Genomic DNA, 57,671 nt, shown 5'->3' with positions numbered 1-57,671 from the left:
TTGCGGCAGCTACGGTTAACTGATAATTGCGATTGACAGCTTGGGTTACCTCATAGGATGGAGCTATACCATCTTCTGCTTGAGGCCAAGTGCTAGCGATAGACCACCCCGGGTTAAATAGAGTCGCGTTTACTATGAATAATGCTGCATTAGTGGCCAGCACCGTAACGATCACTGGGGAAGCAGGAGACGAGGTTGCGGTCGGAAGCACGGCTAACCCGACTTTAGAGTTGACGGCCGCCAAAACCATTTCCTTGCCCCATTCACGCCACGACTGCTCAGGCTTGGGCGGCAAGTGGCCGGGAGGGTTTGCTTCAGGATTGTCCACCAACGCAGGTGAATTAGAGGCTTGCGATGTACTGCTTGCGACGGAACTTCTGCGTGAAGGCGATGGGGATGAGATATCAATTGATGTTTGTGCAGGCGTTAAAGGAGGGGGCTCCGTTATGGCTCCTTGCTCATCAACAAAGTTGATCGGGTTGTTTCCGGTCATCCGGTACAGATTCAATCCATCCACGGTTCCGGATTTATCCGGCTGCGTCCATCGACCCAGCCACGGTGCGTAATAACGCTGTCCGTAGTAATACAGCCCACTGACATCCATCTCCTTGCCCGAATAACGCACTGTCTTGTAATCGACCTCCACCGACGAACGTGCTGTCATCCATGCGGTGGCGCCGAACGGGTAGTAGCCTTCGTGGCTGATCAGTTGTGCCTGCTGATCCATTTCCATCAGGCACGAGCCCAAGTGGTCATCCAGGGTATAGCGCAGCTGGGTTTTGCCGATGTTCGCCGGGTCTTTCTCCCAGTGCAGGCAGCGGATGCTGCCGAAGCCGGCCGCGAGGGTGATGACGTGCAGTTCTTCGCCGTTGTCCTTGGTGCGGATTTCCAGCCCGGGTAAATAGCGAACCTCGTGAAAATGGCTGGTCGTCGCGGTGTGTGTGTCGTGGCGTTTGTATACCCGCACGCCTTGGCTGTAGCGGTAGGACTCTTCGTCGTCGGGACCGTTGTCGCGATGCAGCAGCGTCATCGAAGTTAATTGATCACGGGCGTCCCATTGCAATGGCTGGCCGGACTGCAGTGCCATCAGGTTGCCATGGCGGTCGAACAGCTTGTCGAAATCCGGGGTGGGATCACCCTCAGTCCAACGCACGCCACGGTTGCTGTCAGGGTCGATAAACATCTCGCGGGTATGGCTGGCACCGTCGCGCACATGGCGTAGCCCGATCAGGTTGCCTCCGGGGTCGTAAGTGTAAGTCTGGGTGTAGTTGCGTCGATCATCCGGGGCGGTCGGTACCGGCCGGCCCGGAAGGTCTGACGGCGGGGCGTCGTCGTAACCGGTCGCGGTGATCAGTTGGTAAAGAGAGTCGTAGCTGAATTCACGATGGCCATCGACGCGCTGATTCCCGAAGTGGCTGGTGATGAACGCATGGTCGAGGATGCGGGTGATATTGCCCATCGGATCGTATTTGTATTCGAAATCTTGAAGAGGCGACTGCTGGTTGTGCTGTGCCGATTGCCGATACAGACGGGCATTGGCCGGGTCATAGACCCAAGTGCTGATGATGTCGTTGCCCGCCTTCTGCTCGACGATCTGCCCGGCCGCGTTGTACTGCGCATCCAGCAAAACCGGCTGCCAGTCCGTGTCCCCCTTGAGCTGCAACTGTACGTGTCGCAGCTGCCCGGCGAGATCGTAGCGCGACTGCTGGCAGTGTTCACCGGCGTCGATCTGTTCCAGCACGGCGCCCTGTGGATTATAGGTGCGACTGCTGGCAAAGGCCTTGGCATCGTGAAAGGTGCGGGTTTCGTGCAGCGTCTGACCGAGCAAGCCGTAGCTGTTCAGGTGCAAAGAGCCCGATGGGTCCACTTGTTCGAGTAATTGGCCGCGCAGGTTGTGGCTGGCGTCGGCCGAAACCGTGGCGTAGGTATAAATTTCGACGTTCGGTTGGGTATTCTCCTCGAGAGCAATCACTCGCAACTGATTGTCGTAGGTGGTGCGCCAATGGCTGCCGCGCGCGTCCCAGCGTGCCAGCGCTTCCCCGGCCAGCCCCGGCAGGCTCAGGCGCCAGCCGGCATCGACGCTGTCGCTTTTCAGCGGCTCGCCGGACAGGCTATAGAGGGTCGTGAGGTTGGGCCTGGACAAGCGCGGATCCCGCTGTGCCACCAGGCGTCCGGCCACATCGTACTGCTGGCGAGTCATCAGGGCGGTAGCCGTTTCACCGGCGACGGTGCGCAGATACGCGATCTGGCGGATCGGCAGGCCACGACCGTCACTCACCGAGAGTGACGGCGTGCGCCGATGGACATTGGCAGTCATCAGTGCAACGTCCGAGGCTGTGTCGGCGGTGGCGGCTCATCGGTGTCGTTAAAGTCCTCGCTGATGTGATACCAGGGATGATAGGTCTCGCGCGAAAAATACCCTTTGGCGTTGATCAGTTTGATCGGCCGGCCCGACACGTCATAGAACAGTTGATCGAAGTAGCCCAGTTCATGCAGGGAATGGTCATTGACGTAGTGCTGGGTGTTGGCGAAAAACGGCCGGAACTGTCGTACCGGCAAACCTTTGTTGTTGTATTCGACCCGTTCGCTGATACGCCAGCGCGGGTCGGCGAACACCTCGAGAAACTGGCCATTCTCGATAATCAGTTTGCCGTCAGCGTCCACCGCGTAGGCCATGCCGGGCTCGACTAACTGCTGGGTTTGCAGTGCCCGGCCGAAGCCGTCCACACAGGCTTTGATGATCTGGATCTGTGCCGGTACAGGATCATCGGGATAACGGTCGGCGCTGAGGATGACGCTGTGCACCGGCACGCGATGAACGGTCGCGATAAGCTCGCTCAACGCTTGTTCTGACGCGGTCAGGTCGGTGCGTTGCTGCAACCGCTGACGGGCGCTTGTGCAGATGTGCCCGCTGGGCAGGACATCACCGTTCGCGACCCATTCGGCGAGCTGTTCGGGGCTGACGGCAAGTGGCAGTTGCCCCATCCAGCTGAACAAGTCCTTACGCAAGGTACTGGCCGCTTTTTGTAGGGCTTGCACCGGGTTTTCAATCGCCGGATCCGGACGATGATCCACCGGACGCACGAAATCGCTCAGCGGCTTGAAGCCAACGGCACTGCCATTTTCGGTGCCGTAAAAACTGATCGCCAGGGGCTGCCCGGACGGTTCGTAAATGGCTTCCTGAATATTGTCATTGGCATCGATGATGCGCACCGGCTGCAACGCGTGATAGTCGTATTCGACCCGGGGGGTGCAGCCGTCCGGCAGTTCGACGCGGATGATCGCCAGACAGTAGGGATCGTATTCGGCCTTGGTCACTCCGTGGCTGGGTGTCTCGTGGTATTCGTGGACCTTGTAGAAACCATCGAGACTGGCGTACTTCGCGAAACCGTAGTGGGCGGACCACAAGTCGCCTGTCGGGGACGGCGCTTCGAACAGCAATGGCATGGGCGTGTAACCGATGCTGGCCAATTCGGCCCGGATGTCGAAGGGCGGTGGCAGAATGCTGTAAGCGTCCAGCGCCGTCTTGTCCAGTTGGGCCACCTCCAGCGGGCCTGCCAGGGCTTCGAATTCGGCCTGGCCATCGGGCAGAAGCGATTGATCGGCAGTCTTGAGATAACGCTGCACCGACTGTTGGGTCAGCACCCGCAGGGCATCCCACTGCGCAGAATCCTGATGCCGGGTCAGCTCCTCAAACGAGATCCACTCAGGATCAAGCCCATCAGGCAGTGACCCTTTGGGCAAGATCAGCGCATTGGCGCGCTGCTGCCAGGGCAAGCCCAATCGCCGATGCTGCGGATCGGCATCCAGATCGATGAACCGGGCGCGGGTTTCGCTCAGGTAAAAGGACTGCTGAGCCTCGTCATGGGCATCCCGCCACCACTGTTGTTCGTCGGGGTCGGTAAAGGGCGGCGTGTCCGATTCGGTTTGGCGGCGCGCATAGCTGACGGTCACTGAGTGCGTGGGCAGCCCGTATTGGCTCCAGCACAGATTGATTTCATGTAGGCACAAAGGGTCGTCGATAAATTGTTCGTACTGGTAGCTAATCTTCTCTACCAGTAGAGGCAGGATGATCGCATCGGGATAGTCACCTTTAGGTCGCACCTGGCGGACCAGGTAGCGATACTCTTCGACCGAGTAAGGCTGTGCCGTGGTCGGGTCGTCTTCGCCATTGTAGGTTTCGACTCGCATGAGCGTCCCGGACATCCCCCGGGCGATTTCGTACTTGATGGTTTCGTCGGGCGTGACCGGTACATCGCACTCGTCGTTGGCGTGATAGAGGCTGAGCAAAGTCCCACCCAGCGCAAAGGCCTCGGTATCCCTGTCGAAATAACCCTCCCGTGACCTGTCCATGAACTGACCAATAATGAACCAGCTACGGACCCGCATTTGCGCCGTGAAGCCGATATCATCATCGCCCGAGGCGCTTTCGCTGTCGGTCTGCTCCAGATGGCCAAAGCCCCGGTATTCACGAGCGAGTGGGTCGTAATAACCCTCGCGGTATTTGAACCCTTGGCTCAGGCAATTGCCGGTGATTTCGTCCAGCTGCAGTTGCCGACTGACAACCTGCACAGTGAGCGGTAAATAGCACACCGGGACTTCCAACGGTTGTGCAAGGAGCCGTTCCTGTTTTTCGTCCAGCCATTGCTGCGCCGAACTGCGATAGACGACGCGGGAGCTGCAGCCCATATTGTTGTTGCTCGACGTGATCAGGTAGGGCTTGGCCGGCACAAAATCGTAGCGCCAGTGACGGGGCGTCATGTGCGGCACCGTCAGGATCAGGCTGGCACAGCCCAGGCCTTGCAAGTCGGCGAACGTGACCTCGCACAGTCGGTCGTATCGCACGTCCTCAGGCCATGGCACGCTGATCGGGTCCTTCTCCAGGCCTTTGCCGCCAAGGTTCAGGTAAATCTCGAACACATCGGATTTCAGGTAGATCAATGCCGGTGCGCCGGACCCGTCGAGGTCGGCGATTCGAACCCGTGCGGCATCGAACTCGTCGTATTTAAATACAGGACCACTGAGCACCCGTCCCTTACCGAACTTGCCGTGTCCGAGGTTAGGCCAACATTTGATTTCGTCGTGGCGTATGCGACACAGCTCGGTCATGTCACTGCCCAGCAGGTTGCTCAGAAATACCAGTTCGTTGGTGGTATTGCTGAACAGGGGAAGCGAGTCATCCTTGGGGGTACGGGGAACCTCTTCGGCCTGCTGGAAACCGTCCTCAAGATTGTTGCGGTAAAAACGCACGGAACGTGGCCCGATCACGGCCAACGAAAGAAGTCCCTCGCCAGCCAGGTCACCCAGTTGTGAGTCCGCACTGAAAAACTCTATAGGGAACAGGGTGAAGGTCTTGAATTCGGCCCACGTGCGATCTGCATTCAACGTCCGGAAACCACTCAAGCCCGGTTGGGCCATGATCCAGTCGAGACGGCCATCACCGGTCAGATCGGTCAATATTTGAAACACGGGTTTATTGCGGTTCGCGACCGGAATGTTATCCAGCGATTTCCACGGACTGTAGCCGATGTCATCAGGCCCCGATGTGCCGCGCATCGGTTCCCGGTAGTACCAGCATTGGTCATAGCGGCAGAGAAAACCCGGCAATCCTTCGCCGTAAAGATCGACGCACTGGTAGAAACCGCCATCCTCGATGCCCGGCATGTTGTCCGCTTCGAGCAACCGCGCAGGCGTTTTATTGATGTTGAAAGGTGAATGCTCAAACTGCACCGGCGGGGTGTTTTCCACAGTGCCGCTGGCATCCCAGGCCTGATAGTGGGCGGAGGTGATCTGGCTGTAGCTCCATTGCGTCGAGTGCTCGTTGTACTTGAGCAGCAGCCGCCGGACCAATACCGGACGGGTGGCTGACTCGGCGGGAAAGTAGTGAAACATCAACACCTGCTGACAGAGCCGGCGTGTGCCTACTTCAAAACCATGTCCGAAGACCGAAAAAGCATCCGGACGGGTCAGCCAGGGTTGCAGGGTGTCGCCGTCATAGACAGGCTTTTCGGTCAGCGAAACGGTGCGTTCACCGTAGTCGAACAGCAAATGAAAATGCCAGCCCAGATCGGCCGGGGTTTCGATCGTCCAGGTGTACAAATCCTGGCTGGCCGTGAAGTTGCCATACAGCACCCGATGTAAGTAACGCTGGGCGCTGTAATTATGGATGGGGTCGGGGTCCTTATCGTCGGCCTTGTAATCGAAACAAATATGCTCGCCGTGGGCGGTCATGCTTTCGCACAGCAACCAGATACCCACGCATAGCAGATCGTCCGGATCCGCTATACGCGAATCGGCTGTTTTACCGTACATATGCAATGAGCCATCGGGGCCATACACCAGCCAGAAAACAGGCTTTTGCTTGTCCGGCGCCTGGGTGACCGGCTGCCAGCGTTCCCTGATGGTGAAAACGCTTTCGACCTCTGGCGTATAGCGCACCACCGAGTGCGGACCGATGTCCTTTCCGTTGAAGCTGCTCTCGGAACGGGACTTGATCGTGCCGTCTTCATTGCGTTCGGGCGTGCATATCTGCGCATCGTGGCCGATGATTTCGTCATCATCGCCATAGCGCGGCACGCCTTTGTTGGTTCGGCGACGGATTTGACCGTTTCCCACATTCCAGCCAATGCCAAACGGGCCATTGCCGGACTGACTGCTGTAAGTCAGTGACAATTGCGGGGCCGCGCCGCGTCCGCTGGAAATGGGCAGTGGTAACGAAAATGACGCCTCGCCGGTCGGACCCACGGAGCTCCAGCTCTTGCCGATCGTGGCGATCGATGAGCTTTTCGCGATGGACGGCGTCGTGATGCTGAGGTCTTGATCGGCCATGGTTTTATCCAGTGCGCACGCGGTGGGCGTGGGTGGATTAACGCTATCAAGATAGAGGTGAAACGTAACCTGTCAGATCTGACAGGTAGGACGGCTTTTTCTAGAACGAATGGATTGGTCGAAGTGGCTGCTTAGATCGAAGGACTAAATCATTATCCAAAAAAAGGCCGGGTCGTCTGGGGAGACGCCCGGCCTTTTCGTTAGCGGGGGAGGCGCTTACTGCACTTCCACCGCCAGGCTTTCACTGATCTTTTTCTGCCAGATCGCAGGACCGGTGATGTGTACCGACTCGCCCTTGCTGTCGACCGCAACGGTCACAGGCATGTCTTTGACGTCGAACTCGTAGATCGCTTCCATGCCCAGTTCGGCGAAAGCTACCACGCGGGATTTCTTGATGGCTTGCGCCACCAGGTAAGCCGCGCCGCCGACAGCCATCAGGTAAACGGCTTTGTGGTCCTTGATCGCTTCGATCGCGGTCGGGCCGCGCTCGGATTTGCCGATCATGCCCAACAGGCCGGTTTGCTCGAGGATCTGACGGGTGAACTTGTCCATCCGCGTCGCGGTGGTAGGACCGGCAGGGCCGACCACTTCGTCACCGACCGGATCGACCGGGCCGACGTAGTAGATGAAGCGACCCTTGAGGTCCACCGGCAGGGTTTCACCCTTGTTCAGCATCTCGACCATGCGCTTGTGCGCAGCGTCGCGACCGGTGAGCATTTTGCCGTTGAGCAGGACGGTTTCGCCCGGCTTCCAGCTCTGCACTTCTTCCGGCGTCAGGGTATCGAGGTTGACGCGACGGGCCGATGGGCCGGCTTCCCAAACGATTTCCGGGTAGGCGTCCAGCGGTGGCGCTTCCAGCGAGGCCGGGCCGGAACCGTCGAGCACGAAGTGCGCGTGACGGGTGGCGGCGCAGTTCGGGATCATGCACACCGGCAACGAAGCGGCGTGGGTCGGGTAATCCATGATCTTCACGTCGAGCACGGTGGTCAGGCCACCCAGGCCCTGGGCGCCGATGCCCAGTTGGTTGACCTTCTCGAACAGCTCCAGACGCATCTCTTCGATACGGTTGGACGGACCGCGCTTCTTCAGCTCGTGAATGTCGATGGATTCCATCAACACTTCCTTGGCCATGACGGCGGCTTTCTCGGCGGTACCGCCGATGCCGATGCCGAGCATGCCCGGTGGGCACCAGCCGGCGCCCATGGTCGGAACGGTTTTGAGCACCCAGTCGACGATCGAGTCGGACGGGTTGAGCATGGCCATTTTCGACTTGTTCTCGGAGCCGCCGCCCTTGGCCGCCACGTCCACTTCCACGGTGTTACCTGGAACGATGGAGTAGTGAATAACGGCCGGGGTGTTGTCCTTGGTGTTTTTACGAGCGCCCGCCGGATCGGCGAGGATCGAGGCACGCAGGACGTTTTCCGGCAGGTTATAAGCCCGGCGCACGCCTTCGTTGATCATGTCGTCCAGGCCCATGGTGGCGCCATCCCAACGAACGTCCATGCCCACGCGCACGAACACGGTCACGATACCGGTGTCCTGGCAGATCGGGCGGTGGCCGGTGGCGCACATGCGCGAGTTGATCAGGATCTGCGCCATGGAATCGCGGGCTGCCGGCGATTCTTCACGCAGGTAGGCCTCGTGCATAGCCTGGATGAAATCCACGGGGTGGTAGTAGGAAATGAATTGCAGGGCGTCGGCAACGCTCTGAATCAGGTCGTCTTGCTTGATCACGGTCATGAGTCGCGCTCCTCTAAAAGACGGGAACATTCAATAAGGTGCTTGCAGTTTGGGTGCATCGGTCGGCTGCAAGCACCTTTCAAGGCACGCCGGGCATGCTGGCGCGACGCTAAAAAGGCGCGGCAGTATACCGCGCCTCGATGGCGGGCACATCCGTTGACAGTCAAACGTTGGTCGCATACCGCCCACAGATGAACATGGGTGCTTTTGTGGCGAGGGAGCTTGCTCCCGTTCGGCTGCGAAGCAGTCGTAATTTCATCGCAGTTCAACTGAAAGAAAATGCTGGGGGCCGCTTCGCAGCCCAGCGGGAGCAAGCTCCCTCGCCACAGGATTATCCCGGAGTCGGGTCATGGCTTTGACGCCAGTTTTCTGCCCCTAAAAATTGAATGGTCATTTATCAGACACGCCACTAAAGTGGCATCCGGCCTGTAGAGTAGGACACTCCGACAGCCCCCTTTCCCACGGTGAATCAACGATTGACCCATAACGCCATCCAGCGGCTTTTGCTCAAACGCTTTGCCCTCGCAGCTGGCACCTACGCCCTGGCTTTACTGCTGCTGTGGCTGGCGTTTTTCACCGGTCACTACCAGGAATCCGTCAGCGGCATGGCGATCGGCAGCGCTTTGGTAGTGCTCAGCCAGGCGGTGCTGTTCGCGGTGTTTTCCAGCGGCCGCAACCTGCGTTTTTCCGATCCGAGCCTGACCGAAGTGCAAATACTGCTGGGACTGGGTTGGCAAACCTGGCTGATCGCCCATCTGGGCGAGGCGCGCGGCGTGTTTTTGGTGTTTTACCTGCTGATTTTGTTATTCGGATTGTTTCATCTTTCGCGCACGGCTTTCGCGCGTTGCGCGTTGCTGGTGTTTTTCAGTTTCAGCGCGCTCACGTTGTGGGAGGGCTACCACTTTCAGCTGCCCGACCCGACGCTGGCGCTGTTGCAGGTGTGCGTGCTGTTTGTGGTGCTCGCCTGGCTGGTGCTTTACGCCCGTTACGTCCAGATGTCGCGCCAGCGTATGCGTCAGCGGCGGTTTGCCTTGCAGGCGCATCAAGACACCCTGCGCGGAATGATGCGTCAGCTCGAAGGCCTGGTGGCGACCGACGAACTCACCGGGCTGTTCAACCGCCGGCATTTCCTGCGCCTGGCCTCCCGCGAGTTGAACGCGATGGAAGCCGACGTGGTGCACGGCCTGGCGTTGATCGACCTCGATCACTTCAAACGCATCAACGATGTTCACGGCCACGCCGCCGGCGATCAGGTGCTGCAAGCGTTCGCCGGGGTGGCCACTGCCTGCCTGCGCGATGGCGATATTCTGGCCCGCTATGGCGGTGAAGAGTTCGTGGTGCTGTTGCCCGATTGTGACCCCGAACGTCTGACCGCTTGCTGCGAACGGTTGCGCGTTGCCTTTATGGATGTGGAGATGATCGGCCTCAATGTGGGCAACCTCAGCCTGTCGGCGGGCATGACGTTATTGACGCTTGGCGACGATCTGGATGACGCCTTGCACCGCGCCGATCAGGCGCTGTATCGCGCCAAGCGTGACGGCCGTAACCGTTGCGCGGCGGCCTGGGAGAATGTCGATGCCTGAGTTACGGGTCGGCGAACGTCAATGGACGGTGGCGGCGGGCAGCAACCTGCTCGATGCCTTGAATCAGAACGGCGTAGCGGTGCCTTACAGTTGCCGCGCCGGTAGCTGTCATGCGTGCCTGGTTAAATGCGTCGAGGGCTTGCCCAGTGACAGCCGCCCCGATGCCTTGAGCCATGAGCAGCGTCAGCAGGGTTGGCGGCTGGCTTGTCAGTGCCAGGTGGTCGACGATCTGCAAATCGAAACCTTTGACCCGCAGCGTGATGGGCTTGCCGCGCAGGTGGCCGCCAGCGATTGGCTGAGCCCCAGCGTCTTGCGTTTACGCCTGACCAGCGAACGAGCATTGCGCTATCAGGCGGGGCAGCATCTGGTGTTGTGGGCAGGACAGATTGCGCGGCCGTATTCCCTGGCCAGTCTGCCGGAAGAAGACCGTTTTCTGGAGTTTCACCTCGATTGCCGCCAACCGGGGGAATTCAGTGATGCGGCGCGCTGCTTGAAAATCGGCGATCCGATTCGCCTCGGCGAGTTGCGCGGCGGGGCACTTCATTACGATCCGGACTGGCACACACGACCGCTGTGGTTATTGGCGGCCGGCACCGGTCTGGGGCCGTTGTTCGGTATTTTGCGCGAAGCATTGCGTCAGGATCACCAGGGCGCCATCCGTGTCATTCACCTGGCCCATGATGCGGGTGAGCATTATCTGGCCAAACCCCTGCAAGCCATGGCAGACGGCCGTGAAAACCTTAACATCGAGCTATGGACCGCGGCCGAGTTGCCCGCGGCTTTGGCACAACTGCGCCTTGTTTCGCGGCAAACCCTGGCCTTAGTCTGCGGGGCCCCCGACAGCGTCGACGCCTTTGCCCGGCGCCTGTACCTGGCCGGTTTGCCGCGCAATCAACTGCTGGCGGACGTGTTTCTACCCCGTGGTTGAGCGCTGATTTTGTGGCGAACGAGCTTGCTCCGGGCGGCGTTCCGACGCTGGGCTGCGCAGCGGCCCCAAAAGTTTGTGAGCGCTGCGCACTCAAGCGGGAGCAAGCTCCCTCGCCACAATTGATCCTCTCAGATCAGGACACGCCATGCCCGACACCATCCGATTTGAACGCGAGCGCGGCCTGCTGACCTTGCGCATCAATCGCCCCGAGAAGAAAAACGCCCTGACTCGCGCCATGTACAGCCACCTGGCCGAGGCCCTGAAGCAAGCCGATACCGACCCCGAAATCAATGCGGTGCTGATCACCGGTGGCGCTGAGTGTTTCACCGCCGGCAACGACATCTTTGATTTCCTTCAGCAACCCCCGAGCAACCTCGACAGCCCGGTATTCCACTTCATGCTCAATTTGCTGGAGTGCCGTAAACCGGTGATCGCCGCCGTGGCCGGTGCGGCGGTGGGGATCGGCACGACGATGCTGCTGCATTGCGATCTGGTTTACGTCAGCACCGACGCCCGGTTGCGCATGCCGTTCGTCAATCTCGGGTTATGCCCCGAGTTCGGTTCCAGCCTGATCCTGCCGCGTTTGCTCGGGCATGCCAAAGCGGCGCAATTGTTGCTGCTCGGCGAGGAATTCAGCGGTGCGCAGGCGGCAGCGTGGGGGATAGCGACTGAAGCCTTGGGCAGTGGCGAAGCGGTGTTGGCCAAAGCGCGGGAGATGGCGTTGCGATTTGAATTGCTGCCAGCGGAGGCGGTGCGCATCAGCAAGCAATTGATGAAAGCGCCGGGTCGGGAACAGTTGCGCAAGGTAATAGAAGAAGAGGGGGCATTGTTCACCCAGCGGTTGCGATCGCCGGAAGCGATGATGGCGTTTTCGGCATTTATCAAACGGCATTGAGTTTTTTGTTGTCTGGGCGGGCCTCTTCGCGGGCAAGCCCGCTCCCACAGGGATTGCAGGTGTCCACAAATCGAATTTCAACACAAATCTTGTGGGCGCGGGCTTGCCCGCGAAGAGGCCGGGCAAGACAACAATTTTCCAGGATCAGAATGCAAAAAGCCCCGCCATTCACATGGCGGGGCTTTTTTTTCAGCGCTCGATCACTCAGACCATCGGGTCGCCAACGTGCAGGATTTTCATCCCGTTGGTGCCGCCAGTGGTGTGGTAGCTGTCGCCCTTGGTCAGGATGACCCAGTCGCCTTTCTCCACAACGCCGCGTTTGAGCAACTCGTCGATCGCGGCCTGGCTGACTTGCTCAGGCGGCAAGGACGCCGGGTCGAACGGCACGGTGTAGACGCCACGGAACATGGCCGCGCGGGCCTGGGTTTCGCGGTGCGGGGAGAACGCGTAGATCGGCACCGAGGAACGAATGCGCGACATGATCAACGGCGTGTAGCCACTTTCGGTCAACGCGATGATCGCCTTCACACCCGGGAAGTGGTTGGCGGTGTACATGGCTGCCAGTGCGATGCTCTGGTCGCAGCTTTCGAAGACCTTGCCGATGCGGTGGCTGGAGGTCTTGCTGGTCGGGTGCTTTTCAGCGCCGACGCAGATGCGCGCCATGGCCTGTACGGCTTCCAGCGGGTACAAACCGGCGGCACTTTCGGCCGAGAGCATCACGGCGTCGGTGTAGTCGAGCACGGCGTTGGCTACGTCGGACACTTCGGCGCGGGTCGGCATCGGGTTCTGGATCATCGACTCCATCATTTGGGTCGCGACGATCACAGCTTTGTTGTGGCGGCGTGCGTGCAGAATGATTTTCTTCTGAATGCCCACCAGCTCGGCGTCGCCAATTTCCACACCCAGGTCACCACGGGCCACCATCACCGCGTCGGACGCCTGGATCAGGCCGTCGAGGGTTTCGTCGTCGGCCACGGCTTCGGCGCGTTCGATCTTCGCCACCAGCCAGGCAGTGCCGCCGGCCTCGTCGCGCAGTTGACGGGCGTAGTTCATGTCGGCGGCATCACGCGGGAAGGACACCGCGAGGTAGTCGACTTCCATTTCGGCGGCGAGCTTGATGTCGGCCTTGTCTTTCTCGGTCAGGGCCGGTGCGGTCAGGCCACCACCGCGACGGTTGATGCCTTTGTGGTCCGACAGCGGGCCGCCGATGGTCACGGTGCAATGCAGTTCGGTGGCGGTGGCGGTATCAACGCGCATGACCACGCGGCCGTCGTCGAGCAGCAGCTCGTCGCCCACGCCGCAGTCTTTCACCAGGTCCGGGTAGTCGATGCCGACTACTTGCTGGTTGCCTTCGGTCAACGGATGGCTGGTAGAGAAGGTGAATTGATCACCGATCTTCAGCTCGATCTTCTTGTTGGCGAATTTGGCGATACGGATTTTCGGGCCTTGCAGGTCACCCAGCAGGGCGACGAAGCGGCCGTGCTTGGCGGCTAGGTCACGCACCAGCTTCGCGCGAGCCTTGTGCTCGTCGGGGGTGCCGTGGGAGAAGTTCAGGCGGGCGACGTCCAGGCCAGCCAGAATCAGCTGTTCGAGAACTTCCGGCGAGTTACTGGCCGGGCCAAGGGTAGCGACGATTTTGGTGCGACGGACGGACATGCATAGACTCCTGAGTTCAAGCGCAAGCAGAGGCTACTATGGTCTTTGGGTGTAGTCATTGTTCGTTTGCACTACTTTTTGTGAAGAACTTGGTTATTGCTGACCCCGACAACTTTGCAGCAAACCAGCCTGAAGATTTCCGCCCATGGGTCGATACAGAACTCAAGACAGGAGATCCCCCATGCGATTCGTGCTCATTGCCGTCCTTGCCCTCAGTGTTGTGGGCTGCACCCGTTGGTCGATGAACCATCATTTGAATAACGCCTACAGCGCCTATGAGCGCGGCAACTGCGAGCAAGTGATGCTCGAACTGTCCAAGGTCGAACGCGCCAGCCGCGCGCGGCCGTATGTGTGGCCGGAAGTGTCGATGATGCGCGGCCAGTGCCTGGAACGACAAAAGCTGTTTATCGATGCGGCGCAGACTTACGAGTTCATCATCGCGTCCTACCCGCAAAGCGAGTACGCCTACCGCGCCCGTGCCCGCCTGGAAACCTTGCAGAGCCTGGGGCATTACCCAACCCGCAGCGCGGCGGTCGTGCGCCCGACGCGGTTCTGATTGAAGCGGCTGGCTGACCGGCGGCGGTGAGCTATAGTCGAATAAATCGATTTAGAGCCTTGTTTCTAATTCGAGGTAACACCTGTGATCGGCAGCAGTAAGCGACAGCGGATGGATGGACTGTCGCACCAGGATCGGTGAGAGCGTGGCTTATGCCTATAAAACAATAGAGCAGGCCCGTTCCGAAGCATTAGTGCGGCCCTGCTTAAGGGCCTTGCGTAGTGAAATCAGCATGTACATTGACCGCCGGATCGAGCGGCATCAACTGCCGTATTTTCTCAAAGTGTTCAACAGCGTCACCGACAAACCCATTGGCTTTCTGGGCAATCTGTCCGAGGATGGGCTGATGCTGATCAGCCAGCTGCCGATGATGGTGGGCGCCGATTTTAATCTGCGCCTGAAAATCCCCATGGAGGGCCATTGTCAGCAGGTGATCGACCTCAGTGCCTGTTGCCTGTGGTGCCAGGAGGACGCAACCCCCCACCACTATGACGCCGGGTTCAGCCTGCAACGGGCACCGCCGGAGTATGCGCAATTGGTCGAGGCGCTGAAGCAGTACTTCAGTTTTCAGCCGTTACCTGCTTCGGCCTGAAGTTAACGGTGCTTTCACTACCGCCATCGCGGGCAAGCCCGCTCCCACAGGGATCTTCGGTGATCACAAATTTTGTGAACAACATGAACCACTGTGGGAGCGGGCTTGCCCGCGATGGCGTCAGTGCAGTCACTGGAAATCTAACGCTCAGGTCACTTTGATCGCCCGCTCGATATCCAGCGACCGCTCCGCCAGCATCAACCCCATCTCACTCATCTGATAAATCGCCATCGCCAGATGCCGCTGTGTGTCGTCCAGGCTTTCTGCCAGGTCGAGCAGCAGAATGCTGACCGACGAAAAGGTTTCATAGGTCTGGATGATGAGGGCTTCGGGGTTTGCATCAGGTACGACGGTGAACATTTTCATGGCACGGTCCTGGGATGAGCGCAGCGATTCGATATCGGGTTTGAGGTAATGGTCGAGCGCCTTGTTGGCGGCGGCGTGGAGCTTTCTTGAATCGAGGAAGGCGTAGGGGGAAACCGGGTCGGTTTCGGGGGGTGGATTGGGTGTTGGTTTGAACATATTTTCGTACTCGATTGGGGCTGCCACGACCTTGCGACTAAACGAGGGGTGGCGGCTGTAAGCAGGTTAGTCGACCGGTGAGTACGAGAACCGGCGCGCCCGAGAGCGCCCTGCGAACAGCCACCATCAAGTGCGGGGGATAGGGAAAACCCGACTGGATGACGCTTATACACATCGTACAAAAACCGAGCGACTAAACCCGATCGCTGATTGGCAGCGACGCAGATCAAGTTACGGGGCAGGGCCAAGGTGCACAAGCCGGCGGATTCTGGCGGATGTGTAGTCCGTTGCGCAAGGAGGTGTAGTCAATGGACCGAGGGCTGAAGGAGCAAACGTAACCGCGTCAAAACGGAGGGTTCCGTTTGTCGGAACTGTCAAATTTTACAGGTGTTCCACAAAAGCCCCGAAGTGTAGAAGTTGTCTGACCGTGAACGCCCTCCAGAGATCAAGATCATGACTGATGAACAACCACTTTTTCCTAACCCTCAGGTGGTCATAACGTCCCCCACTGAGGGGCAGGTCATGAATTACAACTATTTTTCAGTCAAGGGGCGGGATGGCTCTCTCTGGGTCGACGTCTATAAGGTTTTACCCGGTGAAAACCTCGTGAAATTAGGCGGGTCGGTTACACCTGACGGCCTATGGCAGGTGCCCATTTACCTTCCCAATGGAGCGTATGTCCTTTGTGCTGGACTCGAATCGAACATGTCCAAACGGCTCACAATCTCGGTCGATTCAGCTGTTAACGGTCCTTACATTGACTATCCGGATAGCACTGTTGGAAACAGCCAATGGATCACCATTGGGGGCACAGGCGCTACGCCGGGCTATAGAGTCCAGGTATATGGGCCGAGTGGACTCATTGGTAGCTCCGATTTTGTTCCTGCCAATGGCACGTGGAACTACAGAGTCGACATAGGCAAATTTCCTGCCAGTTTTACGCTTCAGGTGGGGCACATTGGTGCTCCTTTCACGTCTGATCAATGCACATTTATCAAGGTCACTACACCCAATATTCTTATCCCTGTTCAGGGCGAAGTTACCAATGTAAGAGGGCCAATTTCCGGAACAGGCGCTGTTGCAAATGCCATTGTCGAGGTACTTAAGGACCTTGAACATTCGTACAAGATCGGGGAGGGCACGGCAGGGCCGCAGGGGCAGTGGAGTGTCACAAGGTTCATCAGGGATATGCCCCCCGGTCCGTTTTCGATTGTCGCGCGACAAATTGTCAGTGGGGTGCCTTCCGACGTCAGCACAGCCCGGTCGTTCAAAGTCCGTCCCCCAGCACTGACCGCCCTCACCATTTCACACCCAACCGTAACCTCGCTCAAGTTCTCAGGCACCGGCCACACCGGCGCAACGGTCGAGATCACTATCGTCAGCGGGCCACCGAATGGAACAACGCCACCAACAGTTCAGGTAGTCGCTGGCAGGTGGGAAACGACCGTGACCAACTGGCCGTTTGGCTCGTACATTCTGAGTGTGATTCAGAAAATCTCGGACAATGCCAATGGCTGGATTGAGTCGCAGCCTTACACCTTTCCCGTCAACCGGGTCCTGCCGGATCCGAGTGACATAAAGTTCACAACGGAATACCGGCCGACTTTCTCCGGCAAAGGCTACAACGGCGCTACGGTGAAGATCGCTGATCCCGGTGGCAGCACCTTCCCCGCCCCCAACGCTTCCGTGTCCAACGGCCTATGGTCGAGCCGGGCATCCCAGGAGTGGGGCCCGACATTCGAGCGGGATGTTCATATCAGGCAATTTCTTGATGGTCAGATGTCGCCGAACTGGGTTCCCCTCATCGTCACCATCCCACCGTTGGCACCTGTCATTGGCAAGGTGGAAGAGGACGGCCTCTCCCCAAAAATCTCCGGCACCTGCTGGTCGGATGCTGTGGTGGAACTCACGTTCAGCGACGCCCCCACAAAGCATCCTGCCACCGTTACCGGCACAAGCTGGACCTTTCAGCGCGGGACTCTGTTTGCCCCGGATGTACCTCACACCGTCACCGTCACCCAGATTGCTGCGGAGCAAACGTCACCCCCTGCGTCCGTAACCTTCACGGTTTACACGCCGATGCTCAAACCGGTGATCACGAAACCCGCGCCCGACTCGGAGGTTGGTCGCGACATGACTGTCGAGGGGCAGGACGGCATGGCCGGTGCCACGATGCAACTGCGCGACGCTCAATCCGGCAGAGATTTGGGCTCTCCCAAAACGCTGATCGACAACGGTGAATGGTTAATCGAACTCACTGATCTGGACTTTCGCCCGTACACCATCGATGCACAACAGACATGCAATGAGCGTGAATCCGAGCGAAGCGACATGCTCGATTTCGAGGTTGTGCTGCTGCCACCGGTCTTTACGCAGCCAACGGAAAACGGCGATCTGCCACGAACCGCGACGCTTGAGGGGGAGGGCATGCCCGACGGATTTGTCGAAGTCTGGCTGGAGGGCAATTCTGAACCTTTGCTGAGCGGTGTTCCCGTGGACGAGTACGGCCGCTGGAAGGCTGAGGTGACCTTGCCGGTGGGGGCCAAAATCATCTGGGCCAGGCAAACCTTTGATGGACAGAAATCGAAAGACAGCTCGCCGTTGAGCTACAACGTGGTGCCGGCTGCGCCGTTTATCGAAACGCCGGCGCTGGACGAACCTATTGGTCGGCGGGTGGTGATATCCGGTTTCGGCGTGCCGAGGGATACCGTGACGGTGAAGCTGGTTGGCGCTGCGTCAACGGCGCTGGGACGCAGTCCGGTGCTGGAGGATCGCACGTGGTCGGTGACGCTGATGCTCGGTCAGCCTGGTGGCCGCTGCGACCTGGTGGCTGTGGCGTCGTGCGATGGCTTCGAATCGGCCGACTCCCCTGTACGATCGGTCATGCTGGGTGCTTTTCTGCCCTCCATCGATGTACCGGCGGCGGGACGTTGGGTCAGTGATCCGGTTCGCTTCGAAGGTCAGGGTAAACCGGGAGTCGGGCAGGTCACGAGCTGGTTCAACCCTGATCAAAAATGGTCGTCCGATGTTCCCGTCAGCAGCAGTGGCTGGCAGGGCAGTGCGGCGCAGCCGTTACCCGACGGTGGCAATTGGTGCCGGTTCAGGCAAACCCTCACTGACAGTGAAGAGGGCGCGACGGTTTCCGACTGGGTGGACAGCGAACGCTTCGAAGTCGGGTCTGTGTCACCCACGAAAGGTTGATAGCGTTTCTCCGATGAACGGTCACCGTCTACTGTCATTTATGACAGTAGACGGTGATCGGCTTCAGGCGCCAAATCTCTTCTGTCAATTGCACGGCCTGACAGGCTTGTCAGGGCCGTTATCGATCCAAGGACTCCGACCATGGCTGACTCTCGCCCCGCCTTGCAACTGCTGAACCAGGTCTTTAGTAAAGATCAACGAACCCAGTACGCCGATCTCTACACCTACCTCGAAGAGGGTGGATCGATTTTTCCTCTGGTGGAAAAAGGGGTGCAGGGGCTGGTGAGGGACTTTAACGTGAGCTCCGAGGACGCCCGCCGGTTTTTGCGGCGGGCCAACAGCATGGCCATTTATGTGCGCCGCCAATTCATCGAACATAGCTTGCGCAGTCGTGAAACAGATGAGGCAGGGGCGACCAGTGGTTTGTTGTCGATGATTTCGGGACCCAGTTTCGAAACGCTGTTCAGGCCTGAGTTCGACAGTTTTTGCCCGCCGCAGGCTCTGGAGTCTCTCGCTTCGCCAGTGGCGTATCTGATCGAGCTGTTGAGGTGGATCGAGCAGCGTATCGAGTCCGTTTCGAGCAGTAATCAAAAGCTGCCGCTGCATGACCGACGCAAGGACCTGAAACCGCTGTCGGTCGATTTCAATGCGGTGTATCGATCGATGTCTGCGGTCGACATCATCGTCCCGGTGTTGGAAACCCTCATCGCCAAGCACGACGCCAGACTGGATGTTGAAGACGCGATGATCGAGGCGCGGTATCCCAATGGGCTGCCTTATTACCAGCACTGGGTAACCCTGGATGCGGTCGCCCATCACCATGGGCTTTCGGTCGGCAATTTTGCGCACCTGGTGGACATCTCTTTCCCTTATTTTTTGCAACGCCAGGCTTGGGATGCGGACGCGGGGCGTACCTTGGCCCACGCCTCACGGCTGGGGCCTTATCAGCGGCGGTTGCTGACGGAGGAGCCCCCAGACTTCGAAAGTCGCGACGCTTTTTATTTACGAAACTTCGGTGCCAAGGACGTGGCGTGGCAGAACCTTAACCAGGTGCCATTCTTTGGTGAGCGAACCAAACTCGACACCCCGGGGCTGGAGGCATTGCTGTCGATACGAGGTTTCGCACCCGTGCGCTCTGCCAACGTGACGTACCCGCAAAACAAACCTGTTGAGCCGGAAAGCTGGTGCTCCGGTTCGGTTTATCTCAATGCCAATAGCCACCCAGCGGTCAGCATTACGGGTAGCGCATCCGGCCCTTCATTCCTGCATAAATTATCAGCGGATCCCACCAGCGACGTGGGTCTTGACCGATACGACCGAATGAACCGCAAGTTGCGTCTGGATCAGTGGCTGGGGCTGCCCAGCGATCAGGTGGATGCGCTGCTGGTGGCGGCCATCAGGGCTGAATCACGCAATAGCGAGTCAGACAATGCCTGGTGGATCACGGAAAAAGTCGTGCATGCGTTGGGTCTGTTTCAGTCGTTACGCGAGCGCTACGGGTGTACGGCGCCAGACTTTGCCGCGTTTATCGATGAGTTGTCGATTTACGGTCGCGGTGAAGCGTTCTCGCAGTTTGATCAAGTCTTCAATGGCCAGGGCGATTACCGCCAACCCATGTTGCTCGATGACGGTGAGTTTTCGGTGTTGCCCGTCCAGGGCGATTCCGAATTAACGATCACCCAGTTGTGCAGCGCGTTGGGGATCGACCTGCAGACCTACCGATACCTGGCCATGGCGATTGCCGGTGCGCATGGCGTCACCGACAACAAACTCACGCGCACCCCCGCAGTCGTTTCCAGTTTCTACCGCCTGGTGAAGCTGCCCCGTCTGTTGGGCATGACGCCGGTCGAAGGCGTCCTGATGCTGACGTTATTGGGTGGGGAGGACTGGCTCTACGGCTTGGCGGGTACTCCCCGGATCCATTCGACCCAAGTCGACACGCCCGATGTGCTGAACCTCATTTACGCCCTGCATTCCTGTGTGGGGTGGTGCGCAGACCGCAAGTTTGCAGTGCTCTGGATGTTGCAGCACATCTCGCAGCCCCAGGCGTTGACCACCGACTCCGATGATGAGCGCCAGTTGTTTGAAAAAGTGCGCAGCTTGTTGCCTGGCGCGCAGTTCACCCTCTCGGCGTTGTTGATGGCGGGTGTGCCACCGCTGGCTGGCGCCAGCTGGCTGGATCTGCTGACGATGCTGGTCGATGCTGACGGGCTGGTTCTGGCGCATGCGGGTACGCAAGCCGAGTACCTGGCCTTTGCCCGGCAGGCGCTCGACGGGGCGGTGAAGGATGGCCTCGGTGATAGCGATGAAGTCACACGCGCTGCCATTGTCGAGAAAATGCTCGCCGTGCTTTTGCAGGCCCAGGAGGCTCAGGCGTCGGTGGTCAAGGAATCGCTGGCGGTTTATGCGGGCGTCAACGCCGAGCAAGCATTTCAAGTGCTGGCCTGGGTCAATGCGACGGTGCACCAATTGTTGCGCCAGGTGTTCGAACGCACCCTGTCGGATCGAGAAAATTCTCTGCGGGGACGCTACGAGCAGCCTGACCCCCTGCTCGTACTGTTGGCCGATGTACGCCGTCGCAGTGCGGTGGTGGTGAAACTGGATCTCGGCGCCCAGCTATTGCAGGACTACCTGGCTTACGGTCACAAGGCCTGGCTGAATCAGGATGACAAACATGCGTTCACGGTGAGGACGCTTTACTACCTGACGGTGCTCACCCGGGCATTTGAGTTGAGCGAGAAGCCCGCGCAGAAACTGCTCGATTATCTGCGTGAGGTCAATGCGTTGCCTGACAACCTGAGCGTTGATGCTGAGCGCCTGGCCCAGCAAGCGGCTGCGATTCGCCTGGCGGAGTTTTTCGACTGGAGTGTTCAAGAAGTGCGCGAATGTGTCAGTCGCTTCGACTCGACACACCACATCCTGAAAAGCCTGACCCAACTGGATCTGTTGATGCGCATTCGGGTCATGGCGACGCATACCGGCATGGACGCCGTGACGATTTTTTTGATCGGCAACTTGCCCGAGTCAGTAGACAAACCGAAGTATAAGGAGGCTGCCGAGCATGCGCTGCTGAGCCTGTCTGGATCCCCTGTGCCTCAGGTGGCGTTCACCGAGGATCTGCAGCAGCTTGTTACCTTGGCCTGTGTACCGGACAAGACCGAGGTGGTGGCCAACAACCCCGACGAGAAAATCACCTTCACCGTGACCCTCAAGGATATCGACGCAACGCCATTGAGCGGCGTCAAGGTTTACTGGCTTGCCAGGCTGGGCAACATCGCCACCCTGGAAACGGATACCCAAGGCGTGGTCAGGGCAGAGTTTTTGCCCGGCAAGGTCATGGGCACGGACACCCCGCAGTTCTGGCTGGATCTGTTCACGCCGCAGTACGCCCCCACCATCAATGTTATCGCTGACGCGCAGTCACTGCAGTTTCCGCCTCCACTCATGTCGCCGGTGCCGTTGGGCACCGTGGCCCGGGGTCAGGAAGTCGAACTCTACGCCACGCTGATGGACCGGTATCTAAACCTCGGGAAAAACAGCCTTGTGCGATGGGGCTACGAGGTTGTGGGCAATACCAAACTGCCTGTGCTGGTTATCCGGCCGGAGCAGACCTACACCAACCAGGAGGGCGTGACGCGAGTGATTGCCTCCAGCCCTACCGGCGGCACGTTTGAGATCAGTGTTCTGAGCGAAGAAGGAGAATCCATGGCTCATTTCGAACCCGTTACGTTCGACGGCGAGGAGGCAGGCCAATGAACGCTATCGCTGACTGGACCTGCGTTCCCGGCTCACACCCTCAGGAGAAAGGACTATGGCACTGAACAATATGGCTGGCCTGCTCGAAAAGCGCCGTAATGCGCTGGTCGAGTTCTGCATCGGGAAGTTCGGGGCCGGCGAATCGCCAAAGTACAACTTCCTGAAAACCCCGGCAGACCTGTTCGAACTGCTGCGCATGGATCCCCTGGACAACTACCCGGTTCAGAGTTCCTGGGTAGCCGAAGCGACGAGCTGCGCCCAGCAGTTTATCCATGCCGCGTACCGCAAGCTGGAGCCAGGCTATACGACGATCGAGTTCGATAAAAGAGATTTGGCGACTTGGGAGCTTTACAGCAATTACCCGGATTGGGCCGCGCGGCAACTGATCGCGATCTACCCGGAAAATTTCATGACCCCCTTTGTGCGACAGCGCAAGACCAGTCTGTTCAAAACCCTTGAAAACAACCTCAATCAGACCCGCCTGAACAGCGATTCGGTACAGGCAGCCCTGCAGGACTACCTGAAAACGTTCGAGCAGACCTGCAACCTGGATGTGATCAGCAGCTACATGGACGGTGCCTCGCCGGCACGTGCCGATTATTACTTTGTCGGTCGCCAGCGGGTGCCGCCTTACCAGTATTTCTGGCGCAAGGCGGAGGTGGAACTCTCGCCAACCGATGTCGCCCTCAATCCCGCGGTGTGGAATGAATGGCAGGCGGTGGATATTCCGGCCGGAGCCAAAGTGTTGGACATTCGCCCGGTGTTCTGGAGCGGGCGATTGTGCCTGGTGTGGGCCGAGTGGCGGGACAAGGTTGAGGGATCGGATGGCCAGAGCATTCCGCACTGGCTGGACATCAATCTGGCGTTCATGAGTCAAAACGGCCAGTGGTCGGCACCGTTGAGCATGCACAGTTCCGCGCAGGCGACAGATCACTCCAAGGACAAAGACGTTCGACTGATTGCGACCGTGTGGGCTGATCATCACAACCCCAAGGGCAAGTTGGGGGTGTTGTTGACGAACCGCAAAGGGGACGGGAGTGAGCCCGGTCTGAATGTGACAGCGGTACGCGATGTGCTTTTCCGTCCCTTGCCCGAAGACGATGGCGGTTGGCTGGAGTACGCCGCGGACAAACGCTTTGTCGCCGCCGAAACGGTGCAGCATCCGTTGCTGAACCAGCCGACCCTCGTCGCCAATGTGTCCACACAGGGGACCCTGGAGCCTTACCTGGATGTGCAGGCCGTGGCGTTTCGCGTCGATAACGACGACGTGCTGATTGTCCAGGGACTTTTGAGACCCACGGGTAATACCAGTACCAGTAACGTTGAATTGGAATTGGCGTTGAAAAGCCCTGCCGACGGCGACCCGGGACCGATCAAAACCTCCCTGCCACTTGCCGGTGGCAGGGGCACCGAATGGCAAGTCTTCAAACGGACGAAAGGTACGTGGGGGACGCCGATCTTTACTTTTGGCACTACCACGGATGGATATGGACTCAAAGAATTTGCATTGACGATTGCCAACGTAACGGACTTCAACCCGGCGGCATTGCTCAAAAACACTTCCAATGCGGCGCAGTTTATTGCTTTCAACCAGCCAAGCTGGACGCTTAGATTCACCCGTCTGAATTCGCTGTTCGGTCCCGAACTGGTGCAACGCTCCAATATTTCCGTGGATGCCGTACTGGATTGGGACACCCAGTTTCTATCGGAACCGCCCCCCGGTTCTGCAATGATCAGCGAGCCGAACGGTGCATTCAACGGCGCCAATGGCTTGTTTTTCTGGGAGCTGTTTTTTCATTTGCCGCATCTGGTCTCGACGCGTCTGCGCACAGAGGACCGTTTTCTGGAGGCGCAAAAATGGCTGCATTACCTGTTTGATCCACAAGCACCGGCGGACATTACAAAACCGGTAGATCCCAAACCGCGTTACTGGCGCTGCCGGCCATTGGACGTCGTCAAAGGCAATGTAGGCTTTGAAACCCGCGCACCGACCGATCCGGACGCCATCGGCTATTCCGCGCCCTACCATTTCCAGATCCTGGTGTTTACTGAATACGTCAAGAACCTGGTCGCCTGGGGCGACTGGTATTACCGCCAGCTCACCCGTGACAGCCTGGTGGCGGCCAAGTTGTGTTACGTCCAGGCCGAGTTCTTCATGGGTAAGGCCCCCACCGTGCGGACAGTGAACCGTTGGGAAACCGACACAGTGGATGGCCTTTTGGGCAAGAGCCTGTCGCGGCCGGCGCTTGAGCAGTTTGAACAAGCCCTCGTGTTCAACCTGGCGGACTTTCCTGCCGGCGCCGACGAACCGCCCGAGCTCGGGTTGCTGGCGAACAATCCTTTCAAACTCCCGATCAATGACCAGTTGCTTGCGCTGTACGACTTGCCCGGCCAACGCCTGCATAACCTGCGCAATCACCTCACACTTGATGGCATGACGATGGAGATCCCGCTTTTCAGCCCTCCCACCGATCCCAATCAATTGTTGCGAGACCTGGCGGCCGGGGGCGTTGGCGCGCCGAGACCCATGGGCGGGCGGCTGGTGGTCGGTGCTTTCCGTTGGCGCGTGACGTTCGAGGCGGCGTTGCGTGCGGTGCAAACCCTGCAGGAATACGGCACCCAGGTGCTGCGCTTGCTTGAGCAGCGGGATCGGATCGAGCAGGAAGAAATGCAGCAAGACCATCTGGTGAAACTGGGCACCTATGCCCAGACCGTGCAGGAATATGCCATCGACCAGTTAAAGGCGAATGTGGTCGCGCTGGAGCAAAGCCGGGCCGTGGCGGCGGAACGGGCCGAGTCCTACGGGGCACTCTATGACGAAAATGTGTCGGCAGTTGAATACGAGGTCATGGAAAGTCTGCAGGAGTCAAAAAAACTGTCACTGGTGTCCTCAAGCATCAAGCCGGCAGCCGGGGCGCTGGCAGCTCTGCCCAATGTGTTCGGTTTGGCCAATGGTGGATTTCGCCCCGACGAACTCATCAATGCAGTGTGCTTCGGATTGGACATCGCCTCGGCGGTCAAGCAACTGGATGCGGACAAGCAAGCCATCACCGAAGCTTACCGCCGGCGCCGTAACGAATGGGCGCTGCAGCGCAATCAAGCGGCAGCGGAGATCCGGGCGATCGATGAACAGATCGCGGCCCAGAAGCATGCCGTCGAGGCGGCCAAAACCAGTCTGCAGCAGACCCTCACGGCCAACAGTCAGGCGCTGACGGTTTACAACTTCCTCAAGAAGCGTGCGACCAATGCCGAACTGTTCGGCTGGTTGCTGGGCCAGTTCAAGGCTCTGCACTATCAGGCGTACGATGCGGTCGTCAGTTTGTGCCTCAATGCCCAGGCCTCGTTGAACGCGGAAACCGGTGATTACGACGCGAATCTCCCCTTGCCCCAGGTCTGGCTGGATAACCGTCACGGCTTGACCGCAGGCGAACACCTGCGCGGACATTTGTTGCGCATGGAGCGTGAATACCTGCAACGCCATGAGCGTCGGCTGGAATTGGTCAAAACCGTATCCTTGCGGCAACTGTTTGACGACAAGGTCGAACCGCAAGTGGGGATCGACAATTGGACGTCTGCGCTGCAGCAGTTGCAGGACCAGGGGACACTGGAATTCAAACTTACCCAGCTGCTGTTCGATCGCGATCATCCGGGGCATTACTGCCGACAAATCAGCTCGATCGAGGTCGATCTGCCGGTGCTGACCAGCTATTACGAAAATGCACGAGCAAGCTTGTTGCAGATCAGCAGCATGATCGCGACCCAGGCATCGAGTCAGTCTGTGAGGTATTTGCACAACTCGGACAATGCCACAGGCCCCGCCGACGTGCAGGTCAACCTGCGCAGCGGTCAACAAATTGTCTTGTCGACAGGGATTGCCGATAACGGCATGACGGCCATGAAACCTGATGAAGGGTTGCTCAACCCCTTCGAAAACACCGGGGCAGTGTCGCGCTGGACGTTGAGTTTTCCACGGCCGACAAAAGAGTCGCAGCACGCCATGCTGCTCTCGTTGACGGATGTCATTCTGCGGATCCGTTTCACGGCCAAAGCTGGCAAGCCGACCTTCGCGCGAACCGTCGAAGACCTGGTGACCCAAGCCGAAAACGCGGAGAAAAACCCAACCGTCGAAGGAGCCGTCCGTCATGAATGAACCGATCATCCTGGCCAGTGAAAGTCTGGTGCGCAATGGCGATTTCAAGCAGGGGTTTTCCGATTGGACGAAAGGTCCGATAAATCCAGGCTGGTTGAGTAGAGTGAGTGAATTCCATGAAGGTGAACTGATTCTGTTTTTGAAGTCTGGAAACAAGTCTTCGGTCAGTCAGTCGTTGGAGGTCCCAAAGGATCCCATTGAGCAAGCGCGCTATGTCCTCAGTTTCTGGTGTGAGACGCGGCATACCGAAGCGGGCATGCTGAAGATCAGCATCGATGGGCAGCAAGAGACATTGGAAATCCTGTTGCCGCCGGGGGCATCACGGGATGTGGAGGAGGATCAGGCGCGGCTGAGGAGCGGTCAGCCGCTGGAGTTCAAGCCGATCAAGTACGAAGTCGAACTGGCGCTACCATTCAGTGCGGGGGACATGCTCACAGTCGACGTGTCCAGCCCGGCCAATGCCCCCAATGACCTCATCTCGGGCATCTGCATCACTCGTATCAATCTTCAATTGCATCTGGAGCCAGCGGTGATGCAAACGCTGATGCTTGACGAGGAACTGGTGCCGCCGTCCAAGCCTTTGTACCTGTGCCTGGGAGCCACCGCGAGTTCCGTGAGTGGAGCTCACCGGCTGAAATTCATGCTCGCGCCGGACAACGCCTGGCTAGGCACCCAAGCTGCGTTGACCAGCGACGACAACCCGCAGGGTGCGATTGTCGCGACGCCTGCCTGGGGCGAGGATCATCCGCTTGAGGATCTATGGCAGCTCGATTGCCCGTGGATCGGTGATGAGGAGCCCTACCTCTTCTTGATGAACCTGCTTAACCAATACACCGCCGAGCCTTATCCGGTGACAGCGTCGCTGGGGCATCATCGGCTGGTGTTCAGCGACGTGCACGAGGCGGCGTATTACCCGGTGCTTGAATACGGGCAGGGTGTGTGTCTGGGGGTTCAAGTGGCGTCGTATTACACCGGCCAGCCCCTCGCCGGGCGAACGGTGACCTGGACAATTGCAGGCCAAGGGGTGAAAGGCGCTGGTGTCACGAACGACCGAGGCTGGGCTTACTTCGATTTTGAGCCGGTGGCAGCGGGTAACGTTGTCATTCAGGCCTCTGTCGATAGCCCCTATTACACCGTTGGCGTGGTCACTCAGGCGTTGGACGTTCGGGTATTGGCGACGGATCCGTGGAAGGACGTATTGGCGGTCGTCGAGGGCGATGAGAAGCGCTGGGAGGAAAAAACCGGCTATCCCAACCGGGGCTCGGATTATCCCCTGACGTTGAAACTGCCTGCAAACAGTCCGTTGTTGGGCACGGAACTGTCGTTGCGCTGGAGCGGCGATTCCCATGAGCAACTGGGGGTTGTTGTCAGCCCGGCGCTTGGAGATTCGGTGCCGGTCATCGGTGTCGACATGGTCTGGACCCTGAGGAGCGAGGATCGTCTTGACGGTCAGTTTGATCTGGCGCTGGCCTGCTCGAAGCTGTTGTCGCCGTCACCGAAAAAACGCATGTCGCTGGCGCGCAATCTGGTCAAGGTCGGTGAGGTGCGCGAGGCCAACAAGTATCCGGTGCTGGATGAAAACGAAAGCGTGCTGTTGCGGGTGCAGGTGGTGCATGTGATGGTCAGTGGCGACGGTGATCCGGTGAACAATGCGTGGGTCGACTGGATAACCCCTGATGGCACGATTTCGACCCGATCCGGTGCCGGTGGCTGGGCCAGCGTGCTGTATGCGCCGAAAGTCGCCGGGGATCAGGTTGTCAAGGCCAGCATCAAGGCCCATGCGGAGGCCGTTGCTGTTGAACAGCCTTTCGATGTGAAGGCAATTGCGACCAGCCCCTGGAAGACTGAAGTCAAGTTCCTGCTGGATGACGTGGAAGTCGAGCGCAATACCCTCGGCGTGGTCTGCCGGCGTGGACAGACACATACCTTGAAGGTTGTGCCGGCTTCCGGCAGTGCGTGGGTTGGCAAAAACATCAGTGTGCATTGGCGAGGCGCCGCACCGGATATCGGACTGGTGCCCGGCGATCTTGGTGTGCTCAAGCCTCTCGTGGCAGCCGGTGTGCAATGGAAACTGGTCTCACAAGCGAATGGCAGCGTCAGCAGTCTGTTTGAGCTGGAGCTTCGCCTTGAAGGCGTTTCAACCGTTCGGGAGCTGTCCGGGCGCTTGATGTCCGTGGACCTGATGGAAGAAGTGAGCCTGATGCTGGATCAGATACAGGCGGCGCTGGACAGTCAGGCGTTCTATCCGTGTCTGGGGGCCCTTCACCGCTTTAACGTGTTGACCCATGCACTGAGCCCGTTGGTGGGGTTGGAGTCATCGCTGGCATGGTCGGGGACGCCGGCCGATCAGTTGGGCGCAACCGTTCAACCGCCCCTGAACCTCCCGCAAAACCTGAGCGATGGGGGCGCGACCTGGACGCTGGACTTCACCGCCAGTCAGACACCGGGCGATTTTGCGCTGGCCCTGGCACTGCCTCAGTTGAACTTCGTTGCCAGCGCCAAGCCGATGCTGCTGGCGCACAACAAAATCAGGATCGAGGCGTGGCGTGAATCGCCGGTGGACCCTGTGATGGGGCAGGAGCCTGCATGGTCGTGGGTTCAGGTGTTCTCTCACTTCACCGGGCAGGCTGTGGATAAGGCACTCGTGACGTGGACGACGCCGCAGGGGCCAAGAGAGTTGCCAGCCGACGCTGATGGCTGGTGCGGTTTGGATTTTGCTTCGACAAGCGCTGGAACACATCAGGTTCAGGCGTCGCTGTTCAGTCCGTACGACGGTTTTGAAGACAAGCGCTCCATGGACTTTACGACACTGGCGAGCGATCCGTGGACCGGGCTGTTGGTCAAGTTTGACGGCGGACCGGCTCACGCCTGGGGCGAAAAGACCTACTTTCCGCGTCGCAAGGGCAAACACATGCTTGAGCTGTTCGCTGTCGAGAACAGCCCGTTGTTTGATCGTGAATTGACGCTCGGCATGACGGGGACCGGGCCTGGCGAACTGGGTATCAGGTTTGTGCCGGAGGCCTTGGGGGTGTCACGCACGTTTTACGACGTGGTGAACTTGCAGTACGCGTTCAAGGTGGGCGATCTGAAGGACGCGAGTTTTGCGTTGAGGTTGTCGTCAGAGCGACTGGCGAGTCTTTCGCCGGCGAATGCGATGTCGTTGGGTGAAGGCGCGCAGGTGGTGAAAATCGCCGGAAACAGCCGCGTGGATCAGACGCTGGATTGGGGGCAGGAATTTTTTGGGCAAGTCACCGTAGTGTCGGTCACCAGTGGCAGGCCGATGGTGGGGTGGGCGGTGACCTGGCGCAATCCGGACCTAGGGTTTGTGACCTCGGTGACGGATTTCTATGGGGTGGCGAAAGTGCGTTTTGTTCCAACTACGCCAGGTACGGCTGAGCTGACGGCAACAGTGGGGGATGGAATCTACGCGCAGATGATTTCGTTGCCGTTCGAGGTAAATGATCCACGTGAAATCAGCCAATTTATCATTATCCGTCCAGGTACTTATCCGGGAGACATGTTCGAAGCTCAGGCCACCATTGTGTCGAGTATCAGTGGTCTGCCGCTCAATAATGTTGAGGTTATGTGGGAGTTCGATAGTGTTTGGCTCACGCCGGCTCTGACTGATGTAGAGGGGCGGGCGACGGTTGCTATCAGGTTTGAGACACCAGGTGAAAAGGTGTTAACGGCTGCGGTGCGTGGCGGCCTGGGAGGCTGGGATGCTGCGTTGGTGGTGTTTACGGTGGAAGATGTTGTGCCGGTAATTGAAAAATTAGACGCAAATTATGTAGTTCATTTAGATCGTTTTATTTACGCTGAGGTATTAGTGGTTGCATCGAATGATGGAAAAGGTTGGCCCGGACTCACGATTGATTGGACTTTCCAGGGGGCAACGGTGCCTTCTACTATCACTTACTTGACGGGGAAATCCCAAGGAACCATTAAATCGAGTGCAATTGGTGTCTTTCCTCTCACTGCTTCCCTGGCTGATTACCCACAGTCGAAATCTATTGGCGTTGAAGTGGTCGGCCTGGATGCACCGCTAATTAAGCGCGTTGGCAGGCTAGGGAATGGATTTTTCGAGGCATTCATTACAGATGGTCACATGACACCAATTGTCGGGAAAACAGTCTTCTGGCGTGTTGATGACTTGGTACTTGAACCTACGATTACAGGGACTGACGGCATTGCCAAAATTCATGTCTCGCAGACTTTTGGCACTCTTTTTCCCGGGATTTTGATAGGTGCGACTAACTACCTATATGAAGTAAGGTTTCGAATCTAAAAATGAATGATTCGACGGCCGACTGCGAAGAGAGAGATCGTTAAATTACGCCGGCCCTTTTCCAGCATAGATACCGCGTCACCAACTCGGCCCCCAATTCTTGGGGCCGGGCTTCCAGCAACGGAACGCCATGAGCACCCAACCGCTCATGGAGCTCCGCCCGGGCATTCAAATAATCCACCGTCCCGCAATACGACAACGCCTCCGGCAAGGTTTGCACCGGCGCATGCCGCAGATTATCGAGCAAGTCTTCGCGCAAACTCGCTACCAATACCCGATGTTGCTTGCTCAGGCGTTTCACGGCGGTCAGCAGTTCTTCATCGTCTTCATCGCGCAGGTTGGTGACCAGCACCACCAGCGCCCGGCGTTTCTGTCGGGCCAGCAACTGAGTGGCGGCCGCCTGGTAATCGGCGGGGCGTTGGGTACTGTCCAGGTCGTAGACGCTGTTGAGCAATACGTTCAGTTGGCCAGTGCCTTTGACCGGGGCCAGGTAGTGCGCACGGTCGCTGGCGAAAGTACTCAGGCCGACCGCATCGCCCTGGCGCAGGGCGATGTAGCTGAGCAACAGGCAGGCATTGAGTGCGTGATCGAAATGCGCGAGATCGCCGTCCTGGCTGCGCATGCGTCGACCGCAGTCGAGCATGAAGATGATCTGCTGGTCACGCTCGTCTTGATACTCACGGGCAATGGGTGTGCGTTGACGGGCGGTGGCTTTCCAGTCGATCTGGCGCAGGCTGTCGCCTTCACGAAATTCGCGCAGTTGATGAAACTCCAGACCCAACCCGCGACGTTGCCGCTGGCGCACGCCGAGCTGGCTGATCCAGTTGTCCACCGCCAGCAACTGGCCGCCGTAGAGGCGAGCGAAGTCAGGGTAGACGCGGGTGCTGTCGATCACGTTCAGCAGGCGTTTGTCGGACCACAAGCCCAACGGGCTCGGCAAGTTGATTTCGCAGTGTTCGAAGCTGAAGTGGCCGCGTTTGAGCGGGCGCAGCCGATAGCCAATCTGGCTCTGCAGACCGGGTTGCAGTTCGACGGACAGGGGCAGGTTTTCGAAACTCAGTCCCGGTGGCACATGGTCGAAAAGCTGCACGTTCAGCGGTTGAGCGAACGCATGTTCAACGTCCAGCCGCACTTCACTCCACCGACCCAACGCCAGGCTGCCGGGCATGTGTCGGCGCAGGCGCGGTGAGGGCAGGCGTTTGAGGCGAAGGGCGTCGAATATCGCCAAGGCCAGCAGCGCTAACAGTAATCCCCAGTTGATCGATAAAAGGCTCGATGGAATCGGGATGTCCAGTGCCCGCAAAGTGCCCAGCACGATGCCGATGGCCAACAGCATTGCTAGCCAGATCAGCAATAGGCGCGTGGGTTTCATCGGCGCATACCTTTTGTGGCAAAAGAGCTTTTTGTGGCGAGGGAGCTTGCTCCCGCTCGACTGCGCAGCAGTCGTAAAACAGGTGGTTGCGGTTTGCCTGACATTGCGCGTCGCCTGGTCTTGGGGCTGCTTCGCAACCCAGCGGGAGCAAGCTCCCTCGCCACAGGGGTGGTCTGTATGACCGTGTTCACAGGCGCGGTGCCGGTACTTGATCGAGCAATTGCTTGAGCACCTGATCGACATCCAGCCCTTCGATGTCCAGCTCCGGCGCGATCCGCACGCGATGACGCAACACCGCCAGGGCGCAGCCTTTGATGTCATCCGGCATCACGAACTCGCCGCCGCGCAGCAAGGCACGGGCCCGGGCGCAGCGCACCAGTGCGATGGACGCCCGAGGGCCGGCGCCGAGGATCAAGCCGGGCCAGGTGCGGGTGGTGCGGGCCAGACGTATGGCGTAATCAAGCACTTGATCGTCCAGCGGCAGATCGCTGGCAATGCGCTGCAAGGCCAGTACGTCCTTGGCTTGTAACACGGTGCGCAACGGTTGCACATCGAGCATGTCGGCCCGGGTCGAGCGGCTGACCTGGCGCACCATGTTCAATTCCTGCTCGGCATCGGGGTAGTCCATGCGCACCTTGAGCATGAAGCGGTCGAGTTCGGCCTCCGGCAGCGGGTAAGTGCCTTCCTGTTCGATGGGGTTTTGCGTGGCGAGCACCATGAACGGTTGCGCGATGGGCAGGGCGCGGCCTTCGAGAGTGACCTGGCGTTCCTGCATGGCTTCGAGCAATGCCGCCTGAGTCTTGGCCGGGGCGCGGTTGATCTCGTCGGCCAGCAGCAGATTGGTAAACAGCGGACCTTTGCGCAGTTTGAATTGCTCGGTTTGCAAGTCGTACACCGCGTGCCCGGTGACGTCGCTGGGCATCAGGTCCGGGGTGAACTGGATGCGCGCGAATTCACCGCCGAAACAACGCGCCAAGGCTCGCACCAGCAAAGTTTTGCCCAAGCCAGGAACACCTTCGAGCAGCACATGGCCGCCGGCGATCAGGGCGGTAAGCACATCGTCAATCACCGTATTCTGGCCGATCACGGCTTTTTGCAATTCCGTCCTGACCGCTTGAGCCAACTGACTGGCGCGCTGGCGTTGCTGGGCCACGTGGGTCTGTGTGCCGGGCTCGATCTGTTCACTCATAAGGCGTTCCTCAAGGTTTGCAGGTGGGCGACCTGACGGCTGAATTCAGCGCTGGGCAGCCGCTGCTTCGGTCGCGGGCTCATGGCCTGGCTGATGGCGCGTGTGGGTTGGCCAGTCAGGCGTGCGAGCACCAGCCATTGTTCGGCAACGCCGAGTTGTTCAAAACCGGGATGACGGTGACGGACACGCCGCAGGATGTCTTGTTGCAAGGCTTGCAACAGGCTGTGCTGACCGTTGTGACGGAGCATGAAACCGGCGCTGGCACGCAGGTGATCCTGAAGCTGGCGGCGGGCTCTCGTGGCCGGCTCCAGCAACGGGCCGTTGCGCACGCCAACATGCCAGAACCCGAAAACGATCAAGGCGATCAGGGCCACCAAGGCTTGTGGAAAGTAGCGCCACAGCAAGGTCAGCAAGCTGTCGTGATCGGTATTGAACAGCAGCGTCACGTCTGTGTCGGCCGTCAGGTACCACAGCAGCCAGGCGTTGTCGTACTGGTCGATGGCCGGGGTTTTCCAGAGGTCGGCGTCGGTGACCACGGTGATTGAACCCTGCCCGTGACTCAGCTGCATCATGTGCGTGGCCTTGCCGCTGTTGGCCCAGGCCTGGGCAAGGTTTTTCGGGTCATCCAGGTGGAACGCGGTATCGAAGCTGAAGTAGGCCGGCGCCTCTTCGTTTTCCAGATAGAGCTTGGTCAGTTTGGGGTAAGGGTCGTCGACAGGATCGGGTGGCGGTTCCTTGAGGTCTTTGCTCAGGGATTGGTGCAGTTGCACCCGGTCGAGCAGCAGGTCATTGCTCTGACCGGTCTTTTCATCCCACAGGGCTTCGGCGACGAATAAAAGACGTCCACCGGCCCGGGTCCAGTTCAACACCTGATTCACCTGTCGCGGCGACATGTTCGACCGATCACCGAGCAACAACAAACTGCGCTGATGAGGCTCGAGCGTCGGCAAGATGTCGAGGCTGTTGGCATGGCTGACGGTCAGGCCCTGTTTGCGCAGAAAATGCTCGGCCGCCAGATAGGGGTTGGCTTGGGCTTCGGGGGATGGGCCGTGATCGATTTCTGCTGGATAGGGTGTGGCTTTCAGGTACAGATAAACACTCAGCGTACACACTAGCAGGGCGATGAACGCACCGACTGAAAGCCACAAGCGCCGGTTCAACGGACCGCTCCCGGGCCGAACAGCGCGCGCCAGCCATCACAGAGTTCCTGTTGCAAATGCGCGGGGGGCAATCGATGCCCGTACGCCATGTTTTGCCAGTGCCCGGTGAGGTTTTTACTGAAGGCCAGCAAGGCCGGTTGTTGCAGTTGTTCGACGCGTTGAAGAACTTCGCCTTCGGTGTCGGCGGGTTTGAGCGTCATGTTGAAGTCATGCAGCAAGTGGCTGAGCAGGGCGCGATAGAGCAACCCCAGGGCTTCACGGGGATTGCTCTGCCAGAGGCTTTCGGCGCTGGCGGCGATATCGGCGGGCAGGGTTTCGCGGTTGAGCTCCAAACCGAAAGCCTGTTGCGGTAACGGCCGCGCGACTTTGCGGTTTAACGTCGGCCGACGGCTGACGAACGCCTGCAACCAATCGCGGTAACGCCAGATCAACAGCCCAATGGCGCCGATCACTGTGCCCCACAGCAACACTTCGATCAGGTTGGCCAATACGCCAAAGCGTTGGCTGTCCAGCAAGCTGAACAACGCCTTCAGCCAGGCGGGCGTTTGACCATTGTCCGCAGTGTCGGGGGCGGTTTTGTCTTCGCCAAAGCGATAGCGCGTTACCGTTTCCTTATTCTTGAAGGGGGGCTGATCGAGGATGGCCTTGATGCTGTCCCGGGACGCCTGGCTGGTCAGTGGCTGGTCCAGCAGACGCGCAGAGTCCGGTGAAATATCCGGTTCGGCGGCCCAGACGCTTTGCGCCGTCGGCACCAGCAGGATCGCGGCCAGCAGCAGCGTGACAACCGCGCTGGTCAAGCGTTGGCGCAATCGGCGAAAGACCAGCTCGATATCCCAGGCTTCCAGCCTCGTGCGCCGGTTCAGATAAAGGCTGAAACCGCAGGCCACATAAATCGGTTCCCAGACAATCAGCACCAGAACGTAAAAGGTATTGGTCAGGTGCTCCAGCCAGCGCCAGTCTTGTGTGGCGGCGGTAATCAAGGTCTGCCAACCCCAGTCGAGTTCAATCTGTTGCGGCAAGAGCATGTAGAACAGCACCATCAAGCCGATCCACAGCGCGGTTTCCAGATGCACGCCGATGATCGTCAGCCACTGGGCGGCGCCCGCGTTGCGCTGCAGCAACACGCGCAAACGTTGTTGGCGTGCTTCGCCTCCCAGGCCTTCGAGTTGCACCACCGGCATCAGAAAACTGCGGCTCAGGCTCAGGCGACGCCAGGTCAGACTGGCCAGCAATTGCGGCCTGAGCAGACGCGGCCATTGGCGCAGAGCCTGTTTCAGCGTGGGGGTTTCGCCGAACATGGCTTTGGACAGGATGTACAACGGCAGCCGGTCGAACGCCGGTTTGAGCCACCAGAACAGGAACACGGCGAGTGAGGGTGAATCCCACAGCAGCAAGGTGAGCAGGGCGAAGATCGGCAAGGTCACGATCGCCCAACTGGTCATCAACAGGCGTCGATGGCGCTGACTCAGCAGCACCCCAAGATCCATGGCTTCCCAGGTCGTGCGCGGGCGGATCACCACACTGGCATCACTCAGGCGCATGGCGAGTCCGTCCGGCAAACAGCAGATAAGTCGCCACCAACAACCAGAGCGCCGCACCGACCAGGTATTTGGTCAGCGGCGTGAGCCCGGTCCGCGACGACCAGTAGGCTTCGATAAACGCCGCAATCAGCAGAAACAGCATGACCCCGCAAATCAGCAACACGCTCTTGCGCGCCGCCAGTCGCAGGGCTTCGGCGCGGGGTAAACGTCCCGGCGCGATCAAGGCCCAGCCCAGTTGCAGGCCTGCTGCGCCAGCCAGGGCAATGGCACTCAGTTCGAAGGCGCCATGGCCGATCACGAACGACCAGAAGGTTTGCCCGTAGCCGATGTGCGTCAGGTGCCCGGCCACACCACCAATCATCAACCCGTTGAAGAACAGGAAAAACGTGCTGCCCAGGCCAAACAGCAAACCACTGGCGAAGGTCTGAAAGGCGATGCCGATGTTGTGCATGATGTAGTAACCGAACATCACCCAGTTTTCACTGGACGCCCGTTCGGCCGAACGTCCCAAATGACCGGCGACGGGGTCGTACATGCTTTGCATCTCGCTGACCTGCTCGGCGGGGATCAGGTTGTAGACCAGCTCCGGGAACAGATACACCAACAATGCGAAGCCGATCAGGCTGCCAAAAAACATCAGGCTGGCGGCAAGGACGAAACGCCACTGCTCACGCACCAGTCGTGGGAAATCGGCAAGGATGAAACTCAACACGTTGGCACCGAGTCGACTGCGATGCCGATAAAGCTGTTGATGCCCGCGCAGGACCTGTTGCTGCAATAAGTCGATCAGGAAACTGCTATAGCCGCGCTCCTGAGCCAGGGCCAGGTGTTGGCAGATCCGTCGATAATCGCTGGGGAAACTGGCGACTCCAGAGGCGTCGTTGCCACGTTCCAGCCGTTCAAGCATGAGTGCAAACTGCTCCCATTCGGTACTGTGGCGACTTTCGAACAGGTTTTGCTTCATGTGGGGCCCAACAGTCCACGGGCGATGCCGTTGAGTTCGGCCCTCGCCTGTGGCGCAGATACCCGTAACGGTTGCGCGAGTATCGCGGCGAGCTCGTTGGCCCGTGCCTCGGAGAGCTCGCCTTGGCGTTCGGCAAACCCGAGGATGGCGCGTTGCTCGGTCAGCGTCAGCGCGAAGGCTGCGCGCTGCGGTGGGACATCAGGCAGTTGGGGGCGGGTGAGCGGTTGTTCGCGGTAGATCACCAGCGTACCGGCAGCCAGGTCGCCGAGGCGTTTGAAGGTGGGATGTTGCAGGCAGCTGATCGCCCCGAGAAAGTAACCAAACGGCAACATGTCGACGAATCGCAACAGGTTGCGAAGCAAGGACGCGGACCAGCCGATCGGCGTGCCATCGTCATGCACTACGCGCAACCCCATCCATTGCTTGCCCGGCGAGCGGCCCTGATTGAGCACCTCGAACAGCACCATGTACCACCAGCTCACCACGAACAGCAGAATCGAACCCAGCCCGGCGCCAAGTTTTCCAAGAAACGCCAACACCATAAACAGCAGGCCCAGCATCACCCCGCGCAAGCCCAGGTCGATGGCGAATGCCAGCGCACGGACCATCAACCCGGCCGGGCGCAGCGGCAAGTCGATGCCTTCGGGCGTTTCGACGTGATACCGCGTGTCCAGTGGCCGGGCCAGCGTCGCTTTCCCTGGCAGTGCTGTGGTGTCGAGCATGGGCAACCTTGATGTGGCCTGGTCCGGATTCGATCTCCGTTCGATGCTAGCAGCCTCTTGGGGGAAAACGACATAACTATGTATTGCACGGTGCGTGGTCAGAGATGATTGAATGACAAGATTCTGGTCGGGGCGGTATATGTGCGCCTAGACTTCGCCGGTCTTCAGTTCAGGAACAACCCGTGACCTCGATCTTCTGGTACGACTATGAAACCACTGGCATCAACCCCCGTTGCGACCGCCCGCTGCAAGTGGCGGGGATTCGCACCGACTTCGATCTCAATGAAATAGACGAACCGGTCAACCTTTATTGCCAGCCCAGCGACGACATCCTGCCTCATCCGGCGGCTTGCGCGATCACCGGTATTACGCCCGCGCGTCTGGCCGAGCAAGGTTTGAGCGAAGCCGATTTCATGACACGGGTGCATGCCCAGCTCGCTGCGCCCGGCACTTGTGGGGCCGGGTACAACACGTTGCGTTTCGACGACGAGATGACCCGTTACAGCCTGTATCGAAACTTTTTCGACCCCTACGCACGGGAGTGGCAGGGCGGCAACAGTCGCTGGGACCTGATCGATGTGGTGCGGGCGGCTTATGCCTTGCGTCCCGATGGCCTCGTCTGGCCCAGGGACGACGAAGGGCGAGTCACGCTCAAACTCGAACGTCTGACCGCGGCCAATGGCATCGATCACGGGCATGCACACGAGGCGTTGTCGGATGTTCGCGCCACCATCGCCCTGGCGCGTCTGATTCGGGAAAAACAGCCGAAGTTGTATGACTGGCTGTTTCAATTGCGCGGCAAACAAAAGGTCATGGATCAAATTAGGCTGTTGCAGCCGATGGTGCATATTTCCGGGCGCTTTTCGGCGGCCCGCAACTATGTGGGTGTGGTGCTGCCGTTGGCCTGGCATCCCCGCAATCGCAACGCGCTGATTGTCTGTGACCTGCACCTGGACCCTCAGGGGTTGCTCGATCTGGATGCCGAAACCTTGCGTCAGCGGCTTTATACCCGCCGCGATGATTTGGCCGAAGGTGAACTGCCGGTGCCGCTCAAGCTCATACACATCAACAAGTGCCCGGTAGTGGCGCCCTTATCGGTACTTCGTCCTGTAGATCAGCAACGTCTGGAGCTGGACATGGCGCTTTATCAGGAGCGCGCGCTGCGGCTTAGTGACGCACAACAAGTTTGGCGAGATAAAGTGTTGGGGGTTTACAGCAGCGACGATTTCTCTCCGAGCCTGGACCCCGAGCAACAGTTATACGACGGTTTTATTGGTGATCGGGACCGGCGTCTATGCGAGCAAGTCAGAGCTGCCGACCCAGCGCAATTAGCACAAGAACTGTGGCCTTTCGATGATGAGCGTTTGCCAGAATTATTGTTTCGTTATCGCGCACGCAACTTCCCCGATACGTTGAGTTTCGAAGAGCAAGAGCGCTGGCGAATATTCTGTCAGAAACGTTTGTCTGCACCTGAGTGGGGCGCACCCAATACCCTTGAAAGTTTTCTGACAGCTACCGCCCAATTGATGATTAGTGCTACATCGTTTCAGCGAGAGGTTCTGGATGAATGGCAGAATCATGTCCAGGTATTACGCAAACGTTTGAGTCTTTGAAAACGAAAATAATCTGCGCTTGAATTCCAGGCATAAAAAAACGCCAGCATTTGCTGGCGTTCTTTTGAGTCGCGATCAGGCTGCGACACGCTTGCGGCTTAGCCCAGCAGGGTAGCCCAGCCTTCAACCACGTCACCGCCCCACTTGGCTTTCCACTCTTTCAGAGTCTTGTGGTTGCCACCTTTGGTTTCGATGACTTCGCCGTTGTGCGGGTTTTTGTATTGTTTAACTTTGCGAGCACGTTTGGTGCCGGTAGTTTTTACTGCGCCGCCACGTGGTGCCTTGGTTTTGGACTCTGGATCCAAAAGCGCGATGATGTCACGCAGGGATTTGGAGTATTCGCCCATCAGGGTACGCAGTTTGCCTTCGAATTCCAGCTCGGTTTGCAGTTTGTCGTCTTGGGACAGATTCTTCAAACGGGCTTGCAGCTCTTTGATAGCTTCTTCGGTGGCGCGATATTCGTTGATCAAGGACATGAGGACTACCTTATGTTGGGCGCTGGATGGCAGGGTGACAGTGCGACAATAATAGTCAGGGTGTTTCATCAAGTAAACATTTAACCGGAGTTTTATTTAAATTAGTTGCGGAATAGGACGCACATTGGAGGAACAGTTAAATAGCGTCACAAATATTCACAGTTGACCTCTTGAAGATTGCCCGCAAGAACACCATCGCGTGGGTCAGCCTGGTGCTTGCAGAACCTGTACCGGCCCTGCGGGCAAAGCCATACGTCATCAATACTGCAGTTTTGCTGCGCAATCGCTAGAATGGCCGCCTTTGCGAAGTTCTGGAGTTTGACCCTCATGCGCACTTTTCGGCTGGTGATTGCTTGCCCGGACCGCGTCGGCATCGTTGCTAAAGTCAGTAACTTTCTGGCGTCACATAACGGCTGGATCACTGAAGCGAGCCATCACTCGGATAATCTCAGTGGCTGGTTCTTCATGCGTCACGAAATTCGTGCCGATTCGTTGCCTTTCGGCATCGAAGCTTTTCGCGAAGCGTTTGCACCGATTGCCGAAGAGTTCTCGATGGACTGGCGCATCACCGACACCGAGCAGAAGAAACGCGTGGTGTTGATGGCCAGCCGTGAATCCCACTGCCTGGCCGACTTGCTGCACCGCTGGCACAGCGATGAACTGGACTGTGAAATCGCCTGCGTGATTTCCAACCATGATGATTTGCGCAGCATGGTCGAGTGGCACGGCATTCCTTACTACCATGTCCCGGTCAACCCACAGAACAAGGAGCCGGCCTTCGCCGAAGTCTCGCGCCTGGTCAAACAGCACGAGGCCGAAGTGGTGGTCCTTGCCCGTTACATGCAGATTCTGCCGCCTGAGTTGTGCAGCGAATATGCCCATAAGGTCATCAATATTCATCACAGCTTCTTGCCGTCGTTTGTCGGCGCCAAGCCGTATCACCAGGCTTCGATGCGCGGTGTGAAGTTGATCGGCGCCACATGCCACTACGTAACCGAAGAGCTGGACGCTGGTCCGATCATCGAGCAAGACGTAGTGCGCGTGAGTCACAGCGACAGTATTGAAGACATGGTGCGTTTCGGCCGTGACGTCGAGAAAATGGTGCTGGCCCGTGGTCTGCGTTATCACCTGGAAGACCGGGTGTTAGTGCATGGCAATAAAACTGTCGTGTTCTGATGGTCTGCGGATCGTTCCCACGCAGAGCGTGGGAACGATCCAGGTAAAAAGAGAACTTAGCCATGGCCGACCCACTGGACAAAGCCACTTCCAAGGCACCCGCCACATTGGGTGAGGGCTGTTTGAGTCGCTATGACCCGGATGACCTGAGCGCCGAAGACGGCACGGAGTTTCCCGGTGCTGCTGAGTTGTGGGAGCAGTTGCAGGACGACTCTGACGATGCAGTCGGAGGTGCCTGACTGTGGCGAGGGAGCTTGCTCCCGTTGGACTGCGAAGCAGTCCCCTCTTTTTGGGGATAAGGGGGCCGCTTCGCAGCCCAGCGGGAGCAAGCTCCCTCGCCACAGTGTGGAGCCTGCGATCTTTTAAGCCTGCTTGAACTTCATCAACTTCTTGAGCAATGGCCGCCCAAGCATCAGCAAAAACACCGGGCCACCGACCACCAGATAGAAGTAATAGGTCACTGTTCGCCAGATCAGAATCGCCGCCGCGGCGGTGGATTTTCCGACCATGGGCGCCAGCAGCGCCGCCGATGTCAGTTCCGCCGCCCCGGCACCGCCCGGCAACAGGCTGAACTGCCCGGCACTCAGCGACAGCATCTGGATCAGAAAGCACCAGGCCCACTGCAAGTCCACGCCCAGCCCACGCAATGCCAGATACAGCACGCTATAGCGCAAGAGCCAATGCAGGCAGGTCAGTACAAACACCGTGATCAACGTCTGAAAGGGCAACTTCAGTGTGTCAGTGAACGCCGCCAGAAAATGCAGTAGCTTTCGCGCCCAGCGCATCCGGGTGGTGCCTTTGACATTGAGACGAGCGAGCAACCGACCACCCAGACGAATCAGCGAGCGGTGGTAGCGAGCCGCCAATACGCAACTGAACAAGCCGCCGAACATCGAGATGGCGCTGACGGTCAGCAGCCATTCCATGCGCTGGCTGAGGTGCTGGAACAGTGCATAAATCAGAATCGCGCTCAGCGCGCAGAGAAAAAACAGCAGATCGCTCAACTGGTCCATGGCGAACACGGCGCTGCCCCTGGCCGGCCGCACGCCGTGGCGTGCCAGCAACGCCATGATGGTCAGCGGTCCGCCACTGCCGCCGGGGGTGGCGCAGTAGGCGAATTCGGCGGACATCACCACTCCGAGACTTTTGAAGCGACTGACCTTGTCTCGCTGATCCCCCAGCAGCAGGCGCAAGCGCTGGGTGTTGAGCATCCAGCAGAGCAGGATCATGCCGAACATGATCAGCAACCATTTCAGCGGAAAGCTTTGCAACCGCGACCATGTCTCTCCGCCACCCAGCAACGACGGGATCAGCACCGCAGCGAGCAGGGCGATGACCAGCAGAATCCCGCGGCTCATGCGACGCGACCGATGGGGTCACGTTGCTGTGTCAGCCAGTTGGCCTTGGTCATCGGAACACGACCCTCGTCGAGCAAGCGCTTGAGGGTTTGCAGCCAGTAGTGACGCGAGAATTCATGGCGCATGTCCACGGGGTGCAGGCCGAGACGAATCACTGGCGCCTGGCGCCAGCGTTGTTCACGCTGATCGCTGACGATTTTCGACAGACCCCGACGCCAGGCGCTACGCGCGCTCCAGACCAGGCACGGGGCATCGATCGCAGTGAAATCCGGCAAACGATACAGATGCTGCGAGTCGCTGGTGTAGCGCAGCGGTACCTGGCGCAAGGCTTGGCGGGTACCTTCGCTCATCAACCAGGCCGGAGCGACGAAACCTTGCAGTGGCCAGTTGTAACGGTGGAACACCTCGATTCCGGCACGCAGGCGGGTGAGGGCGGTTTCCTGTGACAGGTCGTAGAACTCACCTTCATGGGTGTAGATACGGCGCATGAACCAGTCTCTGGGAGTGATAGGGATTGGTCCTTCATCGCAATGGAAGTAACCGTGCAGTGCCAGTTCGTCGCCGCGAGCGACGCGGCGGGTCAGCAAACGTCGAAACGCCGGATACGCGTCCAGGTCGTTATGCTTGTGGAAATCGGGCACCACCAGCCAGGTGATCGGCACCTCACCCAGTGCGTCGACGGCTTCGACGAAGGCTTGGTAATCGGGCCAGGTTTGCGGCGCAACGTCGTGCAATACCAGTAACAGGCTGGGCGCGTTCATGGGCTCAACCATTGGCGGTCAGTGGCCATTGAGTGCCGAGTACGGCGTGATAGTGCCCCAACAGGCTGTCGACCACTATATCCCAGGCGTAATGCTGCTCGACATGGCTGCGGGCTTGTTTGCCCAGCGCGGCGCTGCCCTGACTGAATAGTTCGCGCACCGCGTTGGCCATCGCCGCTGGATTATTCGGCGCGCACAGCAGGCCGCATTGATCGGTGACAATTTCCTGGAAAGCCCCGGCCGCCACGGCCACCACCGGAATGCCGCTGGCCATGGCTTCGAGGACCACCAGGCCAAAGGTTTCCTGATCACCGGCATGCACCAGCGCATCGGCACTGGCCATCAAGCGCGCGACTTGCGCCGCCGGGTAGAACTTATCGAGGACGGTGACATTGCGCGGTACCAGGGTCGGCATCGACGAGCCCACCAGTAACAAGTGATAGCGACGTCCCAGGCGTTTCATGCATTTGAGCAGCACTGGCAGGTTTTTTTCCTTGGATCCACGGCCGGCGAAGATTAGCAGATGAGTGTTTTCATCGATGCCCAATTCGGACCGTAAACCTGGATCCCGTTTACTGGGGTTGAACGTTTGCAGATCGACGCCCAGCGGTTGTACGAAAACGTTCTTCACGCCCAACCCGATCAGTTTATCGGCCATGATTTGACTCGGCGCCAGAACCCGGTCGAAGTTGCCATAAAGTTTGCTGACATAAGCTTCGATATTGGGAGTAACCCAATTGCCCATGCGATTGCTGACCAGCAGCGGCAGGTCCGAATGATAAAAGCCGATCACCGGCACATCGAGTTGCCGCTTGGCGTCCAATGCAGCCCAAGCGGTCAGGTAGGGGTCGCCGACTTCAATCAGATCGGGCTGTAAATCCTGCAGAACATTGCGCCACGGCGCGAGACGGAGGGGGAAGCGATAACCCTTGCCAAAGGGCAGGGCCGGGGCCGGAACCGTGTAAATGCCATCCTGTTCACTTAAATGTGCCCCAGGGATCAGCAAGCTGTGACGAATACCTGGCTTGTTGCCCAAGCGGCGGTGTTTGGCATCCAGATAAGTGCGCACGCCACCGCTGGCTGGGGCGTAGAACATGGTTATGTCAGCGATATGCACGATGAACATTCCTCCGGGACCGTCGTTCTCCCTTTGGTTGACCTATATGAAGGATAGATGTTCGGTTGGGGTTTTGCGGCGAGGGGTGTCAGCGGGGTTTTGCGGGGCTTTACAGATCGCCATCGCGGGCAAGCTCCGCTCCCACAATGATCTTCGATGAACACAAATTTTGTGTACGACAGAGATCACTGTGGGAGCGGGCTTGCCCGCGAAGAGGCCGGTGAGAGCGACTTAGATACGGAAACTACCCACCAACTGCTTCAATCGCGAAGCCTGTTGTTCAAGGTCCGAGCACGCTCGCAATGTCGACTGCAAATTCTCCACGCCTTCCTGGTTCAACGTGTTGATCTCGGTGATATCCACGTTGATCGACTCAACCACCGCCGTCTGTTCCTCGGTCGCTGTAGCCACGGATTGGTTCATGCCGTCGATTTCGCCGATGCGCAACGTCACGCTGTTCAAGCGTTCACCGGCCAGGTTGGCGATTTCCACGCTGTCCTGGCTGTGGCGCTGGCTGTCGCTCATCGTGCTGACGGATTCGCGGGCGCCGATTTGCAGCTCCTCGATCATGGTTTGCACCTGTTGCGCCGACTCTTGTGTGCGGTGCGCCAGGTTGCGCACCTCGTCGGCCACCACGGCAAAACCGCGCCCGGCTTCACCGGCCCGCGCCGCTTCAATGGCCGCGTTCAGCGCCAGCAGGTTGGTTTGCTGGGAGATGCTGGTGATCACTTCGAGAATCTGCCCAATGTTCACGGTTTTGCTGTTCAGCGATTCGATGTTGGTGCTTGAGGCGCTGAGCATGCTCGACAGCTGATTCATCGCGGCAATGCTGCGATCCACCACTTGCTGGCCGTCTTCGGCCAGGCTGCGCGCGTCGCTGGCTTGATTCGACGCTTGCGCGGCGTTGCGGGCGATTTCCTGGGCCGCGGCGCCGAGCTGATTGATTGCCGCGGCAACGCTGCTGGTGCGCGAGGCTTGCTGGTCGGAATTGAACATCGACGAGTTCGAGGCGGCCACCACACGCAGGGCTACTTCGTTGACTTGACCGGTGGCCGAGGACACTTCGCGGATCGACGTATGAACCCGTTCCACGAAACGGTTGAACGCCGTGCCGAGGATGCCAAATTCGTCCTGATTCAGGATGGTCAGGCGCTTGGTCAGATCGCCTTCTCCGTCGGCGATGTCTTCCATGGCGCGGGTCATGACGTGCAGCGGCTGGATCAGGATGCGGATCAGCATTCCCAGCAGGGCGATGATGATCGCCACGGCAATCACGGTTGCGACGACCGCCGAGGTGCGGAATTCGCTGAGCATCGAGAAGGCTTTGTCTTTATCCACCGACAGGCCGATGTACCAGTTCACCGACGGCAAGCCTTTGATCGGGGTGAACGTGACGATGCGGGTTTTGCCGTCGACCTCGACTTCACTGATGCCGCCGCTGATGCGTGGGGTGTTCTTCGGGTAAGCCTCGTTGAGGGACTTCATCACCATGGATTTATCCGGATGGACCAGGATCTTGCCGTCGGCGCTGACCAGGAAGGCATAGCCCATGCCGCCGAAGTCACGCGCGGTCAAGGTGTCGATCAGGGTTTGCAGACTCAAGTCACCGCCTACCACCCCCACGCTTTGCCCGGCTTTCTTCGAGGCGGTGGCGATGGAAATGATGGTCTGACCGGTCGCCGCATCTATATAAGGTTCGGTCAGCGTCGAGCCATTGCTGTTCACCGCGCCTTTGTACCAAGGGCGAACTCTGGGGTCGTAGCCGTCCGGCATCTTGGAGTCCGGGCGGTTGATGAAAGTGCCGCTGGCATCGCCCAGGTACCTGGCCATGAAGGTCGACTCCAGAGCCTTCTGTTCAAGCAGGTTGGCGACGTTGGATTGTTCGGGGTTGATGGCAATGTTCTGCGCGAGGCCCTCGATCAACAGGATGCGACCTGTCAGCCAGGTCTGAATGTTGTTGGCGGTGACGTCGCCCATCTCATTGAGGTAGTTGTCCAGATCCTCGCGGATGGCATTGCGCTGTAAATAGTCGTTGTACAGTGTGAACGAGGCGAAGGCAGCAATAACGATGAGGGCGGCGGCAAGCAGGATTTTATGACTGAAGCGCAGATTTTTGTTCATGGCTTGGGGTTCCGCTAAGGTCTTATTATTCAGGGCGTGCTTTTATAACGGCACGCAAAACGGGCAGTGTTGAAATCAAGCTGATATTTCCGTCCTCTCCTTAGGGGGATTACCGACGCTTTTCAGTCTTTTATATCGGCCGTGAAGGATCAAAGATTAACCATGGGTGACAAAATGCCTGACTCATTGCAACTCGTTATCGGCGCCGACCTTGCGGGCCAGTCTGTCGCCCAGGCCATGCGTCTGGCCAACCGTCATGGCTTGGTAGCGGGCGCTACCGGGACCGGTAAAACCGTCACCTTGCAGCGCCTGGCTGAAGCCTTCAGCGATGCCGGCGTTGCGGTATTCGCAGCGGACATCAAGGGCGACCTGTGCGGCCTGGGCGCTGCCGGCAATCCCCAAGGCAAAGTCGCTGAGCGGATCGCCGGCATGCCCTGGCTGAACCATAAGCCTCAGGCGTATCCAGTGACCTTGTGGGACATTAACGGTCAGTCCGGCCATCCACTGCGCACCACCTTGAGCGAAATGGGCCCATTGCTGATCGGCAGCCTGTTGGAACTGACCGACAGTCAGCAGTCGGCCCTGTATGCCGCGTTCAAGGTGGCCGACCGCGAAGGGCTGTTGCTGCTGGATTTGAAGGATTTGAAAGCGCTGCTCAATCACCTGCGCGACAACCCCGAATTATTGGGGGATGACGCCGCGCTGATGACCACCGGTTCCAGCCAGGCGCTGTTGCGCCGTCTGGCGACGCTCGAACAGCAGGGCGCCGAAGCGCTGTTCGGCGAACCGGCGCTGCAACTGGAAGACATGTTGCAACCGGCGGTGGATGGTCGCGGGCGCATTCACTTGCTCGACGCCAGCCGTCTGGTGCACGAAGCGCCGAAGGTCTATGCGACGTTCCTGCTGTGGTTGCTGGCCGAACTGTTCGAGCAATTGCCGGAGCGTGGCGATGCCGAGAAACCGCTGCTGGCGCTGTTTTTCGACGAGGCGCACTTGTTGTTCGCCGGTACGCCCAAGGCGTTGCAGGAGCGTCTGGAACAAGTGGTGCGACTGATTCGCTCGAAAGGCGTGGGGGTGTATTTCGTCACCCAATCGCCGGGCGATTTGCCGGATGATGTGTTGGCTCAACTGGGCCTGCGCATTCAGCATGGTTTGCGTGCATTTACCGCCAAAGAACAGAAATCCCTGCGTGCGGTGGCCGACGGCTTCCGGCCGAACCCGGCGTTCGATGCCTTGTCGGTATTGACGGAGCTGGGGATCGGCGAGGCGCTGGTCGGCACCTTGCAGGACAAGGGCACGCCGGGGATGGTCCAGCGTGTCTTGGTTGCACCGCCGCAATCGCGGATCGGGCCGCTGACCGAGGCTGAGCGCACCGTGCTGATTGCCGGTTCTCCGTTCAAGGGCCGTTATGACAAACCGATCGACCGTGAATCGGCATATGAAGTGCTGATGGCGCGCAAAGGGCTGGCGCCGGATCCTGAAGCCGCGCCGGGCAAACCTGCACCTGAAGAGCCGAGTTTCACCGAACAGGCCGGGGAATTCCTCGGCACGGCGGCAGGCCAGGCGTTGAAATCAGCCATGCGACAGGCGGCAAATCAATTGGGCCGACAATTGGTGCGCGGGTTGATGGGGTCTTTATTGGGAGGCAGCAAGCGCCGATAGCGACTGGGCAATCAAAATGTGGGGGCTGGCCTGTGGCGAGGGAGCTTGCTCCCGTTGGACTGCGAAGCAGTCCCCTCTTTTTGGGGATAAGGGGGGCCGCTTCGCGGCCCAGCGGGAGCAAGCTCCCTCGCCACAGGCCCGCTCCCACATTGGTTTTATGTCAGGTTTTGGGTTTTGCGTGCGCCGCCAGGCGTTCGAGGGCCGCCCGCAGGTTCGGGTCGGTAATCCCGTCAGCCGTCGCCTGAATGGTCGCCGCCGCATCGGTCGACAAATTTATCGTATGCCCCGCCGCCCCTTGCTGAACGGTAGGCGGCTGAACCTTGAACAGGATCCGCGTCAGGCTGGCGAACTCGTCGAACAGCTGTAGCTGCCGTTGCAGACGCTTTTGCTGATAACGCAGGCGGGTGGCCCAGTGGCCGTCGGTGACAATCAGCAATAAACTGCCTTCACGCCACGACGCCACATGGCAATGCTCGCGGGCAGCCGGCTGCAACTGACTTTCCACCAGACGTTGTAAATGACCCAGGCGTTGAGCGTGGCCAAAAATGGCTTTCAGCGGTTTGGCTTCGCGAAGCAGAACGGCGGGTGCTCTGGCCGTGAGAGGGCGAAATGCCATGATCGAACACCTGAAGTAACAGAACGGCCATGGTAACAGAAAGCATCCGTTGCCCCCGACCCATTGCTTTGCGAGCGCTTTACCCATTAAATCAACGAGTAACTTGTACCCTCGATGGGTTGAAGTTCAGCAAAAAGCCCTTATTTTAAGTGAGCCCCGTTACAGCGCAGTGCATGCATCGTGGAATAACGCCACTTTCCTCACCATCGTTTCCGGGTAGAATGCTCGTTCGCATGCGGCCATGAGGGCTGCACGGGCGACTCACGGGGCCGCCCTCCATCCCTTTAGTGTGGAAGATCCTGCCGATATGTTTGCGCCTTTGTTAAAGAAACTTTTTGGAAGCAAGAACGAGCGTGAAGTCAAACGCATGCTCAAGACGGTGCAGCTCGTCAATGCCTTCGAAGAGCAAATGGTAGCCCTTTCGGACGATCAATTGCGTGCCAAGACCGACGAGTTCAAGGCCCGCCTCGCCAAAGGGGAAACCCTCGACAAACTGCTGCCCGAAGCCTTTGCGGTCGCCCGCGAAGCCGGCAAGCGCGTCATGGGTATGCGCCACTTCGATGTCCAGCTGATCGGCGGCATGACCTTGCATGAAGGCATGATCGCGGAAATGCGTACCGGTGAAGGCAAGACCCTGGTGGCAACACTGGGCGTTTACCTCAACGCGCTGTCCGGCAAGGGCGTGCACGTTGTGACGGTGAACGACTACCTGGCCCGCCGTGACGCCAACTGGATGCGTCCGCTCTACGAATTCCTCGGCATGACGGTCGGCGTGGTCACCCCATTCCAGCCGCCGGAAGAGAAGCGCGCTGCTTACGCCGCCGACATTACCTACGGCACCAACAACGAATTCGGTTTCGACTACCTGCGCGACAACATGGCGTTCAGCATGGAAGAAAAATTCCAGCGCGAACTCAATTTTGCCGTGATCGACGAAGTCGACTCCATCCTCATCGACGAAGCCCGTACCCCGCTGATCATCTCCGGTCAGGCCGAGGACAGCTCCAAGCTGTACATCGAGATCAACAAACTGATCCCGCAGCTGGAATTGCACGTCGAAGAAGTCGAAGGCGAAGTCACCAAGGCTGGCCACTACACCGTCGACGAGAAGACCCGTCAGGTCGAGCTCAACGAAGCCGGTCACCAGTTCATCGAAGACATGCTGACCCGCGTCGGCCTGCTGGCTGAAGGCGAGAGCCTGTATTCGGCGCATAACCTCGGTCTGCTGACCCACGTTTATGCCGGCCTGCGCGCGCACAAACTGTTCAATCGCAACGTCGAATACATCGTGCAGGACGGTCAGGTCGTACTGGTCGACGAACACACCGGCCGTACCATGCCGGGTCGCCGTTTGTCCGAAGGCCTGCACCAGGCCATCGAAGCCAAGGAACAACTGAACATTCAGGCCGAGAGCCAGACCCTGGCGTCGACCACGTTCCAGAACTACTTCCGCCTGTACAACAAGCTGTCCGGCATGACCGGTACCGCGGACACCGAAGCGTTCGAATTCCACCAGATCTATGGCCTGCAGGTCATGGTGATTCCGCCGAACAAACCGTTGGCGCGTAAAGACTACAACGACCTGGTGTTCCTGACCGCCGAAGAGAAATACGCGGCGATCATCAACGACATCAAGGAGTGCATGACTCAGGGCCGTCCGGTGCTGGTGGGTACCGCCACCATCGAAACGTCCGAGCACATGTCCAGCCTGCTCGTGAAGGAAGGCATCGAACACAAGGTTCTGAACGCCAAGTTCCACGAAAAAGAAGCCGAAATCATTGCACAGGCCGGTCGCCCGGGCGCGCTGACCATCGCCACCAACATGGCCGGTCGTGGTACCGACATCCTGTTGGGCGGTAACTGGGAAGTGGAAGTCGCTTCGCTGGAAGACCCGACCCCTGAGCAGATTGCCCAGATCAAGGCCGACTGGCAGAAGCGTCACCAGCAAGTGCTGGAGTCGGGCGGTTTGCAGGTGATCGCTTCCGAGCGTCACGAATCACGCCGTATCGACAACCAGTTGCGCGGTCGTGCCGGTCGTCAGGGCGACGCCGGTTCCAGCCGTTTCTACCTGTCGCTGGAAGACAGCCTGATGCGCATCTTCGCCTCTGACCGGGTGAAGAACTTCATGAAGGCGCTGGGCATGCAGTCCGGTGAGGCGATCGAGCACCGCATGGTGACCAACGCCATCGAGAAAGCTCAGCGCAAGGTTGAAGGCCGTAACTTCGATATCCGTAAACAACTGCTCGAGTTCGACGACGTCAACAACGAACAACGTAAAGTGATCTATCACATGCGTAACAGTTTGTTGGCCGCCGACAACATTGGCGAAACCATCGCCGATTTCCGTCAGGACGTGCTCAACGCAACTGTCAGCGCGCACATACCACCGCAATCGCTGCCAGAGCAGTGGGACGTGGCCGGTCTGGAAGCGGCGTTGCAGAGCGACTTCGGTGTGGCGCTGCCGATCCAGCAATGGCTGGACGAAGACGATCACCTTTACGAAGAAACCCTGCGCGAGAAGCTGATGAACGAGCTGATCGCGGCGTACAACGAGAAAGAAGACCAGGCCGGTGCTGAAGCACTGCGCACCTTCGAGAAGCAAATCGTTCTGCGTGTACTGGACGACCTGTGGAAAGACCACCTGTCGACCATGGATCACCTGCGTCACGGCATCCACTTGCGTGGTTATGCGCAGAAGAACCCGAAGCAGGAGTACAAGCGCGAGTCCTTCACCTTGTTCTCCGAGTTGCTGGATTCGATCAAACGCGACTCGATCCGCGTGCTGTCGCACGTCCAGGTTCGCCGCGAAGACCCGATCGAAGAAGAAGCTCGCCTGCGTCAGGAAGCCGAGGCACTGGCTGCGCGCATGCAGTTCCAGCACGACGAAGCACCTGGCCTGGAGCAACCGGAAGTGTTGGGTGAAGAGGTCGATGTAGCCCTCGCCACCGCACCGGTACGCAACGAGCAGAAGCTGGGCCGTAACGAGCTGTGCTACTGCGGTTCGGGCAAGAAGTACAAGCATTGCCACGGGCAGATCCAGTAAACCCGTTTCATACGCTGAAATACCCGCGCCGCGACCGGCTTATGCCGTCGCGGCGTTTTGCCATTTAAACCACCGCGCCACGTTAAAAGAACGGGGTAATGACGGTGCAGACACTACTTTTTAAGGAGCGCATTCATGGCTGTTGGTCTTGGTCCTTTGCCAACGTTGCACCCGGTTGCCGGTTTTGAACTCGGTATCGCCTCGGCCGGCATCAAGCGCCCGGGGCGCAAGGATGTCGTGGTCATGCGCTGTGCCGAAGGTTCCACAGTGGCGGGCGTGTTCACCCTGAACGCCTTTTGCGCCGCTCCCGTTATCCTGGCCAAACAACGCGTGCAAGGCCCGGTACGTTACCTGCTGACCAACACCGGCAATGCCAACGCCGGCACCGGCGAGCCAGGCCTGGCAGCCGCCGAGCGCACGTGCGCCAAACTGGCTGAGCTGACCGGTGTCGATGCAAGCCTGGTGCTGCCGTACTCCACCGGTGTGATCGGCGAGCCGCTGCCGGTCGAAAAAATCGAAGGCGCGCTGCAAGCCGCCCTCGACGATCTGTCGGTGAATAACTGGGAAGCCGCCGCTACTGGCATCATGACCACTGACACCCTGCCAAAGGGTGCCAGCCGCCAGTTCCAGCATGACGGCGTGACCATCACCGTCACCGGCATCAGCAAAGGCGCAGGCATGATCCGCCCGAACATGGCGACCATGCTCGGCTACATCGCCACCGACGCCAAAGTCTCACGCGACGTGCTGCAAAACCTGCTGCTGGACGGCGCCAACAAGTCGTTCAACCGCATCACCATCGACGGCGACACCTCGACCAACGACTGCTGCATGCTGATCGCCACCGGTCAGGCTGCACTGCCGGAAATCACCGAAGCCAGCGGTCCGCTGTTCGCTTTGCTGAAACAAGCGGTGTTCGAAGTCTGCATGGACGTGGCCCAGGCCATCGTGCGCGACGGCGAAGGCGCGACCAAGTTTGTCACCGTGGAAGTCAACGGTGGCGGCAATCACCAGGAGTGCCTGGACGTCGGTTACACCGTGGCCCATTCACCTCTGATCAAGACCGCATTGTTCGCCTCCGACCCGAACTGGGGCCGCATTCTGGCCGCCGTGGGCCGTGCCGGCGTACCGAACCTGGACGTGAGCAAGATCGACGTGTTCCTTGGTGACGTGTGCATTGCCAGCCGCGGCGCTCGCTCTGCCACCTACACCGAAGCCCAGGGCGCGGCGGTGATGCAGCAGGAAGAAATCACCATCCGCATCGAGCTGGGTCGCGGTGATTGCAGCGAAACCATCTGGACGACTGACCTGTCCCACGAATACGTGAAGATCAACGCCGAGTACCGTACGTAAGACTGCGTCGACCCTATCGCGGGCACGCCCGCTCCCACAGGTTCAGTGGTGTGCATAAACTTTGTGTGCGACGCAATCACTGTGGGAGCGGGCTTGCCCGCGATGACGGACCACCAGACGCTAGATATTCTGACTTGTTTCCCTGACGAGAAGGCACCAACACATGAGCCTCCACCTGATCATCGGCGACAAACTGTATTCCTCCTGGTCCCTGCGCGCCGCACTGGCCCTTGATTTGACGGGCGCGTCTTACACCGAAGAACTGATCAAGCTGAACCAGCCGGACACTCGCGAACGCTTGCTCAAGCATTCGCCGACCGGGAAAGTCCCGCTGCTGAAAACCGAACACGGCACCGTCGCCGATTCCCTGGCGATTGCCGAATACCTGGCCGAACAATTTCCCGATGCCGGCCTGTGGCCCCAAGACACTGCCGCCCGTGCCCAGGCGCGTTCGGCATGTGCGCAGATGCACAGCGGTTTTTTCGCCATGCGTGGCAACATGCCGTTCGACCTGAGCCACGATGCGCCACTGTCGCCGACCCCGCCTGAGGTTCAGGCTGAAATCGAGCGCATGCTGGCGCTGTGGGCTGAATGTCGTGCCGTCGCGACTGAAACCGGCCCGTTCCTGTTTGGCGGTGCGACCCTGGCCGATGCGTTTTTTGCACCGATCGCCGTACGCCTGCGCACCTATCAGGTAAAACTGCCCGAGGCCGACGCGGCCTATGTCGAAACCATCTACCAATGGCCAGCCTTCAAGGCTTGGCGGAAGGCGGGTCTGGAGGAAATAGAGCGGTGAAACGAGTCCATGTAGCAGCCGCGGTTATCCGCGATAGCAGCGGCAAGATCCTCATTGCCCGTCGTGCTGACACACAGCATCAGGGCGGTTTGTGGGAGTTCCCCGGTGGCAAGGTCGAGGATGACGAATCCGTCGAAACGGCCCTGGCTCGCGAGCTTCACGAAGAATTGGGCATCGTGGTCACTACCGCGCGACCGATGATCAAAGTCCGCCACGACTACCCGGACAAGCAGGTGTTGCTGGATGTCTGGGAAGTCTCGGCATTTACCGGCGAACCCCATGGCGCCGAAGGTCAGCCTTTGGCCTGGGTGACCGCGCGTGAACTGGTGGACTACGAATTTCCGGCCGCCAATCAGCCGATCGTTGCCGCTGCCCGTTTGCCCGGTGAATACCTGATCACCCCGGAGGGCCTGGAAACCCCGGCCTTGTTGCGCGGTATCCAGAAAGCCATTGCTGGCGGCATCAAGCTGATTCAATTGCGCGCGCCCAACGGCTACGACCCGCAATACCGCGATCTGGCGGTGGACGCAGCGGGGCTGTGTGCGGGCAAGGCGCAGTTGATGATCAAGGGGCCGTTTGAATGGCTAGGGGACTTCCCGTCCGCCGGTTGGCACATCACATCGCAACAGTTGCGCAAGTACGCGGCAGCCGGGCGTCCATTACCGGCGTCGCGCTGGTTGGCAGCGTCTTGCCACAACGCTGAAGAACTGGCGCTGGCCGAGCAGATGGGCGTGGACTTTGTGACCTTGTCGCCGGTGCAGCCGACGCAGACTCATCCGGATGCGTTGCCGTTGGGTTGGGAGCAGGCTTCGACTTTGATCGAGGGCTTCAGCAAGCCGGTGTTTTTGCTCGGTGGGGTGGGCCCGGCAGAGCGGCAGAAAGCCTGGGAAGCGGGAGCGCAGGGTGTGGCGGGGATTCGGGCGTTTTGGCCTGAAGCCTGATTCTGCGGTGTAGCTGCTGGCGCCATCGCGGGCAAGCCCGCTCCCACAGTGGTTCGTAGTGGACACAAATTTGTGTACGACGCTGATCCCTGTGGGAGCGGGCTTGCCCGCGATGGCGTCTTCGGACGCGCCGACTAAACTTTGGGTTTCGCTGCCGCTTGCCACAAAACCTCGGCAATCCCCTGACGCTTGGCAATCAACCGTGCCGCCACAAACAACAAGTCCGATAACCGATTGATATACGCCAGGCCAACCCCGGCCAGCGGCTCGATCGCATTCAACTGCTGACAGCGTCGCTCGGCACTGCGCGCCAGGCAGCGGCATACGTGGGCCTGAGCAATCAGCGCCGAACCGCCGGGTAGAATGAAATTTTCCAGCGGTCCCAACTCTTCATTCCACACATCGATCGCCGCTTCCAGGCGCTCGACTTCTGCTGTGTTCAGTGCCTGATAAACCGGCATCGCCAGTTCGCCGCCCAAGTCGAACAACCGATGTTGGCAGGGCGCCAACACCTCGATCACTTCGCTCAACCCCGGGTACGTATCACTTTGCGCCGCCAACCCGGCCAACAGCACACCCACCTGGCTATTTAGCGTATCGACTTCGCCAATGGCCTCGATGCGCGGATGGTCCTTGGGCACCCGGCGGCCATCGCCGAGCCCGGTTTCGCCTTTGTCGCCAGTGCGGGTGTAAATCTTCGACAAGCGAAAGCCCATGGTTACCTCGACAGCTGATTGAGTTCTTGAGAGACCACCGCAGTGCCCGACAACGGCAGGCGCAAGGTGAAACAGGTACCTTGGCCCGGCGTCGATTGCACTTCCATCTGGCCTTTGTGGTTGTTGGTGATGATGAAATACGAAACCGAGAGCCCAAGGCCGGTGCCCTGACCGATTTCCTTGGTGGTGAAGAACGGCTCGAACGTGCGTTTGCGCACGTTCTCGCTCATGCCGATGCCGTTGTCTTCAACCTGAATTTCCGCCCATGGAGGATTCAGTTTTGTACGCAGAATGATCCGCCCCGGTTCGCGGTCGTCCGGGCGCTGGTGGATGGCTTGCGCGGCGTTTTTCAGCAAGTTGAGCAGCACTTGTTCCAGTTCGTTGGCGGTGCCGGGCACCGGGCCCAGTGCCGGATCGAACTGCCGAATGATCGCCTGACCCTTGAAGTCGAAACCGATGGCCAGGTCGAAGTCGTTGCCGGCAATTTCCACCGCTTGATCGATCAACGCCGGCAAATCGCACGGGGCCATCTGCCGGGTACTGCGGCGGCTGAAGCTGAGCATGTGCGTCACGATTTTTGCCGCCCGGGCGCCGGCCTGTTGAATGCCATCGAGCAGCTTCGGGACTTCACGAGCTTGAAGGTACTGGTTGACCGTTTCCAGCTCGATGCCGAGTTGTTCGGCCTGTTCGAGGTTTTTCGGCAAGTCGGGTGACAGGCGTCGACGAATGTTCTGCACGTTGTGCAGGATCGCACCCAGCGGATTATTGATTTCGTGAGCCATACCGGCAGCGAGGCCACCGACCGAGAGCATTTTTTCCGACTGCACCATCATTTCTTCCAGGGACAGACGCTGGGTGATGTCGTCGATCCTGATCACCACGCCGCGCCCGGCACCGCCCATCAAAGGGTAGAACGTCAGGGCGTAATGCTTGGGTTCATCGTCCTTGAGCCAGGTAACGCGTTCGATCTTCGCCACCGTGTGCTGTTCGACGGTTTGCCTGAGTTGCGGCAGGAACGGCTTGAGCGGTTCGAAGGCGAGGAAGATCGGCTGGTTCAGGGCTTCGTCGAGACGTGTGCCGGACAGGGCGCTGGCCTCCTGATTCCACTGGGTCACGTAGAGCTGCTCGTCGAGGGCGATCAGTGCCGACGGCATGGAATCGATGATGCTGTTGAGGTAGTTCTGGAAACCGGTGAGTTTTTTCTCGATCTTGCTGCGCACCTGAACTTCCAGCTCCAGCTTGCGGTTGGTGTGACGGGTTTCTTCGGCCAGCCCTTGGGCCTGGTCGTACGCAGCCTGGGAATCGTCGCGAGCACGCTTGAGTTGTTGCTCCCGGGCCTCGATGCGCGAGAGCATGGTGTTGAACGCTTCGGCGAGACTGCCGATTTCGTCGTGGTTGCCGCGAGAGGCGCGCAGGGCGTAGTTCTCTTCCCGGGTCACTTGCCGTGACAACTCTTCGAGCTGATGGATCGGCCGGGTAATCAGGCGTTTGATCTGCCGGGCGATCACCAGCCATAACAGCACGCTGAAGATCAGAATCCCCAGGCTGGCGGTCAGGGTCCCGGTGTAGAACGCCATCGGCAATTCGCTGCTGGCCACCAGCAGCAAATGCCCAGGCGCAGTGCCGGGGCGGGGCAGGGTGATCACTTGGTTGCTGCGAAACTCCATGGCTTGCCAGGCTTCGAGGTGCCGGAAGTGCTCCGGCAGATGGAGTTTGTCTCCCTGCTGCAGCTGCGCCAGAAGCACACCTTTACCGTCATAGAGCGCAGCCGCGCGCAACGGTGTATAGCTGTTGAGTTCGTTGAGCAGGCGCTCGGCGGTTTGCGGCGACTTCAAGGCGTCGGAGACCAGGCTCGGGTTGGACACCAGTCGGCCGATGGTCTGCAAGGCCTGGGGGGCCATGCTTTCCTGGGAGATGTAATAGGCGGCGCTGATAAAGGTCAGGTTGGCGACCAGCAAAACGGTGGTCAACAGCACCAGCAGGGCGGCCAGCAATTTCTGGCCGACTGGAAGATTTTCAAGGCGCTGGCGCAATGGCATCAGGTTCATCGCTGAAAAGGAACAAGTGGCCAGCGTAGCCGCTGCTCAGTCGCTGGGCAATCCAAGGCTGTGCAGATGAGCGATCAAGCGCTGCTGCAATTGACTGAGGTGGGGCAGGTTCAACTGGTGCCGCGACGCGACTTTGCAGGCATGACCCAACAGGTAGCTGATTTCAGTGCGGCGTCGATTCGCGACGTCCTGGTACATCGAGGAGAAATTGGCGGCAGTGGCCTGGATCACCCG

Annotated in this window: 37 protein-coding genes (2 of these 37 cut by a window edge); 17 read left to right on the top strand and 20 right to left on the bottom strand. The window is 59.1% G+C overall.

Annotated elements, in window-relative coordinates; all coding sequences use genetic code 11:
- The 3 genes from AB3226_RS08225 to AB3226_RS08215 all read right to left on the bottom strand — a co-directional run.
- Positions 1–2,317 carry the 5' portion of an RHS repeat-associated core domain-containing protein gene (locus AB3226_RS08225; protein ID WP_367372712.1) on the bottom strand. The gene continues 404 nt to the left of window position 1, outside the view, so only the first 2,317 of its 2,721 coding nucleotides appear in the window; it begins with the start codon at positions 2,315–2,317; the stop codon falls past the left edge of the window.
- Positions 2,317–6,828, bottom strand: coding sequence for a SpvB/TcaC N-terminal domain-containing protein (locus AB3226_RS08220; RefSeq protein ID WP_367372711.1), 4,512 nt, complete (start codon positions 6,826–6,828; stop codon positions 2,317–2,319). The genes AB3226_RS08225 and AB3226_RS08220 overlap by 1 nt, the downstream gene beginning before the upstream one ends.
- A gap of 216 nt (positions 6,829–7,044) precedes the next feature.
- Positions 7,045–8,568 (bottom strand): fumarate hydratase, encoded by a 1,524-nt coding sequence (locus tag AB3226_RS08215; RefSeq protein ID WP_123719314.1) that lies wholly within the window; start codon positions 8,566–8,568, stop codon positions 7,045–7,047.
- A 476-nt stretch (positions 8,569–9,044) separates the two neighbouring features.
- Here AB3226_RS08215 and AB3226_RS08210 point away from each other — a divergent pair, with 476 nt between their 5' ends.
- The 3 genes from AB3226_RS08210 (at position 9,045) to AB3226_RS08200 (ending at position 11,974) form a co-directional block, all read left to right on the top strand.
- Positions 9,045–10,151, top strand: a complete 1,107-nt coding sequence (locus tag AB3226_RS08210) for a diguanylate cyclase domain-containing protein (RefSeq protein ID WP_367372710.1) — start codon at positions 9,045–9,047, stop codon at positions 10,149–10,151.
- Positions 10,144–11,079, top strand: a complete 936-nt coding sequence (locus AB3226_RS08205) for an iron-sulfur-binding ferredoxin reductase (RefSeq protein WP_367372709.1) — start codon at positions 10,144–10,146, stop codon at positions 11,077–11,079. The genes AB3226_RS08210 and AB3226_RS08205 overlap by 8 nt, the downstream gene beginning before the upstream one ends.
- A gap of 145 nt (positions 11,080–11,224) precedes the next feature.
- Positions 11,225–11,974, top strand: coding sequence for an enoyl-CoA hydratase-related protein (locus AB3226_RS08200; RefSeq protein WP_367372708.1), 750 nt, complete (start codon positions 11,225–11,227; stop codon positions 11,972–11,974).
- A 204-nt stretch (positions 11,975–12,178) separates the two neighbouring features.
- Here AB3226_RS08200 and pyk read toward each other — a convergent pair whose 3' ends face one another.
- A complete protein-coding gene (pyk, locus tag AB3226_RS08195) occupies positions 12,179–13,630 on the bottom strand; it encodes a pyruvate kinase (protein ID WP_367372707.1) in 1,452 nt (483 codons plus the stop codon).
- Positions 13,631–13,811: 181 nt separating this feature from the next.
- Between pyk and AB3226_RS08190 the strand changes: the two genes are divergently transcribed.
- Together AB3226_RS08190 and AB3226_RS08185 are read left to right on the top strand one after the other, a co-directional pair.
- Complete coding sequence (locus AB3226_RS08190) at positions 13,812–14,186, top strand: tol-pal system YbgF family protein (protein WP_367372706.1); 375 nt, start codon at positions 13,812–13,814, stop codon at positions 14,184–14,186.
- Between the two features lie 232 nt (positions 14,187–14,418).
- Positions 14,419–14,778 carry a PilZ domain-containing protein gene (locus tag AB3226_RS08185; protein ID WP_367372705.1) on the top strand — a complete coding sequence of 120 codons (360 nt, stop codon included), beginning with the start codon at positions 14,419–14,421 and terminating at the stop codon, positions 14,776–14,778.
- Positions 14,779–14,925: 147 nt separating this feature from the next.
- Here AB3226_RS08185 and AB3226_RS08180 read toward each other — a convergent pair whose 3' ends face one another.
- Entirely contained in the window at positions 14,926–15,300 is a 375-nt protein-coding gene (locus AB3226_RS08180; protein ID WP_367372704.1) for a DUF6124 family protein, read from the bottom strand.
- Between the two features lie 522 nt (positions 15,301–15,822).
- On the opposite strand from AB3226_RS08180, the gene AB3226_RS08175 reads away from it, so the two are divergent.
- The 4 genes from AB3226_RS08175 to AB3226_RS08160 all read left to right on the top strand — a co-directional run bounded on the left by AB3226_RS08175 (position 15,823) and on the right by AB3226_RS08160 (position 30,692).
- Complete coding sequence (locus tag AB3226_RS08175; protein WP_367372703.1) at positions 15,823–18,501, top strand: hypothetical protein; 2,679 nt, start codon at positions 15,823–15,825, stop codon at positions 18,499–18,501.
- Between the two features lie 141 nt (positions 18,502–18,642).
- Positions 18,643–22,257 carry a Tc toxin subunit A gene (locus AB3226_RS08170; protein ID WP_367372702.1) on the top strand — a complete coding sequence of 1,205 codons (3,615 nt, stop codon included), beginning with the start codon at positions 18,643–18,645 and terminating at the stop codon, positions 22,255–22,257.
- 55 nt (positions 22,258–22,312) lie between these two features.
- Positions 22,313–26,407, top strand: coding sequence for a neuraminidase-like domain-containing protein (locus tag AB3226_RS08165; protein ID WP_367372701.1), 4,095 nt, complete (start codon positions 22,313–22,315; stop codon positions 26,405–26,407).
- Entirely contained in the window at positions 26,400–30,692 is a 4,293-nt protein-coding gene (locus tag AB3226_RS08160; protein ID WP_367372700.1) for a hypothetical protein, read from the top strand. The genes AB3226_RS08165 and AB3226_RS08160 overlap by 8 nt, the downstream gene beginning before the upstream one ends.
- A 40-nt stretch (positions 30,693–30,732) precedes the next feature.
- On the opposite strand, the gene AB3226_RS08155 is transcribed toward AB3226_RS08160, so the two are convergent.
- From AB3226_RS08155 to AB3226_RS08130, 6 genes are all read right to left on the bottom strand, one after another.
- Positions 30,733–32,064 carry a DUF58 domain-containing protein gene (locus AB3226_RS08155; RefSeq protein WP_367372699.1) on the bottom strand — a complete coding sequence of 444 codons (1,332 nt, stop codon included), beginning with the start codon at positions 32,062–32,064 and terminating at the stop codon, positions 30,733–30,735.
- A gap of 187 nt (positions 32,065–32,251) precedes the next feature.
- Positions 32,252–33,253 (bottom strand): AAA family ATPase, encoded by a 1,002-nt coding sequence (locus AB3226_RS08150; protein ID WP_367372698.1) that lies wholly within the window; start codon positions 33,251–33,253, stop codon positions 32,252–32,254.
- Entirely contained in the window at positions 33,250–34,413 is a 1,164-nt protein-coding gene (locus AB3226_RS08145) for a DUF4350 domain-containing protein (protein ID WP_367372697.1), read from the bottom strand. Before AB3226_RS08145 ends, AB3226_RS08150 begins: the two co-directional genes overlap by 4 nt.
- A complete protein-coding gene (locus AB3226_RS08140) occupies positions 34,410–35,954 on the bottom strand; it encodes a DUF4129 domain-containing protein (protein WP_367372696.1) in 1,545 nt (514 codons plus the stop codon). Before AB3226_RS08140 ends, AB3226_RS08145 begins: the two co-directional genes overlap by 4 nt.
- Entirely contained in the window at positions 35,941–36,918 is a 978-nt protein-coding gene (locus AB3226_RS08135) for a stage II sporulation protein M (protein WP_367372695.1), read from the bottom strand. Before AB3226_RS08135 ends, AB3226_RS08140 begins: the two co-directional genes overlap by 14 nt.
- Entirely contained in the window at positions 36,915–37,640 is a 726-nt protein-coding gene (locus tag AB3226_RS08130; protein ID WP_367372694.1) for an RDD family protein, read from the bottom strand. Before AB3226_RS08130 ends, AB3226_RS08135 begins: the two co-directional genes overlap by 4 nt.
- Positions 37,641–37,822: 182 nt before the next feature.
- On the opposite strand from AB3226_RS08130, the gene sbcB reads away from it, so the two are divergent.
- Positions 37,823–39,253: an exodeoxyribonuclease I gene (gene sbcB / locus AB3226_RS08125; protein ID WP_367372693.1), complete on the top strand. Its 1,431-nt coding sequence runs from the start codon at positions 37,823–37,825 to the stop codon at positions 39,251–39,253.
- A 98-nt stretch (positions 39,254–39,351) separates the two neighbouring features.
- Here sbcB and mvaT read toward each other — a convergent pair whose 3' ends face one another.
- A complete protein-coding gene (gene mvaT / locus AB3226_RS08120; RefSeq protein WP_007933316.1) occupies positions 39,352–39,729 on the bottom strand; it encodes a histone-like nucleoid-structuring protein MvaT in 378 nt (125 codons plus the stop codon).
- 327 nt (positions 39,730–40,056) lie between these two features.
- Between mvaT and purU the strand changes: the two genes are divergently transcribed.
- Together purU and AB3226_RS08110 are read left to right on the top strand one after the other, a co-directional pair.
- Positions 40,057–40,905, top strand: a complete 849-nt coding sequence (gene purU / locus AB3226_RS08115; RefSeq protein ID WP_007903852.1) for a formyltetrahydrofolate deformylase — start codon at positions 40,057–40,059, stop codon at positions 40,903–40,905.
- 62 nt (positions 40,906–40,967) lie between these two features.
- Positions 40,968–41,144 carry a hypothetical protein gene (locus AB3226_RS08110; protein WP_367372692.1) on the top strand — a complete coding sequence of 59 codons (177 nt, stop codon included), beginning with the start codon at positions 40,968–40,970 and terminating at the stop codon, positions 41,142–41,144.
- 123 nt (positions 41,145–41,267) lie between these two features.
- Here the strand turns inward: AB3226_RS08110 and AB3226_RS08105 are convergent, their stop codons facing one another.
- From AB3226_RS08105 to AB3226_RS08090, 4 genes are all read right to left on the bottom strand, one after another.
- Positions 41,268–42,263, bottom strand: a complete 996-nt coding sequence (locus AB3226_RS08105) for a YbhN family protein (RefSeq protein ID WP_367372691.1) — start codon at positions 42,261–42,263, stop codon at positions 41,268–41,270.
- Positions 42,260–43,036: a DUF2334 domain-containing protein gene (locus AB3226_RS08100; RefSeq protein WP_367372690.1), complete on the bottom strand. Its 777-nt coding sequence runs from the start codon at positions 43,034–43,036 to the stop codon at positions 42,260–42,262. Before AB3226_RS08100 ends, AB3226_RS08105 begins: the two co-directional genes overlap by 4 nt.
- The gene (locus tag AB3226_RS08095) at positions 43,029–44,150 is read right to left on the bottom strand and encodes a glycosyltransferase family 4 protein (protein WP_367372689.1); all 1,122 of its coding nucleotides are present in this window, start codon (positions 44,148–44,150) and stop codon (positions 43,029–43,031) included. Before AB3226_RS08095 ends, AB3226_RS08100 begins: the two co-directional genes overlap by 8 nt.
- A 222-nt stretch (positions 44,151–44,372) precedes the next feature.
- Entirely contained in the window at positions 44,373–46,262 is a 1,890-nt protein-coding gene (locus AB3226_RS08090; RefSeq protein ID WP_367372688.1) for a methyl-accepting chemotaxis protein, read from the bottom strand.
- Positions 46,263–46,436: 174 nt separating this feature from the next.
- Here AB3226_RS08090 and AB3226_RS08085 point away from each other — a divergent pair, with 174 nt between their 5' ends.
- Positions 46,437–47,924 carry a helicase HerA-like domain-containing protein gene (locus AB3226_RS08085; RefSeq protein ID WP_367372687.1) on the top strand — a complete coding sequence of 496 codons (1,488 nt, stop codon included), beginning with the start codon at positions 46,437–46,439 and terminating at the stop codon, positions 47,922–47,924.
- A 160-nt stretch (positions 47,925–48,084) separates the two neighbouring features.
- On the opposite strand, the gene AB3226_RS08080 is transcribed toward AB3226_RS08085, so the two are convergent.
- Positions 48,085–48,540, bottom strand: coding sequence for a DUF721 domain-containing protein (locus AB3226_RS08080; protein ID WP_007906612.1), 456 nt, complete (start codon positions 48,538–48,540; stop codon positions 48,085–48,087).
- Between the two features lie 307 nt (positions 48,541–48,847).
- Between AB3226_RS08080 and secA the strand changes: the two genes are divergently transcribed.
- The 4 genes from secA (at position 48,848) to AB3226_RS08060 (ending at position 54,673) form a co-directional block, all read left to right on the top strand.
- Positions 48,848–51,583, top strand: coding sequence for a preprotein translocase subunit SecA (secA, locus tag AB3226_RS08075; RefSeq protein ID WP_367372686.1), 2,736 nt, complete (start codon positions 48,848–48,850; stop codon positions 51,581–51,583).
- Between the two features lie 135 nt (positions 51,584–51,718).
- Positions 51,719–52,936 carry a bifunctional glutamate N-acetyltransferase/amino-acid acetyltransferase ArgJ gene (gene argJ / locus AB3226_RS08070; RefSeq protein ID WP_008015216.1) on the top strand — a complete coding sequence of 406 codons (1,218 nt, stop codon included), beginning with the start codon at positions 51,719–51,721 and terminating at the stop codon, positions 52,934–52,936.
- A gap of 163 nt (positions 52,937–53,099) precedes the next feature.
- Complete coding sequence (locus tag AB3226_RS08065; protein WP_367372685.1) at positions 53,100–53,732, top strand: glutathione S-transferase family protein; 633 nt, start codon at positions 53,100–53,102, stop codon at positions 53,730–53,732.
- Positions 53,729–54,673 (top strand): Nudix family hydrolase, encoded by a 945-nt coding sequence (locus tag AB3226_RS08060; RefSeq protein ID WP_367372684.1) that lies wholly within the window; start codon positions 53,729–53,731, stop codon positions 54,671–54,673. The genes AB3226_RS08065 and AB3226_RS08060 overlap by 4 nt, the downstream gene beginning before the upstream one ends.
- Before the next feature lie 134 nt (positions 54,674–54,807).
- Here the strand turns inward: AB3226_RS08060 and AB3226_RS08055 are convergent, their stop codons facing one another.
- The 3 genes in view from AB3226_RS08055 to AB3226_RS08045 are tightly spaced (at most 45 nt apart) and all read right to left on the bottom strand, a layout consistent with a single transcriptional unit that may run on beyond the window.
- Positions 54,808–55,389, bottom strand: coding sequence for a cob(I)yrinic acid a,c-diamide adenosyltransferase (locus AB3226_RS08055; RefSeq protein ID WP_367372683.1), 582 nt, complete (start codon positions 55,387–55,389; stop codon positions 54,808–54,810).
- A gap of 2 nt (positions 55,390–55,391) precedes the next feature.
- A complete protein-coding gene (locus tag AB3226_RS08050) occupies positions 55,392–57,428 on the bottom strand; it encodes an ATP-binding protein (protein WP_367372682.1) in 2,037 nt (678 codons plus the stop codon).
- A gap of 45 nt (positions 57,429–57,473) precedes the next feature.
- Positions 57,474–57,671: the end of a putative 2-dehydropantoate 2-reductase gene (locus tag AB3226_RS08045; protein WP_367372681.1), read on the bottom strand. The gene runs 720 nt beyond the window's last position; 198 of the gene's 918 nt are visible here — the last part of the coding sequence; the start codon falls outside the window, past its right edge; the stop codon is at positions 57,474–57,476.

The sequence above is a fragment of the Pseudomonas lini genome, assembly GCF_964063345.1.
GTDB lineage: Bacteria > Pseudomonadota > Gammaproteobacteria > Pseudomonadales > Pseudomonadaceae > Aquipseudomonas > Aquipseudomonas lini_B.
The sequence above is the reverse complement of the archived record's forward strand: the minus strand, read 5'-3'. Positions and strand labels throughout refer to the sequence as shown.

What these genes read in the sequence shown, in the direction of transcription:
- AB3226_RS08220 (WP_367372711.1), bottom strand. Translation starts at nt 6,828, where the DNA reads ATGGCCGATCAAGACCTCAGCATCACGACGCCGTCCATCGCGAAAAGC.
- AB3226_RS08215 (WP_123719314.1), bottom strand. Translation starts at nt 8,568, where the DNA reads ATGACCGTGATCAAGCAAGACGACCTGATTCAGAGCGTTGCCGACGCC.
- AB3226_RS08205 (WP_367372709.1), top strand. Translation starts at nt 10,144, where the DNA reads ATGCCTGAGTTACGGGTCGGCGAACGTCAATGGACGGTGGCGGCGGGC.
- AB3226_RS08200 (WP_367372708.1), top strand. Translation starts at nt 11,225, where the DNA reads ATGCCCGACACCATCCGATTTGAACGCGAGCGCGGCCTGCTGACCTTG.
- pyk (WP_367372707.1), bottom strand. Translation starts at nt 13,630, where the DNA reads ATGTCCGTCCGTCGCACCAAAATCGTCGCTACCCTTGGCCCGGCCAGT.
- AB3226_RS08190 (WP_367372706.1), top strand. Translation starts at nt 13,812, where the DNA reads ATGCGATTCGTGCTCATTGCCGTCCTTGCCCTCAGTGTTGTGGGCTGC.
- AB3226_RS08185 (WP_367372705.1), top strand. Translation starts at nt 14,419, where the DNA reads ATGTACATTGACCGCCGGATCGAGCGGCATCAACTGCCGTATTTTCTC.
- AB3226_RS08180 (WP_367372704.1), bottom strand. Translation starts at nt 15,300, where the DNA reads ATGTTCAAACCAACACCCAATCCACCCCCCGAAACCGACCCGGTTTCC.
- AB3226_RS08175 (WP_367372703.1), top strand. Translation starts at nt 15,823, where the DNA reads ATGAATTACAACTATTTTTCAGTCAAGGGGCGGGATGGCTCTCTCTGG.
- AB3226_RS08170 (WP_367372702.1), top strand. Translation starts at nt 18,643, where the DNA reads ATGGCTGACTCTCGCCCCGCCTTGCAACTGCTGAACCAGGTCTTTAGT.
- AB3226_RS08165 (WP_367372701.1), top strand. Translation starts at nt 22,313, where the DNA reads ATGGCACTGAACAATATGGCTGGCCTGCTCGAAAAGCGCCGTAATGCG.
- AB3226_RS08160 (WP_367372700.1), top strand. Translation starts at nt 26,400, where the DNA reads ATGAATGAACCGATCATCCTGGCCAGTGAAAGTCTGGTGCGCAATGGC.
- AB3226_RS08155 (WP_367372699.1), bottom strand. Translation starts at nt 32,064, where the DNA reads ATGAAACCCACGCGCCTATTGCTGATCTGGCTAGCAATGCTGTTGGCC.
- AB3226_RS08150 (WP_367372698.1), bottom strand. Translation starts at nt 33,253, where the DNA reads ATGAGTGAACAGATCGAGCCCGGCACACAGACCCACGTGGCCCAGCAA.
- AB3226_RS08140 (WP_367372696.1), bottom strand. Translation starts at nt 35,954, where the DNA reads ATGCGCCTGAGTGATGCCAGTGTGGTGATCCGCCCGCGCACGACCTGG.
- AB3226_RS08135 (WP_367372695.1), bottom strand. Translation starts at nt 36,918, where the DNA reads ATGAAGCAAAACCTGTTCGAAAGTCGCCACAGTACCGAATGGGAGCAG.
- AB3226_RS08130 (WP_367372694.1), bottom strand. Translation starts at nt 37,640, where the DNA reads ATGCTCGACACCACAGCACTGCCAGGGAAAGCGACGCTGGCCCGGCCA.
- mvaT (WP_007933316.1), bottom strand. Translation starts at nt 39,729, where the DNA reads ATGTCCTTGATCAACGAATATCGCGCCACCGAAGAAGCTATCAAAGAG.
- purU (WP_007903852.1), top strand. Translation starts at nt 40,057, where the DNA reads ATGCGCACTTTTCGGCTGGTGATTGCTTGCCCGGACCGCGTCGGCATC.
- AB3226_RS08110 (WP_367372692.1), top strand. Translation starts at nt 40,968, where the DNA reads ATGGCCGACCCACTGGACAAAGCCACTTCCAAGGCACCCGCCACATTG.
- AB3226_RS08105 (WP_367372691.1), bottom strand. Translation starts at nt 42,263, where the DNA reads ATGAGCCGCGGGATTCTGCTGGTCATCGCCCTGCTCGCTGCGGTGCTG.
- AB3226_RS08100 (WP_367372690.1), bottom strand. Translation starts at nt 43,036, where the DNA reads ATGGTTGAGCCCATGAACGCGCCCAGCCTGTTACTGGTATTGCACGAC.
- AB3226_RS08095 (WP_367372689.1), bottom strand. Translation starts at nt 44,150, where the DNA reads ATGTTCATCGTGCATATCGCTGACATAACCATGTTCTACGCCCCAGCC.
- AB3226_RS08090 (WP_367372688.1), bottom strand. Translation starts at nt 46,262, where the DNA reads ATGAACAAAAATCTGCGCTTCAGTCATAAAATCCTGCTTGCCGCCGCC.
- AB3226_RS08085 (WP_367372687.1), top strand. Translation starts at nt 46,437, where the DNA reads ATGCCTGACTCATTGCAACTCGTTATCGGCGCCGACCTTGCGGGCCAG.
- AB3226_RS08080 (WP_007906612.1), bottom strand. Translation starts at nt 48,540, where the DNA reads ATGGCATTTCGCCCTCTCACGGCCAGAGCACCCGCCGTTCTGCTTCGC.
- secA (WP_367372686.1), top strand. Translation starts at nt 48,848, where the DNA reads ATGTTTGCGCCTTTGTTAAAGAAACTTTTTGGAAGCAAGAACGAGCGT.
- argJ (WP_008015216.1), top strand. Translation starts at nt 51,719, where the DNA reads ATGGCTGTTGGTCTTGGTCCTTTGCCAACGTTGCACCCGGTTGCCGGT.
- AB3226_RS08065 (WP_367372685.1), top strand. Translation starts at nt 53,100, where the DNA reads ATGAGCCTCCACCTGATCATCGGCGACAAACTGTATTCCTCCTGGTCC.
- AB3226_RS08055 (WP_367372683.1), bottom strand. Translation starts at nt 55,389, where the DNA reads ATGGGCTTTCGCTTGTCGAAGATTTACACCCGCACTGGCGACAAAGGC.
- AB3226_RS08050 (WP_367372682.1), bottom strand. Translation starts at nt 57,428, where the DNA reads ATGCCATTGCGCCAGCGCCTTGAAAATCTTCCAGTCGGCCAGAAATTG.